The organism is Pseudomonas sp. ATCC 43928 (genome assembly GCF_005938665.2).
GTDB lineage: Bacteria > Pseudomonadota > Gammaproteobacteria > Pseudomonadales > Pseudomonadaceae > Aquipseudomonas.
This window is the reverse complement of record NZ_CP041753.1, coordinates 2,488,100-2,544,312: the sequence shown is the minus strand read 5'-3', so window position 1 is coordinate 2,544,312 and position 56,213 is coordinate 2,488,100. Positions and strand designations below refer to the sequence as shown.

At 59.6% G+C, this 56,213-nt stretch carries 51 protein-coding genes, 9 tRNA genes and 2 pseudogenes (2 of these 62 running past the window's edge); 20 read left to right on the top strand and 42 right to left on the bottom strand.

Going from position 1 to position 56,213, the window contains the following annotated elements:
• Positions 1-353, bottom strand: the start of a protein-coding gene (locus FFH90_RS11700; protein WP_086945471.1) for an Nramp family divalent metal transporter. Its footprint begins 967 nt before the window's first position; only the first 353 of its 1,320 coding nucleotides appear in the window; its start codon is at positions 351-353; its stop codon lies beyond the left edge, outside the window.
• 148 nt (positions 354-501) lie between these two features.
• Here FFH90_RS11700 and FFH90_RS11695 point away from each other — a divergent pair, with 148 nt between their 5' ends.
• Together FFH90_RS11695 and FFH90_RS11690 are read left to right on the top strand one after the other, a co-directional pair.
• Positions 502-1,284 carry a hypothetical protein gene (locus tag FFH90_RS11695; RefSeq protein ID WP_111453802.1) on the top strand — a complete coding sequence of 261 codons (783 nt, stop codon included), beginning with the start codon at positions 502-504 and terminating at the stop codon, positions 1,282-1,284.
• Positions 1,285-1,392: 108 nt separating this feature from the next.
• Entirely contained in the window at positions 1,393-1,980 is a 588-nt protein-coding gene (locus FFH90_RS11690; protein WP_019649318.1) for a hypothetical protein, read from the top strand.
• An 11-nt stretch (positions 1,981-1,991) separates the two neighbouring features.
• Here FFH90_RS11690 and FFH90_RS11685 read toward each other — a convergent pair whose 3' ends face one another.
• From FFH90_RS11685 to FFH90_RS11675, 3 genes are all read right to left on the bottom strand, one after another.
• Positions 1,992-2,708, bottom strand: coding sequence for an alpha/beta hydrolase (locus FFH90_RS11685; RefSeq protein WP_064617002.1), 717 nt, complete (start codon positions 2,706-2,708; stop codon positions 1,992-1,994).
• Between the two features lie 129 nt (positions 2,709-2,837).
• Positions 2,838-3,950, bottom strand: coding sequence for a succinylglutamate desuccinylase/aspartoacylase family protein (locus tag FFH90_RS11680; protein WP_064617001.1), 1,113 nt, complete (start codon positions 3,948-3,950; stop codon positions 2,838-2,840).
• 121 nt (positions 3,951-4,071) lie between these two features.
• Entirely contained in the window at positions 4,072-4,851 is a 780-nt protein-coding gene (locus FFH90_RS11675) for an ABC transporter substrate-binding protein (protein ID WP_138867209.1), read from the bottom strand.
• A gap of 321 nt (positions 4,852-5,172) precedes the next feature.
• On the opposite strand from FFH90_RS11675, the gene FFH90_RS11670 reads away from it, so the two are divergent.
• A complete protein-coding gene (locus FFH90_RS11670) occupies positions 5,173-5,823 on the top strand; it encodes a type 1 glutamine amidotransferase (protein ID WP_064616999.1) in 651 nt (216 codons plus the stop codon).
• Here FFH90_RS11670 and FFH90_RS11665 read toward each other — a convergent pair whose 3' ends face one another.
• A complete protein-coding gene (locus FFH90_RS11665; RefSeq protein WP_064616998.1) occupies positions 5,824-6,258 on the bottom strand; it encodes a rhodanese-like domain-containing protein in 435 nt (144 codons plus the stop codon).
• A gap of 101 nt (positions 6,259-6,359) precedes the next feature.
• Between FFH90_RS11665 and ftrA the strand changes: the two genes are divergently transcribed.
• From ftrA to FFH90_RS11640, 5 genes are all read left to right on the top strand, one after another.
• A complete protein-coding gene (gene ftrA, locus FFH90_RS11660) occupies positions 6,360-7,331 on the top strand; it encodes a transcriptional regulator FtrA (protein WP_138867208.1) in 972 nt (323 codons plus the stop codon).
• Between the two features lie 258 nt (positions 7,332-7,589).
• Positions 7,590-7,778, top strand: coding sequence for a DUF1843 domain-containing protein (locus FFH90_RS11655; RefSeq protein ID WP_018928077.1), 189 nt, complete (start codon positions 7,590-7,592; stop codon positions 7,776-7,778).
• Between the two features lie 41 nt (positions 7,779-7,819).
• Complete coding sequence (locus tag FFH90_RS11650; protein ID WP_138867207.1) at positions 7,820-8,455, top strand: DUF1842 domain-containing protein; 636 nt, start codon at positions 7,820-7,822, stop codon at positions 8,453-8,455.
• Between the two features lie 54 nt (positions 8,456-8,509).
• Complete coding sequence (locus FFH90_RS11645) at positions 8,510-9,091, top strand: DUF1842 domain-containing protein (protein WP_018928079.1); 582 nt, start codon at positions 8,510-8,512, stop codon at positions 9,089-9,091.
• A gap of 170 nt (positions 9,092-9,261) precedes the next feature.
• Positions 9,262-10,725, top strand: coding sequence for a GDL motif peptide-associated radical SAM/SPASM maturase (locus FFH90_RS11640; protein ID WP_138867206.1), 1,464 nt, complete (start codon positions 9,262-9,264; stop codon positions 10,723-10,725).
• A 95-nt stretch (positions 10,726-10,820) separates the two neighbouring features.
• On the opposite strand, the gene FFH90_RS11635 is transcribed toward FFH90_RS11640, so the two are convergent.
• Positions 10,821-11,186, bottom strand: coding sequence for an SPOR domain-containing protein (locus FFH90_RS11635; RefSeq protein ID WP_007938113.1), 366 nt, complete (start codon positions 11,184-11,186; stop codon positions 10,821-10,823).
• 250 nt (positions 11,187-11,436) lie between these two features.
• Between FFH90_RS11635 and csrA the strand changes: the two genes are divergently transcribed.
• On the top strand, positions 11,437-11,631 hold the full coding sequence (gene csrA, locus FFH90_RS11630) for a carbon storage regulator CsrA (protein ID WP_007938114.1): 195 nt from the start codon (positions 11,437-11,439) through the stop codon (positions 11,629-11,631).
• 193 nt (positions 11,632-11,824) lie between these two features.
• Here the strand turns inward: csrA and FFH90_RS11625 are convergent, their stop codons facing one another.
• The 4 genes from FFH90_RS11625 to FFH90_RS11605 all read right to left on the bottom strand — a co-directional run bounded on the left by FFH90_RS11625 (position 11,825) and on the right by FFH90_RS11605 (position 14,018).
• The gene (locus tag FFH90_RS11625; protein ID WP_018928082.1) at positions 11,825-12,280 is read right to left on the bottom strand and encodes a DUF2214 family protein; all 456 of its coding nucleotides are present in this window, start codon (positions 12,278-12,280) and stop codon (positions 11,825-11,827) included.
• Positions 12,281-12,451: 171 nt separating this feature from the next.
• On the bottom strand, positions 12,452-13,093 hold the full coding sequence (locus tag FFH90_RS30265) for a hypothetical protein (protein WP_225602806.1): 642 nt from the start codon (positions 13,091-13,093) through the stop codon (positions 12,452-12,454).
• Positions 13,094-13,271: 178 nt separating this feature from the next.
• Positions 13,272-13,739 carry an anti-virulence regulator CigR family protein gene (locus tag FFH90_RS11610; protein ID WP_026286579.1) on the bottom strand — a complete coding sequence of 156 codons (468 nt, stop codon included), beginning with the start codon at positions 13,737-13,739 and terminating at the stop codon, positions 13,272-13,274.
• Between the two features lie 202 nt (positions 13,740-13,941).
• Positions 13,942-14,018: transfer RNA gene (locus FFH90_RS11605), tRNA-Val, on the bottom strand.
• A 183-nt stretch (positions 14,019-14,201) separates the two neighbouring features.
• Here FFH90_RS11605 and FFH90_RS11600 point away from each other — a divergent pair.
• Positions 14,202-15,485 (top strand): FAD-binding oxidoreductase, encoded by a 1,284-nt coding sequence (locus FFH90_RS11600; RefSeq protein ID WP_138867205.1) that lies wholly within the window; start codon positions 14,202-14,204, stop codon positions 15,483-15,485.
• A 264-nt stretch (positions 15,486-15,749) separates the two neighbouring features.
• Here FFH90_RS11600 and FFH90_RS11595 read toward each other — a convergent pair.
• The 19 genes from FFH90_RS11595 to leuC form a co-directional block, all read right to left on the bottom strand.
• A tRNA-Asp gene (locus FFH90_RS11595) sits at positions 15,750-15,826 on the bottom strand.
• A gap of 105 nt (positions 15,827-15,931) precedes the next feature.
• Positions 15,932-16,008 (bottom strand) — tRNA-Asp (locus tag FFH90_RS11590).
• Positions 16,009-16,062: 54 nt separating this feature from the next.
• Positions 16,063-16,138: transfer RNA gene (locus FFH90_RS11585), tRNA-Val, on the bottom strand.
• A gap of 269 nt (positions 16,139-16,407) precedes the next feature.
• Entirely contained in the window at positions 16,408-17,184 is a 777-nt protein-coding gene (locus tag FFH90_RS11580) for an SDR family oxidoreductase (RefSeq protein WP_018928086.1), read from the bottom strand.
• Complete coding sequence (locus FFH90_RS11575; protein WP_018928087.1) at positions 17,181-18,392, bottom strand: O-succinylhomoserine sulfhydrylase; 1,212 nt, start codon at positions 18,390-18,392, stop codon at positions 17,181-17,183. The genes FFH90_RS11580 and FFH90_RS11575 overlap by 4 nt, the downstream gene beginning before the upstream one ends.
• A gap of 67 nt (positions 18,393-18,459) precedes the next feature.
• The gene (purF, locus tag FFH90_RS11570) at positions 18,460-19,965 is read right to left on the bottom strand and encodes an amidophosphoribosyltransferase (protein ID WP_018928088.1); all 1,506 of its coding nucleotides are present in this window, start codon (positions 19,963-19,965) and stop codon (positions 18,460-18,462) included.
• Between the two features lie 41 nt (positions 19,966-20,006).
• On the bottom strand, positions 20,007-20,567 hold the full coding sequence (locus FFH90_RS11565) for a CvpA family protein (protein WP_018928089.1): 561 nt from the start codon (positions 20,565-20,567) through the stop codon (positions 20,007-20,009).
• Positions 20,568-20,665: 98 nt separating this feature from the next.
• Positions 20,666-21,328 carry an SPOR domain-containing protein gene (locus FFH90_RS11560; protein ID WP_018928090.1) on the bottom strand — a complete coding sequence of 221 codons (663 nt, stop codon included), beginning with the start codon at positions 21,326-21,328 and terminating at the stop codon, positions 20,666-20,668.
• The gene (gene folC, locus FFH90_RS11555) at positions 21,312-22,619 is read right to left on the bottom strand and encodes a bifunctional tetrahydrofolate synthase/dihydrofolate synthase (protein WP_138867204.1); all 1,308 of its coding nucleotides are present in this window, start codon (positions 22,617-22,619) and stop codon (positions 21,312-21,314) included. The genes FFH90_RS11560 and folC overlap by 17 nt, the downstream gene beginning before the upstream one ends.
• Complete coding sequence (gene accD / locus FFH90_RS11550; RefSeq protein WP_007935172.1) at positions 22,616-23,536, bottom strand: acetyl-CoA carboxylase, carboxyltransferase subunit beta; 921 nt, start codon at positions 23,534-23,536, stop codon at positions 22,616-22,618. Before accD ends, folC begins: the two co-directional genes overlap by 4 nt.
• Before the next feature lie 212 nt (positions 23,537-23,748).
• Positions 23,749-24,381 (bottom strand): phosphoribosylanthranilate isomerase, encoded by a 633-nt coding sequence (locus FFH90_RS11545; protein ID WP_018928092.1) that lies wholly within the window; start codon positions 24,379-24,381, stop codon positions 23,749-23,751.
• A gap of 63 nt (positions 24,382-24,444) precedes the next feature.
• A complete protein-coding gene (gene truA, locus FFH90_RS11540; protein ID WP_018928093.1) occupies positions 24,445-25,269 on the bottom strand; it encodes a tRNA pseudouridine(38-40) synthase TruA in 825 nt (274 codons plus the stop codon).
• Between the two features lie 196 nt (positions 25,270-25,465).
• Positions 25,466-28,105, bottom strand: a complete 2,640-nt coding sequence (locus tag FFH90_RS11535; protein WP_138867203.1) for a FimV/HubP family polar landmark protein — start codon at positions 28,103-28,105, stop codon at positions 25,466-25,468.
• Positions 28,106-28,313: 208 nt separating this feature from the next.
• Complete coding sequence (locus FFH90_RS11530; protein WP_019582121.1) at positions 28,314-29,324, bottom strand: aspartate-semialdehyde dehydrogenase; 1,011 nt, start codon at positions 29,322-29,324, stop codon at positions 28,314-28,316.
• Positions 29,325-29,456: 132 nt separating this feature from the next.
• A complete protein-coding gene (gene asd, locus FFH90_RS11525) occupies positions 29,457-30,569 on the bottom strand; it encodes an aspartate-semialdehyde dehydrogenase (protein WP_007935182.1) in 1,113 nt (370 codons plus the stop codon).
• A 68-nt stretch (positions 30,570-30,637) separates the two neighbouring features.
• The gene (leuB, locus tag FFH90_RS11520; RefSeq protein ID WP_064616990.1) at positions 30,638-31,720 is read right to left on the bottom strand and encodes a 3-isopropylmalate dehydrogenase; all 1,083 of its coding nucleotides are present in this window, start codon (positions 31,718-31,720) and stop codon (positions 30,638-30,640) included.
• Between the two features lie 51 nt (positions 31,721-31,771).
• Positions 31,772-32,539, bottom strand: coding sequence for a class I SAM-dependent methyltransferase (locus tag FFH90_RS11515; protein ID WP_138867202.1), 768 nt, complete (start codon positions 32,537-32,539; stop codon positions 31,772-31,774).
• A gap of 87 nt (positions 32,540-32,626) precedes the next feature.
• Positions 32,627-33,271, bottom strand: a complete 645-nt coding sequence (gene leuD / locus FFH90_RS11510) for a 3-isopropylmalate dehydratase small subunit (protein ID WP_018928097.1) — start codon at positions 33,269-33,271, stop codon at positions 32,627-32,629.
• Between the two features lie 11 nt (positions 33,272-33,282).
• Entirely contained in the window at positions 33,283-34,701 is a 1,419-nt protein-coding gene (gene leuC, locus FFH90_RS11505; RefSeq protein WP_018928098.1) for a 3-isopropylmalate dehydratase large subunit, read from the bottom strand.
• Between the two features lie 159 nt (positions 34,702-34,860).
• Here leuC and FFH90_RS30115 point away from each other — a divergent pair.
• Both FFH90_RS30115 and FFH90_RS11500 read left to right on the top strand, forming a co-directional pair.
• Positions 34,861-35,523: pseudogene (locus FFH90_RS30115) on the top strand (LysR family transcriptional regulator); the annotation flags it as partial.
• A gap of 9 nt (positions 35,524-35,532) precedes the next feature.
• On the top strand, positions 35,533-38,811 hold the full coding sequence (locus tag FFH90_RS11500; RefSeq protein ID WP_111453790.1) for a PAS domain S-box protein: 3,279 nt from the start codon (positions 35,533-35,535) through the stop codon (positions 38,809-38,811).
• Between the two features lie 66 nt (positions 38,812-38,877).
• Here FFH90_RS11500 and FFH90_RS11495 read toward each other — a convergent pair whose 3' ends face one another.
• The 11 genes from FFH90_RS11495 to uvrB form a co-directional block, all read right to left on the bottom strand.
• Positions 38,878-39,324, bottom strand: a complete 447-nt coding sequence (locus FFH90_RS11495; RefSeq protein ID WP_018928101.1) for an Hsp20 family protein — start codon at positions 39,322-39,324, stop codon at positions 38,878-38,880.
• A gap of 131 nt (positions 39,325-39,455) precedes the next feature.
• Positions 39,456-40,415, bottom strand: coding sequence for a tRNA-dihydrouridine synthase (locus FFH90_RS11490; RefSeq protein WP_138867200.1), 960 nt, complete (start codon positions 40,413-40,415; stop codon positions 39,456-39,458).
• A gap of 97 nt (positions 40,416-40,512) precedes the next feature.
• Positions 40,513-40,950, bottom strand: coding sequence for a thioesterase family protein (locus FFH90_RS11485; protein WP_019582115.1), 438 nt, complete (start codon positions 40,948-40,950; stop codon positions 40,513-40,515).
• 48 nt (positions 40,951-40,998) lie between these two features.
• Complete coding sequence (locus FFH90_RS11480) at positions 40,999-41,832, bottom strand: alpha/beta fold hydrolase (protein ID WP_138867199.1); 834 nt, start codon at positions 41,830-41,832, stop codon at positions 40,999-41,001.
• A 31-nt stretch (positions 41,833-41,863) separates the two neighbouring features.
• Positions 41,864-42,403 (bottom strand): TetR/AcrR family transcriptional regulator, encoded by a 540-nt coding sequence (locus FFH90_RS11475; protein WP_111453788.1) that lies wholly within the window; start codon positions 42,401-42,403, stop codon positions 41,864-41,866.
• 182 nt (positions 42,404-42,585) lie between these two features.
• Positions 42,586-42,661 (bottom strand) — tRNA-Glu (locus FFH90_RS11470).
• An 80-nt stretch (positions 42,662-42,741) separates the two neighbouring features.
• A tRNA-Ala gene (locus FFH90_RS11465) sits at positions 42,742-42,817 on the bottom strand.
• Positions 42,818-42,870: 53 nt separating this feature from the next.
• Positions 42,871-42,946, bottom strand: a tRNA-Glu gene (locus tag FFH90_RS11460).
• 79 nt (positions 42,947-43,025) lie between these two features.
• Positions 43,026-43,101 (bottom strand) — tRNA-Ala (locus tag FFH90_RS11455).
• Positions 43,102-43,290: 189 nt separating this feature from the next.
• On the bottom strand, positions 43,291-44,772 hold the full coding sequence (gene gltX, locus FFH90_RS11450) for a glutamate--tRNA ligase (protein ID WP_018928106.1): 1,482 nt from the start codon (positions 44,770-44,772) through the stop codon (positions 43,291-43,293).
• A 189-nt stretch (positions 44,773-44,961) separates the two neighbouring features.
• A complete protein-coding gene (gene uvrB, locus FFH90_RS11445) occupies positions 44,962-46,977 on the bottom strand; it encodes an excinuclease ABC subunit UvrB (RefSeq protein WP_019582112.1) in 2,016 nt (671 codons plus the stop codon).
• A gap of 336 nt (positions 46,978-47,313) precedes the next feature.
• Here uvrB and FFH90_RS11440 point away from each other — a divergent pair, with 336 nt between their 5' ends.
• Positions 47,314-48,510 carry an amino acid aminotransferase gene (locus tag FFH90_RS11440; protein ID WP_086945457.1) on the top strand — a complete coding sequence of 399 codons (1,197 nt, stop codon included), beginning with the start codon at positions 47,314-47,316 and terminating at the stop codon, positions 48,508-48,510.
• Between the two features lie 139 nt (positions 48,511-48,649).
• A complete protein-coding gene (locus tag FFH90_RS11435) occupies positions 48,650-48,850 on the top strand; it encodes a hypothetical protein (protein WP_007935214.1) in 201 nt (66 codons plus the stop codon).
• On the opposite strand, the gene FFH90_RS11430 is transcribed toward FFH90_RS11435, so the two are convergent.
• On the bottom strand, positions 48,847-49,077 hold the full coding sequence (locus tag FFH90_RS11430; protein ID WP_018928109.1) for a hypothetical protein: 231 nt from the start codon (positions 49,075-49,077) through the stop codon (positions 48,847-48,849). The genes FFH90_RS11435 and FFH90_RS11430 overlap by 4 nt on opposite strands.
• A gap of 227 nt (positions 49,078-49,304) precedes the next feature.
• Here FFH90_RS11430 and FFH90_RS11425 point away from each other — a divergent pair.
• The 3 genes and pseudogenes from FFH90_RS11425 to FFH90_RS11410 all read left to right on the top strand — a co-directional run.
• Positions 49,305-49,380: transfer RNA gene (locus FFH90_RS11425), tRNA-Asn, on the top strand.
• Between the two features lie 162 nt (positions 49,381-49,542).
• A complete protein-coding gene (locus FFH90_RS11420; protein ID WP_138867198.1) occupies positions 49,543-50,865 on the top strand; it encodes an integrase arm-type DNA-binding domain-containing protein in 1,323 nt (440 codons plus the stop codon).
• 911 nt (positions 50,866-51,776) lie between these two features.
• Positions 51,777-52,364: pseudogene (locus tag FFH90_RS11410) on the top strand (integrase); the annotation flags it as partial.
• A 7-nt stretch (positions 52,365-52,371) separates the two neighbouring features.
• Here FFH90_RS11410 and FFH90_RS11405 read toward each other — a convergent pair.
• On the bottom strand, positions 52,372-53,217 hold the full coding sequence (locus FFH90_RS11405) for an AraC family transcriptional regulator (RefSeq protein ID WP_096480690.1): 846 nt from the start codon (positions 53,215-53,217) through the stop codon (positions 52,372-52,374).
• 83 nt (positions 53,218-53,300) lie between these two features.
• Between FFH90_RS11405 and FFH90_RS11400 the strand changes: the two genes are divergently transcribed.
• The 3 genes from FFH90_RS11400 to ectB all read left to right on the top strand — a co-directional run.
• Positions 53,301-53,924 (top strand): glutathione S-transferase family protein, encoded by a 624-nt coding sequence (locus FFH90_RS11400; protein ID WP_052965508.1) that lies wholly within the window; start codon positions 53,301-53,303, stop codon positions 53,922-53,924.
• Between the two features lie 126 nt (positions 53,925-54,050).
• Positions 54,051-55,394 carry a SidA/IucD/PvdA family monooxygenase gene (locus FFH90_RS11395; protein ID WP_138867197.1) on the top strand — a complete coding sequence of 448 codons (1,344 nt, stop codon included), beginning with the start codon at positions 54,051-54,053 and terminating at the stop codon, positions 55,392-55,394.
• A gap of 64 nt (positions 55,395-55,458) precedes the next feature.
• Positions 55,459-56,213, top strand: the 5' portion of a protein-coding gene (gene ectB / locus FFH90_RS11390) for a diaminobutyrate--2-oxoglutarate transaminase (protein ID WP_052965506.1). The gene runs 568 nt beyond the window's last position; 755 of the gene's 1,323 nt are visible here — the first part of the coding sequence; its start codon is at positions 55,459-55,461; the stop codon falls past the right edge of the window.

The following is a 56,213-nucleotide window of genomic DNA, read 5'->3' as shown; positions in this document are numbered from 1 at the left end:
TCCGCCAGCAGCCACTGGGTCCGTGCGGTCCGCGTGCTGTAGCGCTCCCGGCATAACTGCGCCAGGTCGCGCCCGGTGGCGATACCCAGACGCGAGCACAAACACTGCACCACCATCCCCGCCATGCTCGCCAGCAACACCACGAACAACAGGCTATAGCCAAACCGCGAACCGGCCTCGATGGCCGTGGCCCAGTTGCCCGGGTCCATGTAGCCGATGGACACCAGCAAACCGGGGCCGGCAAAACGCAGAACGCGCTTGTAGAACGAAGCACCAGGGTCAACGGCAACCGTGCCGGCCACTTCCGGTGGGCAAAACGGCGCGGTGCCGACTTTGGGCAAACTGAATTTCACGCAAGCATCCGTCAACAGGTGGGAGCGCGCAGCTTAGACGTTTCGCGCACCCGGGTGTAGGGCGCTCAACGCTTGCACAGAGACCGCCTTAAGCAATCCATCGCCCGCAATGCTAACGTGACCGGCACACACAAATGGAGATGCGTGCGTGCTGATGCTCAAGCTGCTGGTGATTCCGGGGTTTCTGTTGCTGATTTCCCTGGCCGGTAAACGCTGGGGACCAAGCGTGGCCGGTTGGCTGTCGGGGTTGCCGGTGGTGGTCGGGCCGATTCTGTTGTTCCTCGCCATCGAGCAAGGCCATGTGTTCGCCGCTCAGGCGGCAACGGCGGCGCTGTCAGCCATGTTCGCGATGATTGCCTTCTGCGTGACGTATGCCCAGGTCGCACAACGCTTGAGCTGGCCGTGGGCGCTAACGATGGCGCTGCTGGTCTGGACGTCGGTGGCTGTTGTGCTGTCGCTGATCCCGCCATCGCTGGCGCTCTCGGTGATCGCCGCCGCCACCGCGTTGCTGGCCGCGCCGTACCTGTTTCCCTCGGTGCAACCCGTCGTTTCAGGCCCGGCGCCCAAATCCGACAAACTGCTGCTGCGCATGATGGCTGGCGCCCTGCTCACGTTGGCCGTGACGGTGCTGGCCAGCACCGTCGGCGAGCGCTGGAGCGGATTGCTCGCAGTGTTCCCGGTGCTGGGCAGTGTGATGGCGGTGTTTTCCCAGCAGACTCGCGGGCCAGCGTTTACGGCGGCGTTGCTGCGGGCTACAGCTACCGGGATGTATTCGTTCGCGGCGTTCTGTCTGGTACTGGCGTTGGCGTTGCCGAGGTTCGGCTGGACGGGATTTGCATTGGGGATAGGCGCCTCGCTCGGGATGCTGTTGGTGACTAAACAACGGGCATTGCGCCCGGCGCCTTATCGTTTCAACGAACGGCAACGATGATCACCACACGCCTTGTGTAGCAGCTGTCGAGCTTGCGAGGCTGCTGCTACAAATCGCGATCCGTGGGATGATCGCCGTCATAGCGCGACCATCCCACGGAGAGTTTGAATGTCATTGTTGAGTAAAAAAGCCGTTGTTCTGCTGCTGACAGCGGCTGCCAGCCTGGGGGCCTTGAATGCGCAGGCGGCCAAGGCCACTACCAGCGACAAAGCGCCGACCCAGAAGGTCTCGATGCTCGGCGGCAAGTTCACCTTCACCCTGCCCAAGGGCTTCATCGCCAATCCGCTGCCGGCCGGCGACGCGGCCACCGGCACCGCCGGGGCGACGGGCACGATGTACACCAACCAGACCACTAAAACCGTGGTGATTGCCGCTGAAAACACCATTCCCGGCGGCGCCAACGTCAAGGACAACGACGGTGAGTTCCTCGACGCCACCGTGTCCGCCTTCGCCACCGAGCAACGCAACGCCTTGCCGGACTTCAACAAGCTGAGCGAAAAAAGCCTGACCCAGAAAAGCACGGGGCTGGGCCTGCGACAGATCGACAGCACCGCCACCCAAGGCGGCGGCATGACCCTCGACACCTCGCTGATGGCCGCCTCTGGCACTCGCATGGCCATCATTCAGGTCATCTCCCGTCCCAACGACAAAACCGGCCACGAAACGCTGGTGAACCAGATCATCACCGGCAAATAAACCCGACCGGCTCAGGGATTGAGGCGCTGCAACCAGGCGCTCAAATCCTGCATCTCGGTGGCGCTGATGCTGTGGCCGACACCTTCGTAGGCATGGAACTCGGGCTTGAGTGACAGGCGTTGCAACAGGCTGTCGGCCTCAGTGCCGTCGGTGTAGGGCAGGCGTTTGTCGGCGGTGCCATGACCGATGAAAATCGCCAGCGACTGGCGTTTTTCATCCGGTTTGAGTTCGGACTTGAGCACCGGCAGGATGCGCCCGCTCAACGCCGCAATGCCGCCCACCGCCTCGGGATGACGCAACGCGACTTCATAGGACATGATCGCGCCCTGGCTGAAGCCCACCAGGAAAACCTTGTCCGTTTCGGTGTGATATTTCTTTGCCGCTTGTGCCACGAAATCCAGCAGCACCTGGCCGCTAGCCTTCAGGTCGTCCGTCTCGCCGTTATAGGCGCCCTCGCCCTTTTTGCGAAACCACTGGTAACTGCCCTCTTCCAACGTCATCGGCGCCCGCACCGACAGGTAGGTGTACTGCGGCGGCAATTCATCCTTGATGCCGAACAGGTCCTGCTCGTTGCTGCCGTAACCGTGCAGGAAAATCACCAAGGGCTGGTTACGGGATTCAACGTTGGCCTGTTCCAGGTACTTGAGCGGCAGATCGGTGTGTAGCGGGATTTCAGCGTGGACGGCGGTGGACGCCAGGAGCGTGAGCAGAGCGAGAAACTTCAACATAAACCTTCCTTCACAGCGCGCAGGATTCGGGGCAGAGCCTAACATCTCTTCCCGCCGATGCACCGTTTCCCTCTGATGCACCGCGCCCCCGCAGGAGGCAGCGCCTACATGTTGAATCGCGTCGGGACGTCAGTCGTTGACCAGTTTCCCGACCCGGATCGGCTCACGTCCGGCGACTTTCGCCTGCCAGGTGCCCGGTTGCGTGTAGCGTCCGCGATCGATGGCAAACAGCACGCCGCTGGTTCCGGCGCACACGGTGGTGGCCCGGTCGCTCAATGGATCGACTACTTCAAACAACGCGTCGCCCCGCTCCACCCATTCACCTGAATTGCGCAGGAAACTGACCACCCCGTGATGCGGTGCAAACAGGTACTCGGTGCCTTCGAACGGCAGGCCCTCACAGCATTCGCTTGGCGCTGACGGCCAGGTGCCGGTGATGAAACCCTGTTCGGCGAGGAACCCCAGGATCGCCTCGCAGTTGGCCTGGGCCTGATCGACCCGTGTATCGCCCATGCTGCCCAGCTCCAGCGTGGTCGCCAGGTTGGCCGGCGGGATCGCTGCCTCGGGAAAGGCCCGTGCCAGGCGCAACCACGGCGTAGAGCACGACTCATCGAAAGAGCTGCCGCCGGAATCCTCACACAACAACGCCACCCCGGCCTTCAGGCGAGCCGCCAGGGAGCGCCATTGCGGCCAATGCTGCGGCAAGGCATACAGGTGAATCGCCGCGTCGAAATCGCAATGCAAGTCGAGGGTGATGTCGGCCTCGCAGGCGTGGCGCAGCAGCAAGCGGTGCATGGCTTCCAATTGCGAAAGCGGTGCCGGCAAACCATCGAGCACCTGCCCCATGGTCTGGCGAATCAGTACGATGTTGGCCTGGGCGTCACCACCCAATTGATCGCCGATCAACTCAGCCACCGGTGCGCTGAGTTCAACGAACGAGCGGTTGAAGTTCTTGCCGCTGCCCAATTCGAAGCGACCCATGTGGCTGCCTTGCAGGTGCTGATCGAGGCCGATGGGATTGGCTACCGGCACCAGTTCGATAATGCCCTGAAGTTGCCCCTGGGTTTCGAGCTCGGCCAGACGCTTCTTCAGTTCCCAGGCGGTGCGCATGCCCGGCAGTTCGTCCGCGTGCAGGCTGGCCTGGATGTAAACCTTGCGAGTACCCGCGCCATAACGAAACACGCTGAGCGTGCGTTCAGTCCCCAGATGGCTCCAGGGCAGTGAATGATCGATGCGTTGCATGGGGACTCCTGAATATCTGTGCGATGAGGCCATTCTTGTGGGAGCAAGCCTGCCCGCACCCACAAAGTCCAGCATGAAAAAATGGCCACCGCATCCACGGTGGCCACTTCTCTACGGCGTATTAATGGCCGTAAACATCGAAGTTGAAGTACTTGTCCTGCACTTGCTTGTACTTGCCGTTGGCGCGAATTTCAGTGATGGCGGTGTTGAATTTGTCTGCCAGCTCTTTATCGCCCTTGCGCACGGCAATACCGGCACCACCGCCGAAGTACTTGGCGTCTTCATAGGTCGGGCCAACAAATGCGAAACCTTTACCGGCGTCGGTTTTCAGGAAACCGTCGTCCAAGTTGACCGAGTCGGCCAGCATCGCGTCAAGGCGACCGGCAACCATGTCCAGGTTGGCTTCCTGCTGGGAACCATAACGCACCAGGTCGATGCCGGCCGGCACCAGCACTTCGGTGGCGAAGCGGTCGTGGGTACTGGCACGCAGTACACCCACTTTCTTGCCCTTGAGCTCGGTCAGTGGATCCTTGACGTTGGAGCCTTCCTTCATCACGAAGCGCGCCGGGGTGTGGTAGTACTTGATGGTGAAATCGACGTTCTTCTTGCGGTCGTCGGTGATGGTCATGGACGACAGGATCGCGTCGATTTTCTTGACCTTCAGGGCCGGGATCAGGCCATCGAACTCTTGCTCGACCCAAGTGCACTTCACTTTCATCTGTTCACACAGCGCGTCACCGATGTCCACGTCGAAACCGGTGAGTTTGCCGTCGGGGGTTTTCATCGAGAATGGCGGGTAACCGGCTTCGATCCCGAGGCGAATCGGTTTGGCGTCTTCGGCCACGGCGGTCAGGGACAACATCGACAGTGCCAGGGCACCGAACATCACTCGCTTCTTCATTTATAACTCCTGTGTGCGGAGGCTTTTATTGGCAGCTTTCGATTGGCAACTTTCGGCTAGTGAAGACCGAAGTGGCCGGCAGTCTAGAGCGGCTACAGGAGGGCAAATTGTGTTTAGGCGACAAATACTTATAAAAAAGAAGCCGAGGGATTCGACGCACTTGAAGTGTGCTCCGAGGTGGTGCAAGGACTGTAGGACAATCCTTTGCTTCAGACAAAACCTACACATTTTCGGGTACTGATCCGATCGAAGAGTCGCACTGGCGATGAACCTTTTTTTGCCTCACATTGACCCGCCAACCGCCCCCACAAGAGAAACGTGATGCCCGCGCTGAATCTGATCCAGCACCATCCTGCCGAAGGCCCCGGCGCCATTGCCGAATGGGCCCGGTCCCGAGGCATTACCCTGAACGTGTTTCGCGCCGACCTCGGTCAGTTGCCGTCGGTGAGCGCGACACCGCTGATTCTATTGGGTGGGCCTTATGAATCAGGTGCCGGGCCGGTATGGCTGGAAACAGAGCGTCAGTGGCTGGCGGGCAGCCTGGATCAGGGCGCGGCGGTGTTCGCGATTTGCCTGGGGGCGCAGTTGCTGGCGCTGAGCCTGGGCGGCAATGTGCGGCGGATGGCTCACACCGAAACCGGCTGGACTACCGTGACCTTTGCCGATGGCCAGACGCTGAAGGTGCTGGAATGGCACGAAGACGCGATCGATCTGCCGCCCTCTGCGCAGTTGCTGGCCAGCAGCGAGGTTTGTGAGCAGCAGATGTATCGCGTTGGCCCGACGCGGGTGGGGTTGCAGTTCCACCCGGAATGGAATGCTGAATCGGTGGCGATCCTCAATGAGCACTTTGGCGAGGAATCACCGTTGCCCCGGGAGCCGCAAGACAGCGCCGCTTATGCAACGGTGTTTGACTGGTTGCGGGTGACGCTGGATGGATGGTGGAGCGCTTCATCAGCTAATCGCCACATTTAGTCAGCATTCACACTTAATGGTCATCGCAATGGCGGGTTGCACCGCAACACTCAACTCAAACCCTTCATCCAGCCACCCGGTCACCCCGCCGATCATCTCCTTGACCGGGTAACCCAGCGCCGCCAGTTTCACCGCGGCCTTGTTGGCGCCGTTGCAGTGAGGTCCGGCGCAATAGACCACAAACAGCGTGGACTTCGGATAGTCCGCCAGGCTATCCGCTGTGATCAATCGACTCGGGATGTTGATCGCGCCTGGCACATGTCCGCGTTCGAACGCCAACGGTCCGCGCACGTCCACCAGAACAAAATCCACCTCGCCGGCCTCTTGGCTGCTGTAGACGTCGGAACAATCGGTTTCGAAGGTCAGACGATTGCTGAAGTGCATCAGGGCGATGGCGGACGGGGCTGCGGGAATCTCGCGAACCAGGCTAGGCATGGGCTGTACTCCAAAGTCTCAGTGGGTGTGAGAAAACTTTATCTGCTCCGGCCTTGCCGCTACAGTGGCGCACAAGACACTCACCGGGAATTTTCCGCCAAATGCAGCCCACCCCAGGTTTAGTCGCGATTCTGGCCTACGACGGCCTCTGTACCTTCGAATTCGGCATTGCCGTGGAGATCTTCGGCCTGGCGCGGCCAGAGTTCGATTTCCCTTGGTACGAGCACCGCATCGTCGCCGTCGACCAAGGGCCGATGCGCGCCATGGGCGGCATTCAGGTGCTGGCCGACGGCGGGATGGAACTGATTGAGCGCGCCCGAACCATCATCATCCCCGGCTGGCGCGACCGCAGCGCGCCGGTGCCGGAGCCCTTGCTCGCAGCCCTGCGTCAGGCTCATGCCCGGGGCGCGCGGCTGCTGTCGATCTGTTCCGGGGTATTCGTACTGGCGGCCACCGGTTTGCTGGACGGTCACGGCGCCACCACCCATTGGCGCTACACCGCTGAACTGGCCGAGCGCTTCCCGAACATTCTGGTGGATCCGGACGTGCTGTATGTCGATTCGGGCCAGTTGATCACTTCGGCAGGCAGCGCCGCCGGCATCGATGCCTGCCTGCATCTGGTCGCGCGGGATTTCGGCACGCAGGTGGCCAACTCGGTGGCCCGACGGTTGGTGATGTCGCCGCAACGCACCGGCGGCCAGGCGCAGTTCATTCCGTCACCGGTCAGCCCGACACCGCGCAGCGATCTGTCGCGGGTCATGCAGTGGGCGCGGGAACGTCTGCATGAACCGCTGGAGGTTCGCGACCTCGCCAGTGAGGCGGCCATGAGTGAGCGCACGTTCCTGCGGCGGTTCACCGAAGCCAGCGGTATGCCGCCCAAAGCGTGGCTGCAGCATGAACGCCTGGCCCGGGCCCGCGAGCTGCTGGAGAGCACGAATCAAAACACCGACCAGATTGCCCAGCACTGCGGTTATCGCTCGGTGGAGAGTTTCCGGGTGGCATTTCGCAGCGTGGTCGGCGTGCCGCCTTCGGTGTATAGGGAACGGTTCGGGCGCAAGGTCAGTGCTGTTTGAATCATCTCAGTCCAGGGGCGTTACAGACCGCCCCATCACTCTTTATCAATGGCGATAAAAACAATAAGGACTCATGAGGAATCGCACTAACTTATCGCCAATCTTAATATCAAATATCTCGACCACTCACCCGCCGCGATAAATAAAACAATATTAAAAATTACTCTTGCGCAGCCCATTGCATATTTATCGGCGCCTGCTTAACTGCAAAAACTGCTGATGACAGCAGTGCCCGCAAACACCACGGAAGGAATCGTTATGAGCACTTCAACTCGCCATAGCATGCCCCCCTATGGGGTGGCCATCCAAGGCGCGATCAAGGCAGGCGACCTGCCGCAAATGAAGACGCTGTTGAAACAACGCGATGCATCCACACCAGAAAATAAAGAGCTAAAAACTGCTTACGAGCAGTTGGTTAAGGAAATCGCACGCCTGGAAAAGCACTAATAGCTATTTCCGCTCCCCTTATTGCAACGGAGGCAATAATTATGTCTGGTTCTAATCAGCAACCTGTCGGCTTGTTCCCGCTCTGCTACCGAATTGGTACTTCGGCCGCGGGCGCACAAAACCTGGCACTCAATCTTCTGGTTTTTACCCCAGATCAAACGGTAAGCGGCACTGCCGAAATTACTCAGGCCACTAACCCGCCATTGGATGTGCACTCCGATGTCTGGGGCGAATACACCTACCTGACGGTCATGAGCCCTGGCGTCAGCAAGATCCTGATCACCGCTCAAGGTAATAACGGCGGCCCAGGCTCGAACTCAATCGTGAATTTCAAGCTGCACTTGGTGGTCGGTAGCGACTGGAGAGAAGGCGTCGCCAATTACGAGTACTTCAATGGTGAACGGTGGGTCCAGGTCACTGCTCCCGCTCATCTTGTCGAGGCGGTACCCTCCAACGCTTATAAATCAGTGCCTTTGGAGTCCGGCCCGGTCATTCCAGCCTATCCACCGATCATGCCGCTGTACGCCGCACCGATTCAAAGTGCCATTGCCAGCGGTGACCTGGCCCAGATGAAAAACCTGGCCCGCCTGGCCCAACAACAACTGGATCAGCAACCCCAACTGCAGAGCGCGCTTGAAACGGCCAAGGGCGAAATCAGCCGGCAGGAACGCCGCTGACCCGCTCACGAAACATGCCCGAGTTGTCCAGAATACAAATAAGGGAGTAGCACCATGTCAATCGGACTTTTTCATACCCGCCTGAATGTCAGTAGTCACCTATTGGGCGCACCGGTTTTAACCCTGGACCTGCTGGTAGATACCGTAAAGAAAAAAGTCAGCGGGGTTGCCAGCATTTTCCAAAGCACCTATCCGCCTCTCAACTTCCGTGCCCGTGTATGGGGTGAATACTCCGAGGCCAAACTGGTGCCGACGGCCGAAAACCACATCATCCTCACCTTGGCGGGCAGCCCGAGCGGCCCTCTCAGCCAGATCGCCCAGACTTTCGGCTTGAAAGGCATTTTAGGCGCCGACTGGGCGAGCGGTTATGTCGACTACAAGTACCAGGACCAGGGTATCTGGCATTACGTGAAACACGCAGCTGTCAGCCAGGCCCCAGTGATTGAGCGCCCAGAGCATCCGCACCATGCGGTGCCGCTCTATGCCGTCGCGGTACAGCAAGCGCAAACCAGCGGTGACCTGGCGCAACTGAAGTCCGTGGTGAGCCAGGGTGAACAGCAATTGGCCAACAGCGGTGCCCTGCGCAGCGCTCTGGAGCAGCTGAACGCTGAAATCGCCCGCCTGGAGGCCCGCTAACCCCAGGCAGTTAAGCGCAACCCCCTGTGGGAGCAGGCAAGCCCGCACCCACAGGGTCCGCGCTATTGACCAACAACAAAAGGTAAATCCGGTCGCGCCATTGAATCAAGGAAGGCGCGAACACTTCGATGGATTCGTGCCGCGCACGCGTTGGTGCGCAAGGATTTCCCATGTCAGACAGTCGCCCAGCCCGCTACCTCAGTGAAACCGACCTCAAACGCTACGTGCCGGTGCATGTGGTCTGGGAAATCACTCTGGCTTGCGATCTCAAATGCTTGCATTGCGGCTCACGCGCCGGCCATCGACGCCCCGATGAACTGAACACCCGGGAGTGCCTGGACGTCATCGATTCCCTGGCGGCACTCGGCACCCGCGAGATCACCCTGATCGGCGGTGAAGCCTATTTGCGCAAGGACTGGACCCAACTGATCCAGGCTATCCACGATCACGGCATGTATTGCGCGATACAAACCGGTGGGCGCAACCTGACGCCCGCGAAAATGCAGGCAGCGGTGGACGCCGGACTCAATGGCGTCGGTGTGTCACTGGATGGACTGGCCCCACTGCATGACGCAGTGCGCAATGTTCCGGGCTCGTTCGACAAGGCGGTGGACACCCTGCGACGCGCCAAACAGTCCGGGCTTGCGGTGAGCGTCAACACACAAATCGGCGCGGCCACGTTGCCCGACTTGCCCGAGCTGATGGACCTGATCATCGACCTCGGCGCCACTCACTGGCAGATCCAGCTGACCGTCGCCATGGGCAATGCCGTCGATCACCCGGAGCTGCTGTTGCAACCCTACCAACTGCTGGAAGTGATGCCGTTGCTGGCGCGCCTCTACCGCGAAGGGGTTGATCGCGGCCTGCTGATGAACGTGGGCAACAATATCGGTTACTACGGCCCTTACGAGCACATGTGGCGTGGCTTCGGCGACGAACGCGTGCACTGGAGCGGCTGCGCCGCCGGCCAGACCGTGCTGGCGCTGGAAGCCGACGGCACGGTAAAGGGTTGCCCGTCATTGGCCACGGTGGGGTTTTCGGGCGGCAACGTACGCAACATGAGCCTGCACGATATCTGGCATTACAGCGAAGGCATGCACTTTGGCCGCCTGCGGTCGGTCGACGACCTGTGGGGCTACTGCCGAGGCTGTTACTACAACGACGTCTGCCGTGGCGGCTGCACCTGGACCTCGCACTCCCTGCTCGGCAAACCCGGCAATAATCCCTACTGCCATTACCGCGCGCTGGACCTGCAAAAACGCGGGCTACGCGAGCGCATCGTCAAACTCGAGGACGCGGCAAAAACCTCCTTCGCCGTCGGACGTTTTGATCTGATTACCGAGCGCATCGATACCGGCGAGAAGGTGAACAGCGTCAGCGACAGCGGCCAGGTGATCAAACTGGCCTGGGCGAACCAGGGCCAGAAATCGCCTGACGAAGGACGTATTCCACCGCAACTGGCGCTGTGTCGTGGCTGCTTGCAGTACATCCATGCACACGAAGTGACGTGCCCCCACTGCGACGCTGATGTCGCCGCCGCGGAAGCCGCGCACCAGACAGACCGTGCCCGGCAACAAGCGATCATCAACACCCTGACCGGCCTGCTGGGGTTGCCGCAAAATAACTTGATGTGACGTTTATGCCGACGCATCACCAGGGAAGCGACCTCGAAGATCGCTTACCTGGCACATCACCCGGCATGCGGGTCTGCGCGTTGCGAAAAGGACGGTTACTGAGCCGTCGGGTGTTCGACGATCAGCGATTCGATGTTCATCTTTTTCGCCCGGGTCAGCGCCGCCGTTATTTCAGCTTGCCTGGCCTGCGCCTCGGCTTGCGAACCGAACGGCCCGACCAGAATACGAACCTTTCCATTTTCCTTCACGACGTTGGGAACGAAGCTGTGCTCAATCAACCAACCGCTCAGGTCACTGACCGCCTGGGGTGTCTCGCCGCGAACTTCGACGTCCCACTGCGGGCCCGTTACCGCCGCGGGAACGGAGGCGACTGCCGGTTGCGGCTTTTGAGCGTCAACCCCTTTATCCTCACCGCATCCGGCCAGCGTCAGTACCGCGATTACCAAGACCATTTTGCGCACAACGCTTTCCTCCGAATGCTTAAAGCGGCGATTTTAACATCCATGGATCCATCCCGAGTGCCGCAAAATGGGCTCAAAACAACGAGAATGATGGTGGCGGCCTCTGTATAGTTACACCTTGGGAATTAATGCAGCATCTGCGCGTCAGAAAGAGGCACCCAAACCGTGAAACTTCGCACTAATCTATATCTAATACCGACCTCTGCACTGTCCGAATCAGGTGCCCTACAAAGCAATCAAGGAGAAAACCATGCTGATACTCACCCGCAAAGTCGGTGAAAGCATAAACATCGGTGATGACATTACGATCACCATCCTGGGCGTTAGCGGCCAGCAAGTCAGGATTGGCATCAACGCCCCGAAAGACGTTGCGGTGCATCGCGAAGAAATTTATCAACGCATCCAGGCTGGCCTGACCGCCCCGGACAAGCCGCAAACGCCCTGAATCCTGCTGCAGTCAGTAGCCAGCCCATTCTGCCTCGAGTAACGGCTGGCTAAGATTCAAGTGCCGCATCGTTCTGCGCTCCGTCTCTCTTTGCGATGCCATCGCAACACGGAGCCGATACTACTGCCCTGGCTCCTGCCATGACTGTCAGACGTTTCGGATTTGCAGCGAGAAAGAGCGCTCCCCTGCCCGGTTAGCCAAACGTCACACCACGCGCCATGCCCGTGGCCGCCACGACCATCAGCACCAGCAACAGCGCCTCGATATGACTGATACGGGCAAACAGCGTTGCGCGCCCGGTATCTATAGCCGCGCCGCGCCCCAGCGCAATCCGCCATTTGATCAGCGTCACCATCGGTGCAATCTCAAGCAACAGGATGAACACCAAGAGCGTCATCTTGAGATGAAACAGGGGTTGGTGAAGATAGTAATCAGTGCCTTTTTCGTACCCGCCAAAGGCTCGTAGCCCACCCGTGATCAGCAGAGTGACTGCAGAGATCCCCCACAGATTATCTGCAATCAAAACACGGCGAGCGTCCCCTGCCCCGGCACTCAGACGACGTAACGCCGTACCGCGGGTCAGTACAGCCCAAAAACCCAGACCAAAGGCCAAGAGGTGAACCGCCGCCAGAAACCAGTGAGCCAGCATCGACATACTCCCATCAGGACAAAGTTGAATCAGCCTTACAGTAGTAGTCCATCGTGTCGGATTTGCTCACGCATGTAGCTGGGCTGATCTCCCGCACCTCGCCATCGGGCAAATTGCAGGCGAAAAAAAACCGGGTTCCTGATGGATACCCGGTTTTTGAGAGTCCTGGACTTAATCCAGTCGTTTCGAAATCGAAGTACGAGCGCTGCTCAACCCTTTCGTGTTGTGATCGCCAGGCGTAGTGGCCGAAATGGCAGAGGCCTTGGCAACTCCTCGCGTGTCCCTGGAATGCGCAATGCCCGAAGTGACTGCGCCATGGCCACGGTCACTGTTACGTTCGCTACCAAAGTGGTTGCCATTGACGCCACGGTCCCGGACGGCTTTGCCGGCGTGATCACTGCTCAAGCCTGCGCCACGGCCGACATGGGTGCCACTCAAGCCTGCGCCACGGCCGACGTGGTCGCTGCTCAAGCCTGCACCACGACCGACATGGGTGCCACTCAAGCCTGCACCACGGCCGACATGGGTGCCACTCAAGCCTGCACCAAGGCCGACATGGTCGCTACTCAAGCCTGCGCCACGGCCATTGCTACTGACGCCGCCGGAATGGCCGGAACCGCCGTTGCCACCATGACCTCCGCCGTTACCGCCGCCATTGCCACCACCGTTACCACCGCCGCCACCACCTCCATTGCCACCATCCTTCGCGTAGGCGGAGCTCATGATGGACAGTTCAGCGGGCAATAACGGGGCGGCTGCAAGCATCATCACGCAGGACATGACGGCAACAAAACTCTTGTTTTTTAATAGCATGGTGAGGTTCCGTGGAGGTTGATATTGCACGGAATAATTGACCGTCTCCACCCCACACAGTTCAAAGGCCGGCGACCAGCGGGCAAGCAATGTGCAGTGATCGAACCGGCACACTGCTTCCCGCGATGTTGCTGGTCGTTATGCGGCAAGGGCGCAATTGAAATTTATCGCCCTCACATCAATCGAACGCACCATTGAGCACCTCGTAGATGATCCCGGTAGCGATGGCCACCAAAATCAAGTCAGTGCCAGCCTGCTGCCACTCATAGCCATCGTAGTGGGGAAGCTGGCCGAGCAGACGGCCATCGAGTTTTTTGGCGATCCCCGGCGGCAGAGGTTTACCGCGCGCGAGGTTTTTCTGAATACCGGGTGGCAAGGCGGGCCCGGGGCTCCAGTAGCCACGATAGCCACCCACAATGCCAAGGACGTTACCGTGGTCGATGCTCGGGCCGTGACTCCAATCGCCCCCCCCTGAACCTTTCCCCTTGTTTCCATGGCCGGAGTTGCCATGGTCCTGGTTGTATTGTGGATTTCCCTTGCCACCTCCCTGGCCTTTCCCGTTTCCCGGGTCGGCCAATGCAGTCACTGAACCAGACACCAAGGCAAGACACGTCATAGCGGCGATCAACGAGCGAGATCTAAACATATCCATTCTCTCCGAAAGGGGATGTCCCCTGAAGAATGTAGACGGCTATGGCGGTATTAGTTCAGCAACAGTGTTTACTGGAAGTGAGGCGCCGAGTTGGCGTTTTTGAGGATTTTGCAAAAGCCAGGTAAATCGCAGACAACAAAAAAGGGCCCACCTTTCGGTGAGCCCTTCTAGACCGCCCAGCAGAGCGGATTTTGTTTGGTAGGCGCGATTGGACTCGAACCAACGACCCCCACCATGTCAAGGTGGTGCTCTAACCAACTGAGCTACGTGCCTGCTGTGAGGCGGCATTCTACGGAATTCCGGAGGGGTGTCAACACCTTTTTTTCACCTAACCCTATGAATATGCAAAATATTTAATTTCTCTGTGGCAAAGAAGATTTTCCGGTGGCTGGCGGTCGATTTTTAACTCGGGTAGGATCAATGCACTCGTAAAATATATTAAACAGAGGCTGCAGGATGGCGAACACTCCCTACCCAGAGTCCTATTACGCCGCGTCGGCCAATGCGGCACCAGCGCGCCCGGCCCTGCAGGATGATGTAGAGACTGATGTCTGTGTAATCGGCGCCGGTTACACCGGCCTGTCCTCTGCTCTGTTCCTGCTGGAAAACGGTTTCAAGGTTACGGTGCTGGAAGCCGCCAAGGTCGGGTTCGGTGCGTCGGGACGCAACGGTGGCCAGATCGTTAACAGCTACAGCCGTGATATCGATGTGATTGAGCGCAGCGTCGGCCCCAAGCAAGCTCAGTTGCTGGGGCAGATGGCGTTCGAAGGTGGGCGGATCATTCGTGAGCGAGTGGCCAAATATAATATCCAGTGCGACTTGAAGGATGGCGGTGTGTTCGCCGCCATTACCGACAAGCAGATGGGCCATCTGGAGTCTCAGAAGCGCCTGTGGGAGCGTTTCGGTCATACGCAGCTTGAGCTGTTGGATCAGCGTCGCATCCGCGAGGTAGTGGCTTGCGATCAATATGTCGGCGGCATGCTCGATATGAGTGGCGGGCATATTCATCCACTCAATCTTGCCTTGGGCGAAGCAGCAGCCGTGGAGTCGTTGGGCGGCACTATTTACGAGCAATCGCCGGCAGTGCGCATCGAGCGCAGTGCCAACCCGGTGGTGCATACGCCTCAGGGCAAGGTCAGGGCCAAATTCATCATCGTCGCCGGCAACGCGTACATCGGCAATCTGGTGCCGGAGCTGGCGGCCAAGTCGATGCCCTGCGGGACTCAAGTGATCACCACCGAACCCTTGGGCGATGAATTGGCCAAGCGCCTGCTGCCTCAGGACTACTGCGTCGAAGACTGTAACTACCTGCTCGACTACTACCGCCTGAGCGCCGACAAACGCCTGATATTTGGTGGCGGCGTGGTGTATGGCGCGCGGGACCCGGCGAACATCGAGGCGATCATTCGACCGAAGATGCTCAAGGCCTTCCCGCAACTCAAGGACGTGAAGATCGATTACGCCTGGACCGGCAATTTCCTGCTGACCCTGTCGCGTCTTCCTCAGGTCGGGCGACTGGGCGATAACATCTACTACTCCCAGGGCTGCAGTGGCCACGGCGTGACGTATACGCACCTGGCGGGCAAGGTATTGGCCGAAGCATTGCATGGTCAGGCTGAACGCTTCGACGCCTTCGCCGACCTCCCCCACTACCCGTTCCCCGGCGGGCAATTGCTGCGCACACCGTTCGCAGCGTTGGGCGCCTGGTATTACGGATTGCGGGACAAGCTCGGGGTCTAATCGACCGACTCAGGAGCGGCGACTTCTTGTAGCGAAGTCGCCGTCGAAGCCCAACAGATGTCAGTGGCGCGCAAAGTGACTCGGCCGTTGTAGCGCCGAGACTGGATGCAGAAGGATCAGAGCGCAAAGGCGCGAAAGAAGAAAAAGCCAAATCGCAGACACAAAAAACCCCGGTCTTTCGACCAGGGTCTTTGCTATCGACTCGAAGATTGCCAACGGCCTTCTTCGTAGCTTCAAGGCGTTCAGTGGGCCTTGAGGCAGATATGGCGCAGCGGACGGGACTCGAACCCGCGACCCCCGGCGTGACAGGCCGGTATTCTAACCGACTGAACTACCGCTGCGTATCGCTTTGAGCTGACGCTCAAGTAACTCGTCTGATTGAAACTTCGAGACTTTTCAATCTCGCTTTTCAATCTCGAACCAGGGTAAACCTGACTCGGAAAATATGGCGCAGCGGACGGGACTCGAACCCGCGACCCCCGGCGTGACAGGCCGGTATTCTAACCGACTGAACTACCGCTGCGCGTCGGTGGAGGCTTTTCAGCTTCCCTCTTGCTTACACAAGAGTCTCAAGAGTTGGTGGGTGATGACGGGATCGAACCGCCGACATTCTGCTTGTAAGGCAGACGCTCTCCCAGCTGAGCTAATCACCCTTTGCATCTCTGAGGCCGCGAAATTTACGCAGGTACCGAAGCTAAGTCAATACCCCGCTTGAAGTTTTTCTAAAAAAGACAAAATCGTGTCATTCCGGACTAGGCCGACAACCGTCAGACCGCTTTCGCGAGCACGCTCGCCCCCACAGTGGACCGCGCCTCTTCAGACAACAGGTTTTCTAATGTGGGAGCGACCCGACTCTCGGCGGCGAGCCGACGATGATGGCAACACATTCAACATCAATGCCGGGGACGGCGCCCCTGCCCTGTTACTCGCTGTAAATCATCTTCTTGGTCATGCCACCATCGACCACAAACTCCTGGCCCGTGACAAAACCAGCGTTCTTCGACAACAACCAGGCCACCATTGCCGCCACGTCCTCGACAGTCCCTACCCTGCCCGCCGGATGCTGCGCATGATCGGCGTCAGTCAGCGGTTCGGCGCGCCGTGCCGCTGGATCCCGCGCATCGATCCAGCCGGGACTGACCGCATTGACGCGAATCTCTGGCCCCAAACTGATGGCCAGGGCGTGAGTCAGGGCCAACAGGCCGCCCTTGCTCGCCGCATAAGCCTCTGTGTCGGGTTCCGACTGCGCGGCGCGGGTCGAGGCCAGGTTGACGATGGCGCCGCTGTGAGCGCGCAGGTACGGCGCACAGTGCTTGGCCAACAGCATCGGCCCACTGAGGTTCACTGCCAACACCCGGTTCCAGTAGGCCAGGTCGAGGCTTTCCAGGGTGATGTTGTGCGGATCGGCCACCGCCGCATTGCACACCAGCGCATCCAGACGCCCGAACTGCCCCAGCACCTCGGCCACACCCAGCGCCACCTGCGCTTCATTCGCGACGTCCATGGCGATGAACCAGGCGTTTTCGCCGAGCACCTTCGCCACTTTCGAACCACGCTCGCGATCCAGATCGGTCAACACCACCTGCCAGCCTTCGCTGATCAGCCAGGCCGCAATGCCCAGGCCAATGCCGCGCGCGGCACCGGTGACCAGCGCGACGCGGCCATGGGTACCCGTGGTCGGCGACGACAACTCGATCACAAGGCAGCCAACCCGCGCGCCAGATCGGCTTGCAGGTCTGCCACGTCTTCCAGACCGACCGCAATGCGAATCAGGCTGTCACGAATCCCCGCAGCTTCACGCTCTTGCGGCGCCAGACGGCCGTGAGAGGTGGTGCTCGGGTGCGTGATGGTGGTTTTGCTGTCGCCCAGGTTGGCGGTAATGGAGATCAGGCGAGTCGCATCGATAAAGCGCCAGGCGCCCTCTTTGCCGCCTTTGACCTCGAAGCTCACGACCGCACCGAAACCCTTCTGCTGACGCTGGGCCAGTTCGTGCTGCGGATGGCTCTTGAGGCCGGCGTAATGGACTTTCTCGATGCCGTCCTGCTGCTCCAGCCACTCAGCCAGTTGCTGGGCATTGGCGCAATGCGCCTTCATGCGCAGGCTCAGCGTTTCCAGGCCCTTGAGGAAAATCCAGGCATTGAACGGACTCAGGGTCGGCCCGGCAGTGCGCAGGAAACCGACGACTTCCTTCATCTGCTCGCTGCGACCCGCCACGACACCGCCCATGCAACGACCCTGGCCGTCGATGAACTTGGTCGCCGAGTGCACGACAATGTCCGCGCCCAGCTTCAGTGGCTGCTGCAGCGCAGGCGTGCAGAAGCAGTTGTCGACCACCAGCATCGCGCCCTTGGCGTGAGCGATTTCCGACAGGGCGGTGATATCCACCAGCTCGGCCAGTGGGTTGGAAGGCGATTCCACGAAAAGCAATTTGGTGTTGGCCTTGATCGCCGCATCCCAGCCGGACAAGTCCGCCAGAGCTACGTAATCGACTTCGATGCCAAAGCGCTTGAAGTACTTCTCGAACAGACTGATGGTCGAGCCGAACACGCTGCGCGACACCAGCACGTGATCGCCGGCACTGCACAGACTCATTACCACCGCCATGATCGCGGCCATGCCAGTCGCCGTAGCCACGGCCTGCTCGGCGCTTTCCAGCGCGGCAATGCGCTCTTCGAATGCGCGCACGGTCGGGTTGGTGTAGCGCGAGTAAACGTTACCCGGTACTTCACCGGCAAAGCGTGCAGCCGCGTCGGCGGCGGTACGGAATACGTAGCTGGAAGTGAAGAACATTGGATCACCGTGTTCGCCTTCCGGCGTGCGGTGCTGACCGGCGCGTACGGCCAGGGTATCGAACGCTACGCCTTCGAGGTCGCTGTCCAGCCGACCGGCATCCCAATCCTGACTCATGCTGTCACTCCTTGCCTTGCTCTTTATTTAGTAGATACAAAACCGGCCCCTCAGGGCCGGTAGTTACTCAGTTGTTGTACAGATCAATGATCGCACTGACTGCCTGGGTCTTGACCTTGGAGGCATCGTTACGTGCCTGCTCGATCTTGTTCAGGTAAGCCTCGTCGACGTCGCCGGTGACGTAATGGCCATCGAACACCGCGCAATCGAACTTGTCGATCTTGATCTTGCCGCCACCGACCGCTTCGATCAAGTCAGGCAGATCCTGATAGATCAACCAGTCAGCGCCGATCAGGTCGGCCACGTCCTGGGTCGAACGGTTGTGGGCGATCAGCTCGTGAGCGCTCGGCATGTCGATGCCGTAGACGTTCGGGTAACGCACGGCCGGGGCCGCGGAGCAGAAATAGACGTTCTTGGCGCCGGCTTCGCGCGCCATCTGGATGATCTGCTTGCAGGTGGTGCCACGAACGATGGAGTCGTCCACCAGCATCACGTTCTTGCCGCGGAATTCCAGTTCGATGGCGTTGAGCTTCTGGCGTACGGATTTTTTCCGCGCAGCCTGACCCGGCATGATGAAGGTCCGACCGATGTAGCGGTTCTTCACGAAGCCTTCGCGGAACTTGACGCCCAAGTGGTTCGCCAGCTCCAGGGCCGCGGTGCGGCTGGTGTCCGGAATCGGGATGACCACGTCGATGTCGTGGTCCGGACGCTCGCGCAGGATCTTCTCGGCGAGCTTCTCGCCCATGCGCAGACGCGCCTTGTAAACCGAAACGCCGTCGATGATCGAGTCCGGACGTGCCAGGTAGACGTGTTCGAAGATGCACGGGGTCAGCGACGGGTTGGTCGCGCACTGACGGGTGTGCAGCTTGCCGTCTTCAGTAATGTAGACCGCTTCGCCCGGTGCCAGGTCGCGAATCAGGGTGAAACCGAGCACGTCCAGGGAGACGCTTTCGGAGGCGATCATGTACTCGACGCCTTCGTCGGTATGACGCTGACCGAAAACGATTGGGCGGATGCCGTGCGGATCGCGGAAACCGACGATGCCATAACCGGTCACCATCGCCACGACTGCGTAACCACCGACGCAACGGTTATGCACGTCGGTGACGGCCGCGAACACGTCTTCTTCAGTCGGCTGCAACTTGCCACGCTGGGCCAGCTCGTGTGCGAACACGTTGAGCAGCACTTCCGAATCGGAGTTGGTGTTGACGTGGCGCAGGTCAGATTCGTAAATCTCCTTGGCCAATTGTTCAACGTTGGTCAGGTTACCGTTGTGCGCCAGGGTAATGCCGTACGGCGAGTTGACGTAAAACGGTTGAGCTTCGGCCGAGGTCGAGCTGCCCGCGGTCGGATAACGCACATGGCCAATGCCCATGTGGCCGACCAGGCGCTGCATGTGACGCTGATGGAACACGTCACGCACCAGGCCATTGTCCTTGCGCAGGAATAACCGGCCATCGTGGCTGGTCACGATACCGGCAGCGTCCTGGCCGCGGTGCTGGAGGACGGTTAGCGCGTCATACAGCGCCTGATTGACGTTCGACTTACCGACGATACCGACGATGCCACACATGCGACGCAACCCCTACTTAATGGATCTGAACTGAACACAACTCACTGAGGCGTTTTGGCCGTCGGCAAGAGGTGCTCCTTGAACGGAATATCAGCGGGTACGCTGATTCCGCTGGCAAGCCACTGACTGCTCCACCCGAGGATCAGGTTTTTGGACCAGTCTGCGACCAATAGAAATTTTGGCACGAGCTGTGACTCTTTCCACCACTCGTCCTGCTGTACCGGCCCCAGGCTCAACAGCCCGACCGCCACGACCACCAGCAACACGCCACGCGCACCGCCAAAAGCCATGCCGAGGAATCGATCGGTCCCGGATAGCCCGGTGACGCGAACCAACTCGCCGATAAGATAATTGATCATTGCGCCTACGATTAGAGTGGCGACAAACATGATGGCACAGCCCGTGATCACACGAGCCGACGGCGTAGCAATATATCCGCCCAGGTACTCGGACAATGAACCACCGAACATCCAGGCAACGACTCCTGCGATGATCCAGGTCAGCAGCGAGAGTGCTTCCTTGACGAAGCCGCGGCTCAGACTGATCAAAGCGGAGATGGCGATGATTGCAACGATCGCCCAGTCAACCCAGGTAAATGGCACAGTGCAGCCTACAGACAGATGAGGCGGCGCATTTTAGCAGAGCCCATGGCTGTCGGTAAGCTGAGATTGTCAGTGCTTTTCAAATCGGGGTGATAGATTTAGCCGCGCTCAGGCTGGAAACGCACCACAAAACCCTTGAGGTTCTGCTGGCGACTCAACAAATCACGCAGACGATCGGCTTCCGCACGCTCGATCAGCGGCCCGACGAACACTCGATTCTTGCCATCGGCGGAGCGAATGTAGGCGTTATAGCCTTGGCTGCGCAGGGTTTTCTGCAAACTTTCAGCACTCTCACGGCTCGCCAGGCTGGCCAGTTGCACCGACCAGCTGACCGACAGGCCATTGGCATCGACGCGACTTGGAGTAGCGACCGGCTTGGTCGGTGCAACCGCGATTGGCTGGGCAGGTGCCGGTACAGGCTTGGCAACTGGCGCTGCTGGCGGCGCGACTGGCTTGGCAGCCGGCGGCGCTGGCGCTACGGGAGCCGTTGGTGCAATCGGTGCCGACGGCGCTTGCTGCTCGGCAATTTCGTCGTCGCTTGGCACAGGCTCTTGCGGCAATGCCTGTGGTTCAGGCACCGCGACCGGCTCGATCTGCACTTGCGGTAACGAGGAGGCATGCGGTGCGGCAGGCGCGTCGACCCTTACCTGGCGCTGTTCGTCCTGACGGGAAAACAGCATCGGCAAGAAAATCACCGCCAGCGCCACCAGCACCAAGGCACCGACCATGCGCTGCTTGTACGCCTTATCCAGCAAAGCCATTTGCCGCTTCCTCCGTGGAGCGCCGGGCCAGCCACTCAAGGGCCTCGGCGACACAATAAAATGATCCGAATAACAGAATCTCGTCGTCGCTCGTCGCCTGCGCGCACTGCCCTTCCAGGGCAGCGGCCACGCTGTCATAGGACGTAACCGAGGCGCCAAGGTTCTGCAACGCTGCGTGCAACTGAGCTACCGGCCGTGCCCGCGGCGAATCCAGCGGCGCGACGGCCCAATGCTGGACACTAGCATTCAATTCACCGACAACACCATTCAGGTCCTTGTCCACCAACAACCCGAACACCGCCAGACGCTTGCCGGCCAGCGGTCGACTGGCCAGACGCCGAGCCAGATATTCTGCCGCGTGAGGGTTGTGCCCCACGTCCAGCAGCAGATTCAGACGCTTGCCCTGCCAGTCGAACTGCCGACGATCAAGACGACCGACGATCCGCGTCGCTTTCAACGCTTCAATAATCTGCGCATCCACCCAAGGCAAACCGAGCAGAAGGTAAGCCTGCAACGCCAGTGCAGCGTTTTCCATCGGCAGATCGAGCAATGGCAGATCGTGCAATTCGACCGCACGCCCTTGAGCATCAACGCCGCGCCATTGCCAGTTGTAATCGGTGATACCGAGGTCGAAATCGCGCCCACGCAGGAAAAACGGGCAATTGAGCTCGCGCGCCTTATCCAGCAGAGGTTGAGGAGGATTCAGATCGCCGCACAGTGCAGGAGCGCCCTGGCGGAAGATTCCGGCCTTTTCGAAGGCCACGGATTCGCGGGTATCACCCAGGTAATCCGCATGGTCGACACCAATGCTGGTGACGAGCGCGATATCGGCATCCACCACGTTGACCGTGTCCAGGCGCCCGCCCAGGCCGACTTCCAGCACCACTGCATCGAGACCGGCCTGTTGAAACAGCCAGAACGCCGCCAGGGTGCCCATTTCGAAGTAAGTCAGGGATGTTTCGCCGCGACCCGCCTCGACCGCGGCAAAGGCTTCGCACAGCTGCGTGTCAGTGGCTTCGACACCATTGACCTGCACCCGCTCGTTGTAACGCAGCAGGTGCGGAGAATTGTAGACCCCCACGTTCAGGCCCTGCGACCGCAGCAATGAAGCCACGAATGCGCAGGTAGACCCTTTGCCGTTGGTGCCGGTGACCGTGATCACCCGAGGCGCCGGCTTGCCCAGCCCCATGCGGGACGCTACCTGTTGCGAACGCTCCAACCCCATGTCGATGGCCGAAGGATGCAACTGTTCAAGGTAGGCGAGCCACTCGCCAAGGGTGCGCTCGATCATAGGTTCGCAGGTACCGGTGGGACCACGATCGGCTCGACTGGCGCGGCGACGAATTTAGGCGTCGGCTTGCCGGTCAGTTGCGCCAACAGGTTGCCCAGACGGGGACGCAGCTCCTGACGAGGGATGATCATGTCGATCGCGCCGTGCTCCAGCAGGAACTCGCTGCGCTGGAAGCCTTCCGGCAGTTTTTCACGAACGGTTTGTTCGATCACGCGCGGACCGGCGAAACCGATCAGGGCTTTCGGCTCACCGACGATCACGTCGCCGAGCATCGCCAGACTGGCGGAAACACCGCCGTAGACCGGGTCGGTCAGCACCGAGATGAACGGAATGCCTTCTTCGCGCAGACGTGCCAGCACCGCGGAGGTCTTGGCCATTTGCATCAGGGAGATCAGCGCTTCCTGCATCCGTGCACCGCCGGAAGCGGAGAAGCAGATCATCGGGCAACGGTTTTCCAGGGCGTAGTTGGCGGCGCGCACAAAGCGCTCACCGACGATGGCACCCATCGAGCCACCCATGAAGGAGAATTCGAAAGCCGACACCACGACCGGCATGCCCAGCAAGGTGCCGCTCATGGAGATCAGTGCGTCTTTTTCGCCGGTCTGCTTTTGTGCAGCGGTCAGGCGATCCTTGTACTTCTTGCCGTCACGGAATTTCAGACGGTCAACCGGCTCCAGGTCCGCGCCCAGTTCGGCACGACCTTCAGCGTCGAGGAAGATGTCGATGCGCGCGCGTGCGCCGATACGCATGTGGTGGTTGCACTTGGGGCAAACGTCCAGGGTCTTTTCCAGCTCCGGACGATACAGCACCGCCTCGCAAGACGGGCATTTGTGCCACAGACCTTCAGGCACCGAGCTCTTCTTGACCTCGGAACGCATGATCGAAGGGATCAGTTTGTCTACTAACCAGTTGCTCATGCTTTCTTTCTCCAGTACCGGCGGCCCGAACGCTCTGGTTCGCAGCCCCGCGTATGCCCTTGAGCTAAATTCATATGTGTAGCGATGATCGATGGATTGCCGGGTCAGCGAGACGCTGACCTGCGTACGACCCAAAAATTCTCAGCCATGCCTGCTTTGTGCAGGTGCACCTCTTTTGTACAGAGCAGTGGACGGCGGCAGTCTGCCAGCCGTCACATCAACGACGTGCTACCGCGTACCGCTTTGATGAATGCCTGAATCTTTGCGTGATCCTTGATGCCCTTGCTCGCCTCTACCCCTCCGCTGACGTCCACCGCGTAAGGCCGAACCCGGGCAATCGCCTCGGCGACGTTATCTGGCGTCAAGCCACCCGCCAGGATGATCGGCTTGCTCAAGCCTTGCGGTATCAGTGACCAATCGAAGGCTTCACCGGTTCCACCAGGAACACCTTCGACATAGGCGTCGAGCAAAATACCGCTGGCACTTGGGTATGCGTCACAAGCTGCCGCGATGTCATCACCGGCCTTGACCCGCAATGCCTTGATGTACGGTCGGTGCCAGCCTTCGCAATCAGCGGCGGTTTCGTCGCCATGGAACTGCAACAGGTCCAGTGGCACGGCATCGAGGATTTCCCCCAACTCGCAACGGCTGGCGTTGACGAACAAACCCACGGTGGTCACGAACGGCGGCAAGGCCTTGATGATCGCCCTCGCCTGCTGGAACGTCACGGCCCGCGGGCTTTTGGCGTAGAACACAAATCCGATGGCATCGGCCCCGGCCTCAACCGCCGCCAACGCATCCTCTATGCGGGTAATCCCACAAATTTTGCTGCGAACGGCCGACATGTCGATAGAACCTCAGGGCAATTGCGGGAAAGTCCCGGATGGTATCAAAAGCGTTCGAAGGCGTCAGCCGTCAAGTTCCGAGAAGCCGGTGAGGAAGTGTGGGCCGATGTAACGCTCGGGCAATTCGAACTCGTCGCGATACTCGACCTGCACCAGATACAGACCAAACGGATGAGCCGTCACCCCACCGGAACGGCGAATACGACTCTCCAGCACCTCTTTCATCCACTCCACGGGACGCTCGCCAGCACCGATAGTCATCAAGACGCCTGCGATGTTGCGCACCATGTGGTGCAGGAACGCACTGGCACGGATATCCAGCACGATCATTTTGCCATGGCGGGTAACGCGCAGGTGATGCAGCTCCTTGATCGGCGACTTGGCCTGGCACTGGCCGGCGCGGAAAGCACTGAAGTCGTGGGTGCCGACCAGATACTGGGCGGCCTCGGACATGCGCTCAACGTCCAGCGGGCGGTGGTTCCAGGTGATTTCTTCGTTCAGGTGCGCCGGGCGGATCTGATCGTTGTAGATCACGTAGCGATAGCGCCGGGCGATGGCTTTGAACCGCGCATGGAAATGCGCCGGCATGACCTTGGCCCAGCTGACGCTGATGTCATGCGGCAAGTTGATGTTGGCACCCATGACCCAGGCCTTCATCGAGCGCTCTACCTGGGTGTCGAAATGCACCACTTGGCCGCAAGCATGCACACCGGCGTCAGTGCGCCCAGCGCAATGCAGCGACACGGGTGAGTCGGCGACTTTGGACAAGGCCTTTTCAAGAAGCTCCTGCACCGTGTCCACACCGGAGGCCTGACGTTGCCAGCCGCGATAACGCGAACCTTTGTATTCAACGCCCAACGCGATCCGGAAAAAGCCGTCGGCCGCCATTTCGGCGGCCGGATTATCTATATTTGCCAAGGGGTGACAGCCTGCTGATCTACGCAAAGGCAGGCATTATAAGGCCGCCGGACCGGGATGCCAGTGTAACTGTGACACGGCGTTGAATGTACCAACCCCATCGCACCCCCCAAACAAAAACGGCAGCCTGGATGGGCTGCCGTTTTGTTTAAGCCTTACCGACGATTCACGCCAGACGCGAGAGCATTTCCTTGGCTTCGCTCTTCTGCCCCGCATCGCCCTCGGTCACCACCTCATTGAGGATGTCCCGAGCACCGTCATTGTCGCCCATGTCGATGTAGGCCTGGGCCAGGTCGAGTTTGGTGGCGACTTCGTCAGCACCAGAGAGGAAATCGAGCTCGTCATCTGACGCGGCCAACGCATCTTCCTCGGTGAAGCTTGGCTCGCCGAGGCTCTGGGACAAACGATCCAGCTCGGCATTGACGTCGTTGAGTTCGTTTTCAAAGGCGTCAGGCTTACCCGGGGCGGCGTCCATTTCATCGGCCAGCGACAGATCGAAATCAGCCGGCAACTCCAGATCGTCGAGCGGCGCCTCAGTCACCGTTGGCGCCTCAGTGACGGTCGGCACTTCAGCGACAGGCAAGTCCTTGAGGTCGTCATCCAGGCTCAGCAGGAAGTCGTCTTCAGCCAGAGTCTCCGGGGAAGCATCGCCGCCCAGATCCATGTCCAGGTCAAAGTCCGACAGGTCGTCGAGGCTTTCCTTGATTTCAGTCTGTTGTTGCAACACCGACTCAAAGCTCAGGTCGTCGTCCAGCGGAAACTCATCCAGCTCAGCCAGAGACTCTGGTTCTGGCTCAGGCTGTGGCTGCGGTGCTGGCTCGACTGCAACCGCAGGCGTGATCGGAGTAGCCGCTTCCAGATCGTCGAGACTCAGATCGAAAGCACTGTCAAAGTCAGCCAATGCCGGTTCCGGGGCTTGCGGCTCGTCCAGCAGCAGGTCCTTGACGTACTGTGCGTCCAGCTCGGCGGCGACAGCTGCGGCGGCCAGACCGCCCACCGCCGCGACCACCATGGCCGGGAAGCGGCTTTTCAGCTGTTCGACCCGGGCGAAGTTGTCGCCGTTGGCCACCAGTTGACGCTCCTGAGCGACGAACGCATCGCGATCGCCCTGCTGACCGTAGACTTCCATCAGCTTCAGGCGCAGGTCGCTGCGTTGCGGCTCTTGCTTGATAGCGTCTTCCAGCAGCGCGGCAGCCTGATTCAGGCGACCAGCCGCGATGTGCGACTGAGCCTGGGCCAAGACGTCGTCAGAGCGTTCGGCGGCAGGCGCAACCAACGGTGCAGCGATCGGTGGCGTCATCACAACCGGGGCAATCACCGGGGCCGGTGCAGGTGCAGGCGTTGGTGCGGTCGCGAGTTTCACGCTTGGCGGCGGGACTTCCAGACCTTCGAAGCTGCTTTCCGGCAGGTCGAGGTCGGCGGAGAACTCTTGCTCCTCAGCCAAGGCACGGGCCATGCGCAGATGTTTTTCTGCTTCTTGCTGAGCTTTGCGGCGACGGGCCAGCAACAGCAGCAAGAGCAGCAGAACCACTGCACCGCCACCCACCAGACCCAGCAGGATCGGGTTGGTCAGCAGTTCGTTGAATTTCTGCTCGTCGGACGCCACAGGCGTCGGCTCGACGGCTGGCGCCGGAACGACTTCCGGCGCAGGAGCCGCCGGAGTCACCTCAACAGGCGTTGCCGCCGGGCTGGCTGCCAGCTCGGCCGACATCGCCGGAGCGGTCGTAGCCGCCGGTGCGCCCGCGCCGCCTTCGGCTTGCAGCTTGGCCAACTGATTATTCTTCAGTTCGATCAGGCGCTGCAGCTTGTCCAGCTGGCTTTGCAGGTCGTTCATGCGGCTTTTCAGTTCAGCGTTGTCACGGCGAGCCGTGTCGAGGCTTTCCTGGGTCACGGCCAGCTTGTTGCTCAAGGCTTTCGCATCACCGGTGGCACCTTTGCCACGGCCCTTGCCGGTGTCGGCAGAGACCAGGCTCAGCTTGTCCGTGGCGACTTGCGACGAAGCGCCGTCACCGCGAGCACGCTTGGTGGCGTCGAGTTGCTGCTGCCCGCTTCCAGGCTTCGCCACATAGCGACGACCGTGGCGCCATGCAGAGTTCTGCGCCGCGACTTCAGCGATGGCCTTGGGTTGCGGCAGGCTGGCGCTTTGCACCTGATCCGGCAGACGCAGCACCTGGCCGGCTTTCAGCCGGTTGATGTTGCCGTCGATAAAGGCATCCGGGTTCAGCGCCTGGATGGCCAGCATGGTTTGCTGGATCGATCCACCGTTACGCGCCTTCGCGGCGATTTCCCATAAGGTATCGCGCGATGTGGTGGTGTATTGCGTCGATTTGGTCGCGCCGGTGACTGGCGCGGTCACCGCCTGGGCTGGCGCCGGTTGCGCGGCGGCATCGGCGGTTTGCGGCGAGAATTTGGACGGATCGAGCAGCACGCTGTAATCACGCAGCAGACGACCGCTTGGCCACATCACCTGAACCAGGAATTTCACCATCGGTTCGGACAGCGGTTTGCTGGAGGTGATGCGCAGGATGCTTTTGCCGCTGGCGTTAAGCACCGGCGTGAAAGTCAGGTCGTTGAGGAACGCCTGACGATCGACACCGGCCTTGGCGAAATCTTCGGGCGAGGCCAGGCTCGGCACCACTTCGGCAGCCGTGAGGTCCTTGACGTCGAGCAACTCGATTTCTGCTACCAGAGGCTGGTTCAGCGTCGATTTCAGGGTCAATTCCCCAAGCCCGAGGGCATGCGCCATACCGGAGGACAGCGCCGAGGCGGCCGCTATTGCTAACACCAGTTTGCGAACTTGAACCATAGCCTCATCCTTTGTTTGAACATTCCTCGGCCAGCGAGAAGGTGTTGATTGCCGCTGCCGTAAGGCGTTGCGCGCGACGGCGAAGGGTCGTCGCGCGCGATCGTTTCATTCATGCGACGAAAGCCCTGCGGGATGGCTCGCCTCAAGCATTCCAGCCAAACATGGTGTTCGGCTGGAACCACTAGAAAAAATTGTTGCCAAGTATCTTTTACAGCAGGTCTTTTATCAACAATTCAGCCACCTGCACAGCATTGAGCGCGGCGCCTTTGCGTACGTTATCTGACGTCAGCCACACGTTAAGTTCCGCCGGGTCGTCGATCCCGCTGCGAACCCGACCAACGTAAACCACGTCCTGCCCTACCGCATCACCTACCGGAGTCGGGTAATCGCCCGCCTCGACCAGCTCGATACCGGGCGCCGCTTCCAGTGCCGCGTTGACTTTCGCCAGGTCGACAGCGCTCGATGACTGCAAGGTCACGCTATAGCTATCGCCAAAAAACACCGGGGCTTGAATGCAAGTGACGGAAATCTTTAATAAAGGCAGCGACAAGACCTGACGCAGCTCGCGCACCAGACGCTTTTCCAGCAACGTGTGGCCCTGAGCATCGGGCGCACCGACTTGCGCCAACAGGTTAAAAGCCATCTGCCGATCGAAGAATGCCGGTTCCAGCGGACGCACGTTGAGCAGTTCGGCGGTTTGCCGGGCCAGCTCACTGACCGCTTCGCGGCCCTGGGCTGAGACCGCCAGGCACGCCGTCAGGCTGATGCGTTGCAGGTCGAGCAAATCGAGCAGCGGCGCCAGCACCACCGCCAGCGCTGTCGCCGAAGGGCTTGGGCTGCTGACCTGGAAGGGCTTTTTCAGGCCGGCAAGAATTGCAGCATTGGCCTCGGGCACCACTTGCGGCGCCTGATCGGCCGGCAACGCGCCGGACAGGTCGATCAGCGAGCAACCGGCGGCCGTAGCGCGCGGGGCGAAACTGAGGGTCACCGCCGGGCCGGCGGCGAAGAACACCAACTGGACTTTGCTGAAGTCGAACTCATCGACTTCGCGCACCCGCACGTTCTTGCCGCGAAACGGCACCGAGTGTCCGGCCGATTCACTGCTCGCCAGCAGGTGCAGATTGCCGACCGGAAAGTCGCGCTCTTCGAGAATCTGGACGAGTGTTTCGCCGACAGTACCGGTGGCGCCGATCACGGCAATATCGAAGGACTGGCTCATGGTTCTACCTCTGGCGAAACGGGGGGAGCGGCACTTTACCGGGTGGTTGGTGGTGAGGCAATTCACGCCATCGGTGGACAAAAAAAACCCGCACCTCTTTCAAGGCACGGGTTCTTTCATTGCATCAATCGATCAACGCTCAAGCAGGATCCGCAGCATGCGACGCAGCGGCTCGGCCGCGCCCCACAGCAGTTGGTCGCCGACGGTGAAGGCACCGACGAATTGCGAACCCATGTTCAGCTTGCGCAGACGACCGACCGGCACGTTCAGGGTGCCGGTGACTTTCGTCGGGCTCAGCTCCTGCATGCTGATCTCACGGTTGTTCGGCACCAGCTTGACCCAAGGGTTGTGCTGGCTGATCAGCCCTTCGATATCAGCGATCGGCACGTCTTTGTTCAGCTTGATGGTCAGCGCCTGGCTGTGGCAACGCATGGCGCCGATGCGCACGCAGATACCGTCCACCGGGATCGGGCTCTTGAAGCGACCGAGGATTTTGTTGGTTTCGGCCTGGGCCTTCCACTCTTCACGGCTCTGGCCGTTCGGCAGTTCCTTGTCGATCCATGGGATCAGGCTGCCGGCCAGCGGTACGCCAAAGTTTTCGGTCGGGTACGCGTCGCTGCGCATGGCTTCGGCAACACGGCGGTCGATGTCGAGGATGGCGCTGGCCGGATCGGCCAGTTGATCGGCGACAGCGCCGTGGGTCACACCCATTTGCTTGATCAGCTCACGCATGTGCTGCGCGCCGCCACCAGAGGCCGCCTGATAGGTCATGGCGCTCATCCACTCCACCAGACCGGCTTCGAACAGGCCACCCAAGCCCATCAGCATCAGGCTGACGGTGCAGTTGCCGCCGATGTAGTTCTTGGTGCCCGCGTCGAGCTGCTGGTCGATAACCTTGCGGTTCACCGGGTCCAGCACGATCACCGCGTCATCCTGCATGCGCAGGCTGGAAGCGGCGTCGATCCAGTAACCCTGCCAGCCGGCTTCGCGCAGCTTCGGGAACACTTCGCTGGTGTAGTCGCCACCCTGGCAGGTCAGAATCACGTCGAGGGTTTTCAGCTCTTCAATGCTGTAAGCGTCCTTGAGCGGAGCAATGTCCTTGCCCACGGACGGGCCTTGGCCACCGACATTGGAAGTGGTGAAAAACACCGGCTCGATAAGATCGAAATCCTGCTCTTCCAGCATCCGCTGCATGAGCACGGAACCGACCATGCCGCGCCAACCGATCAGACCTACACGTTTCATCGCAACTACACCTTCTTGAAAAGTGGGCCGCTGCTTTCAAGGTTGAAAATTGCAGCGGGCCAGAGAGATTACAGATTCCGCAGCGCGGCGACTACTGCGTCGCCCATTTCCTGCGTACCGACCTTGGTGCAACCAGCCGACCAGATGTCTCCCGTACGCAGACCCTGATCCAAAACCAGGCTCACGGCCTTCTCGATGGCATCGGCCGCATCCTGCAGATTGAAGCTGTAACGCAGCATCATCGACACCGACAAAATGGTCGCCAACGGGTTGGCAATGCCCTTGCCAGCGATGTCTGGCGCCGAACCGTGGCACGGCTCGTACATGCCTTTGTTGTTGGCATCCAGCGACGCCGACGGCAGCATGCCGATGGAACCGGTGAGCATCGACGCTTCGTCGGAAAGAATGTCGCCGAACAGGTTGTCGGTGACGATCACGTCGAACTGCTTCGGCGCACGCACCAGTTGCATGGCGGCGTTGTCGACGTACATGTGGCTCAGTTCGACGTCCGGGTAGTCCTTGGCCACTTGCTCGACGATTTCACGCCACAGCTGGCTGGAGGCCAGCACGTTGGCCTTGTCCACCGAGCACAGCTTCTTGCCGCGCACGCGGGCCATGTCGAAACCGACACGGGCGATACGGCGGATTTCAGTTTCGCTGTATGGCAGCGTGTCGTAGGCCTGACGCTCGCCGCTCTCCAGTTCGCGCACGCCACGTGGCGCACCGAAGTAGATACCGCCGGTCAGTTCACGGACGATCAGGATGTCCAGGCCGGCAACGATTTCTGCCTTCAGGCTGGAAGCCTCGGCCAGTTGCGGGTACAGGATCGCCGGACGCAGGTTGCCGAACAGGCCCAGTTGCGCACGGATTTTCAGCAGACCGCGCTCAGGGCGGATGTCACGCTCGATGGTGTCCCATTTCGGGCCGCCCACGGCGCCCAGCAGCACAGCATCGGCTGCGCGTGCACGGGCCAGGGTCTCATCGGCCAGCGGCACGCCGTGCTTGTCGATGGCGGCGCCACCGATCACGTCATGGCTCAGTTCGAAGCCCAGGCTGTACTTGTCGTTCGCCAGCTCCAGCACCTTGACCGCTTCGGCCATGATTTCCGGGCCAATACCGTCGCCTGGGAGAATCAGAATCTGCTTGCTCATGCTTTCCTCATGTCATCAGTCGGCGCGCCCTGAGGCGCGCCCGGAAAAATTCTATCGTTCAGCCATCAGCACCAGCACATCGGTGCTGAACGAACCATCGGCTTCAATCTCAAAATATTCGCGCACCTCGTTGCCCATCGATTGCTGCAACTCGAGGATCGCCGCGCGCATCACCTGCGGCGTACGCATGCGCTCGACCCAGGAGGTGTACTCCAGGCGCAACCGTTGACGCGTGGTGCTGCGGGTATGCAACCCGGCTTCGCTGACCTGACGCAACCACTCGCCCGCAGAATAATCGCGCACGTGGCTGGTGTCGCGCAGCACTTCGACGCTTTGCAGGTAAGTGTCGAACAACGGGCTGCCCGGCGACAACACATCGATGAACGCCGCCACCCCGCCCGGCTTCAGCACCCGGCGAACTTCGCGCAGGGCCACGCCGAGGTCGCTCCAATGGTGCGCCGAATAGCGGCTGAAGACGAAGTCGAACTCGCCATCGGTGAACGGCAGACGCTCGGCGGCGCCGTTGACCGTGGTCACATTACTCAAACCCCGGTCGACAGCGGCGGCGGCGACCACATCGAGCATCTGCTGGGACAGGTCGTAAGCGACTACTTCCCTGACCAGCGAGGCCACATGAAAACTCACATGACCGGCGCCGCAACCCAGGTCCAGTACCCGGGCATCGCCCTGCCCCGCCAGTTCAGCCTGTAGCAGCGCGAACTCGGTGCCTTGAGCGTGTACGGCGCTGCTCAGATAGGCCGAGGCCTGTTCACCGAATTGTTTTTGGACTACCTGGCTGTGCTGCGCGGTGCTGGTCATCGGGACTTCCTTTTTAGGTTTAACCTTGCGCTGTCTGGGCCTGCCCGCGAAGAGGCCGGCCCTGATTACATCGATTCCAGATCAATCTCAGGCGTCGCGAAACAACCATGGCTGGCTCGCGCGGTGCTTGGCTTCAAACGTGGCAATCGCCTCGTGATCCTGCAAAGTCAGGCCGATATCGTCCAGGCCATTGAGCAGGCAGTGCTTACGGAAGGCATCGATCTCGAAACTCAGCACTTTGCCGTCCGGACGGGTCACGGTCTGGGCCTGCAAATCGATCTGCAACTGGTAGCCCGGGTTCGCTTCAACCTGCTTGAACAGCTCATCGACTTCAGCGTCGCTCAAGATGATCGGCAACAAGCCGTTCTTGAAGCTGTTGTTGAAGAAGATGTCGGCGTAGCTCGGCGCGATGATGCTGCGGAAACCGTACTCTTCCAGTGCCCACGGCGCGTGCTCGCGGCTGGAGCCGCAACCGAAGTTCTCGCGGGCCAGCAACACGCTGGCGCCTTGATAACGCTCGGCGTTGAGGACGAAGTCCTTGTTCAGCGGGCGCTTGGAGTTGTCCTGATACGGCTGGCCAACGTCCAGATAACGCCACTCATCGAACAGGTTCGGACCGAAACCGGTGCGTTTGATCGACTTCAAGAACTGCTTCGGGATGATCTGGTCGGTGTCGACGTTGGCACGATCCAAAGGCGCGACAAGACCAGTGTGCTGGGTAAAAGCTTTCATGCTGCGCTCCTTTAGATCAATTCACGGACGTCGACGAAACGACCGTTCACAGCGGCGGCGGCGGCCATGGCCGGGCTGACGAGGTGGGTACGACCACCGGCGCCCTGACGGCCTTCGAAGTTACGGTTGGAGGTCGACGCGCAATGCTCGCCCGACTCCAAACGGTCCGGATTCATCGCCAGGCACATCGAGCAGCCAGGCTCACGCCATTCAAAACCGGCCTCGATAAAAATCTTGTCCAGGCCTTCGGATTCGGCCTGAGCCTTCACCAACCCCGAACCCGGCACCACGATGGCCTGCTTGATGGTCGAAGCCACTTTGCGGCCCTTGGCGATCACGGCGGCGGCGCGCAGGTCTTCGATCCGCGAGTTGGTGCAGGAACCGATGAATACACGGTCCAACTGAATGTCGGTGATCGCCTGATTGGCGGTCAAACCCATGTATTTCAAGGCGCGTTCGATGGAATCGCGCTTGACCAGGTCCATTTCCTTGGCCGGATCCGGTACGTTCTGATCCACGGCCAACACCATCTCAGGCGAGGTGCCCCAGCTGACTTGCGGCTTGATCTGAGAGGCATCGAGCTCGACGATGGTGTCGAACTTGGCATCGGCGTCGGAGACCAGGTCTTTCCAGGCTTCGACGGCCAAATCCCATTCCGCGCCCTTCGGAGCAAATGGACGGCCCTTGACGTAAGCCACGGTTTTTTCGTCCGCGGCCACCAGGCCAACACGGGCGCCGGCTTCGATGGACATGTTGCAGATGGTCATGCGGCCTTCAACGGACAGGTCGCGAATCGCGCTACCGGCGAATTCGATGGCGTGGCCATTACCGCCGGCGGTGCCGATCTTGCCGATCACGGCGAGGACGATGTCCTTGGCAGTCACGCCGAACGGCAATTTGCCCTCGACCAACACCAGCATGTTCTTCATTTTCTTGGCGACCAGGCACTGAGTGGCGAGCACGTGCTCGACCTCGGAGGTGCCGATACCGTGAGCCAGGGCACCGAATGCGCCGTGGGTCGAGGTGTGGGAGTCGCCGCAGACCACGGTCATGCCCGGCAAGGTGGCGCCCTGCTCCGGGCCGATGACGTGGACGATGCCTTGGCGGACGTCATTCATCTTGAATTCGACGATGCCGTATTCGTCACAGTTATCGTCGAGGGTCTGAACCTGCAAACGCGAGACCTGGTCGACGATCGCTTCGATGCCGCCCTTGCGCTCCGGGGTGGTCGGTACGTTGTGGTCCGGGGTCGCGATGTTGGCATCGATGCGCCAAGGCTTGCGCCCGGCCAGACGCAGGCCTTCGAAGGCTTGCGGCGAGGTCACTTCATGGATGATGTGACGATCGATGTAGATCAGCGCAGAGCCATCGTCGCGCTGCTTGACCAAATGCGAATCCCAGAGCTTGTCGTAGAGCGTTTTGCCGGCCATCAGACGGTTTCCTCATCAGCTTGTTTCTATGCCCCGGATCTTGAGTAATTCAATAACCCCTTGGCTTGTGAGGTCGATCCTAGGGGGTTACATTAAATAACTCAAATTCATATTTTTTATGCTTTGCATAACCAACTGGAATGCCACTGAGACCTCATTATGGACCTCGCCAACCTCAACGCCTTTATCGCGATTGCCGAGAGCGGAAGCTTCTCCGGCGCCGGCGAACGGCTGCACCTGACGCAACCGGCCATCAGCAAGCGCATCGCCGGGCTGGAGCAGCAATTGAAGGTGCGACTGTTCGATCGACTGGGCCGGGAAGTCGGCCTGACCGAAGCCGGCCGCGCCCTGCTGCCACGGGCCTATCAGATCCTCAATGTACTGGATGACACCCGCCGCGCCCTGACCAACCTGACTGGCGAAGTGACCGGTCGTCTGACATTGGCCACCAGCCATCACATCGGCCTGCATCGCTTGCCGCCCTTATTAAGGGAGTTCACCCGACGTTACCCGCAGGTAGCGCTGGATATTCAGTTCCTCGATTCGGAAGTGGCCTACGAAGAAATCCTCCATGGCCGCGCTGAACTGGCAGTCATCACCCTTGCACCGGAACCTCACACATTGGTCAAGGCCACGCCCGTGTGGGACGACCCGCTGGATTTCGTGGCCGCCCCGGAGCATCCGCTGATCAGCAACGGTGCGGTCAGCCTGGCGGACATTGCCCTGCACCCCGCGGTTTTCCCCGGCGGCAACACCTTTACCCACCACATCGTGCAACGCCTGTTCGAGGCCCAGGGCCTGACGCCCAATTCAGCCCAAGGCCTGTCATCCATGCCCAAATCTGTTGAACGTATGCCGCCAATGCCGCGAATTCAGGCAATTGACCCAAAACGGTCCGAGCAGAGCTGGGAAAGCGCCCCACAGTTGCTCGCGGCCCTCAATGGCGCCCGACTGGGCGCCTGGTATTGGGACATCGAGCGCGGACAGATCAGCTGGTCACGGGGTACTCAGGCGTTGTTCGGCTTCGATCCCCGGCAACCGTTGCCCGAGGATCTGGAATACCTCGACCTGCTGCCCCAGGAGGATCGGGCGAAAGCCATCCGCGCCTTCAATGCAGTGATCGCCGGCGCTCCGCTGGAGCAGGCCATGCACCACCGCATCCGCTGGCCCGACGGCAGCCTGCACTGGCTGGAAATCAACGGCAGCCTGCTACCGGACAAAAACGGCCGGCCACGAATGATCGGGGTCATCCGTGAAATCACCCACCAGCGCCAGCGTGAACAAGCGCTGAGCAGCTCGGAAAAACGCTTCGCCACGCTGTTTCACCTGTGCCCGAATATGGTGCTGCTGACCCGTCAGGAAGACGGCCTGATCAGCGAAGCCAACCAGTATTTCGAAAGCCTGTTCGGCTGGCCGGTGCAAGACGCAATCGGCCGAACCACCCTGGAACTGGGCCTTTGGGTCAACCCGGAGCAACGGGCGGAACTGGTCAAGGCCACCAAGGCCAAAGGTGAGCTGATCAACATGGAGGTGCAATTTCGCGCCAGCAACGGGCAGGTTCACGACGGCATTCTCAGCGCGCAAAAGGTCGAGCTCGAAGGCCAGCCCTATCTGCTGAGCACATTCCTTGACACCACCGAACGAAAAATCGCCGAGCACGCCCTCAAAGACAGCCAGGAACGCCTCGACCTGGCCCTGGATTCAGCACAACTCGGCACTTGGGACTGGCACATCCCCAGCGGCATGCTTTATGGCTCGGCGCGGGCCGCCCAGCTGCATGGTCTGGAGCCCAAACCCTTCCATGAATCCTTCGATGCGTTTTTCGAAGGTGTACCCGGTGAAGAACGCGACACCATGCGCGACGCTTACCGCAGCTTACGCGAAGGCCCGGCCGGCAATTATCAACTGACGTACCGCGTGCAACTGCCGGACGGCAGTTCGCGCTACCTGGAAAGCCGCGCCAGACTCTACCGCGATGATAGCGGCAACCCGCTGCGCATGGCCGGCACATTGCTGGACATCACCGAGCAAGTGGAGCGCGAGCAGCAACTGATAGCGTCGGAAGAGAAATTCGCCACCTTGTTCCAGGTCAGCCCCGACCCGATCTGCGTCACGCGTCAGGACACCGGCCACTTCATCGAGATCAACTCCAGCTTCACCCAGACGTTCGGCTGGAGCACCACCGACGTCATCGGCCGCAGCGCCGACGAAATCGGCCTGTGGGACGCCTCGGCGAAAAGCCTGCAAAGGATTGAGCGAGTCATCCGCGAACAGGGCCTGAACAATGTGGCGATCATCGTTCAACACAAGGACGGGCAATCCCTGACCTGCGTGATCTCCAGCCGCCAGATCAGCGTCGGCGACCAGCCGTGCATCGTCACCACCCTGCGCGACATCACCCAACAGCAACGCTCGGAAGCGGCGCTCAAGGCCAGCGAAGAGAAGTTCGCCAAGGCCTTCCACTCAAGCCCCGACGCCATCACCATTACCGAGCGCGACACTGGACGCTATCTGGAGGTTAACGACGGCTTCTGCCGCCTGACCGGCTACCGTGCCGATGAAGTGGTGGGCCGCACGGTGTATCAGGTCGGCATCTGGGCCGAGGAGAAACAACGCTCGGCGTTGCTGGCCGAACTACAGATCAAGGGCCGGGTTCACCACCTGGAAATGCTCGGGCGCAACAAACGCGGCGAGTTGCTGACCGTCGAAGTCTCGGTGGAACCGATCACCCTCAACGAAACCGCCTGCCTGCTGCTGACCGCCCGGGACGTCAGCCTGCTGAAAAATGCCGAAGCGCAGATCCGTCACCTGGCCTACCACGACCCGCTGACCAACCTGCCGAACCGCGCGCTGTTGATGGACCGCCTGAGCCAGCAGATCGCCCTGCTCAAGCGCCACAACTTGCGTGGCGCCCTGATGTTCCTCGACCTCGACCACTTCAAGCACATCAACGACTCCCTCGGCCACCCGGTGGGCGATACAGTGCTGAAAATCATCACCGCGCGCCTTGAAGCCAGCGTACGCATGGAAGACACCGTCGCACGCCTGGGCGGCGATGAGTTCGTGGTGCTGCTCAGTGGCCTGGAAGGCTCACGCAGCGACGTCAGCGCTCAAGTCCGGGAACTGGCGGATACCTTGCGCGAATTGCTGTCCGAACCGATGTTCCTCGATGGACAGCGCCTGCAAGTGACGCCGAGCATCGGCATCGCGCTGATCCCCGACCACGGCTCGACCCCGACCGACCTGCTCAAGCGCGCCGATATCGCCCTCTACCGCGCCAAGGACTCGGGCCGCAACACCACGCAGATGTATCACAACACCATGCAGAAGGCCGCCAGCGAACGCCTGCGCATGGAGACCGACCTGCGCCTGGCCCTTTCCCGGGGTGAATTCAGCGTGCAATACCAGCCTCAGGTGGACGCCCGCAACAACCGCATTACCGGCGCCGAAGCCCTGGTGCGCTGGCACCATCCGCAACTGGGCGCGCAATCGCCGACCGAGTTCATCAAGGTGCTGGAAGACAGCGGGCTGATTCTGGAAGTCGGCACATGGATCCTCGACGAAGCCTGTGCGGCCTTCAAACGCCTGATCGCCAAAGGCCTGATTGACCCGCTCAATTTCAGCCTGTGCGTGAATATCAGCCCGCGGCAATTCCGTCAGAACGACTTCGTCGAACGCATCGAGCACAGCCTCGGCAGCCACGACCTGCCCTGCTCGTTGCTGAAACTGGAAATCACCGAAGGCATCGTCATCCAGAACCTGGACGACACCATCAGCAAAATGCGACGCCTGAAAAAACTCGGCGTGAGCTTTGCCATGGACGATTTCGGCACCGGTTACTCCTCGCTGACCTACCTCAAGCGCCTGCCGGTCGACACCCTGAAAATCGACCAGTCATTCGTCCGCGACGCCACCACCGACCCCAACGATGCCGAAATCATTCGCGCCATCGTCGCCATGGCCCGCAGCCTGGAACTGGAAGTGATTGCCGAAGGGGTGGAAACCGAGGAGCAACTGGAGTTCTTGCAAGGGCTGGGCTGCCATTTGTATCAGGGGTATTTGCACAGCCGGCCGTTGCTGGTGGAGGAGTTTCAGAAACTGCTCAAATGAGCCCTGCTACCAACGGACAAAAAAAGGGCGCCAGTGGATGGCGCCCTTCTCATTTGCTCTGACCGATTAGTGTTGCAGAGCCGGTTTTTCCGCCCCATTGATCGGGATGCGTTTGGCTTTCGCTTCTTCCGGAATCACCCGCAACAGCTCGATATTCAACAAACCGTTGCGCAGTTCGGCGGCCTTGATTTCGATGTGGTCCGCCAGACGGAACGACAGTTTGAAGGCGCGCTGTGCGATGCCCTGGTACAGGTAAGTGACGTTTTCGTCCGCGTCACGTTTGCCGCCACTGATGGTCAGTACACCTTTTTCTACTTGCAGGTCCAGGTCGTCTTCCTGGAAACCGGCGGCCGCTACAACAATGCGGTATTGATCATCACCGTATTTTTCAACGTTGTAGGGTGGATAGGTGCTGCCTGGCTCATTGCGCAGGGCGGTTTCGAACAGGTCGTTGAAACGGTCGAAACCTACCGAGGAACGGAACAGTGGGGCCAAGGAAAATGCAGTACTCATGATTCAAATCTCCTGAACATAATCAGCAAGTTTTTTTGTCTCCGCGACCCGAATTCGGCATCGCGTAATCCTTAGATAAGGACCGCTGATTACTTTTCAAGAGATTATTTTCAGATTTTTTTCAAGCAGACTCAGGCGGCTTCAGACACCGGCAGCCCCAGTAAACGCGAGACCTGATCCAGCTCGGTTTCACGACGCAGGACGCCGAACAACTCTACTGCTTCGGGATAATTACGGGTCAGCATTGCCAGCCACTGCTTCAGGCGACCCGGCGATTGGCGTGGTGTCATCTGGGCCTTGGCTTGCAGCCAGAAATCCTGAATCAGCGGCAGCAGCTCGGCCCAGGTCATCTCGACGACCTCCTCACCGGCCCGCGCCGCAGCGATCTGCCTTGCCAGATCCGGACGCGACACCAGGCCACGACCGAGCATGATATCTTCGACGCCGCTGATCTCGCGGCAACGGCGCCAGTCCTCGACGCTCCAGATGTCACCGTTGGCGAACACTGGCACCTTGACCACGTCCTGGACCCGCGGGATCCACTCCCAGTGAGCTGGCGGCTTGTAGCCATCCGTTTTGGTCCGCGCGTGAACCACGATGTGCGCCGCGCCGCCTTCGGCCAGGGCTGTGGCGCAAACCAGCGAACCATCGGGACTGTCGAAGCCCAGGCGCATTTTGGCGGTCACTGGAATGTGTGCGGGCACCGCGCGGCGGACATGTTCGACGATTTCGTTGAGCAGCTCTGGCTCTTTGAGCAGAACGGCGCCACCGCGCGACTTATTGACGGTCTTGGCCGGGCAGCCGAAGTTCAGGTCGATGACTTCGGAACCCAATTCGCAGGCCAGTGCAGCGTTTTCCGCCAGGCACACCGGATCGGAGCCAAGCAGTTGCACCCGCAGCGGCACGCCGGAGGCGGTACGGGCGCCGGTCAGCAGTTCCGGGCCGAACTTGTGGTAGTAGGCAGGCGTGAGCAGCTGATCGTTGATCCGAATGAACTCGGTTACACACCAATCGATACCGCCCACACGGGTCAGCACGTCCCGCAGGATGTTGTCGACCAACCCCTCCATGGGCGCCAAAGCAATTTGCATGAAAAACACACTCGACGAAAAACGTGCGGCAGTTTACTGGTTTCGGCGTGCAGAAGGTATTTCGTCAGACCGGGCGGTGGCAAATGTGCGGACTGTGTCAGCTTGGAACTTGCAACGCCGAGCCATAGCCCTCGATGAATTCCGCCGGCATGCGCTTGGGCTTGCCGGTCGACAGTTCGATGCACACGAACGTGGTCTGCGCCCGCAGCAACGTCGAGTTGTCACTGGGGCGGATCAGCTGGAAGTGTCGGGTCATTCTCAGGCGCTGGTCCCAATCGACGATCCAGGTCGCCAGCTGCAGCTCATCGCCTTCGTAGGCCGCCGCCAGGTAATCAATCTCGTGCCGCACCACCGCCATCGCCCGGTCCAGCCGCCGATACTCGACCAGGTCCAGGCCCAGCCGCTGCGAGTGACGCCAGGCACAGCGCTCGAGCCAGGTCACGTACACCGCGTTGTTCGCGTGGCCCAGCCCGTCGATGTCTTCGGCGCCCACTTCCAGATCAATGATAAACGGCGTTGCCCGATCCCAGCCCATGCCCCACTCCCGGTCAGATTATTTCGACCGGGGCAGTGTAACGGAAGCTCAGGCCGATTGGCGCGATTGCAGGCTGCGACCGGCCAGCAGCGAGAGCACGCCATCGATCACCCGCGGATCGGCCAGGACCCGCTGATGACCGCCCTCTTCCAGGCGCAACAAGCGACTGTCGAACCAGGCTTCGTGAATCAATTGGGACTCCTTGACCGAGACAAAGCTGTCGTCTTCGGCATGGACAATCAGGCCTGGCATGTCGAGCTGGTAGTGCGCGACATCCAGCGCAGCAGCACGCATGCCAACGTCTTTTTCGACCTGACGAATGAACGCCGAACGGGCTTTGGGCGGCAGGCGCACATAACGCGCAAAACCGCGCAACACCCCAAGGATTCGCGCCGGGGCGGCGATCGAGACCAGGGTTTCGGTGCGCAAGCCCAACTGCACCGCGAGCATGGCGCTGGCGCCGCCCATCGAGTGACCGATTACCGCTTGCAGCGGCGGTAGTTCAGCAGCTGCTTCAAGCATCGCCCGGGCGAACAGCACCACATTGGCTTCGCGTCCAGGCGAGCGACCGTGAGCCGGGCCGTCCAGGGCGACCACGGTGTAACCGGCATTGACCAGCGCCGTGATCAGCGCGGCAAACTGCGTTGGCCGGCCCTCCCAGCCGTGCATCAACAACACTGCCGGGCCCTGCCCCCAACGCAGCGCCGAGAGGCCGAAGCGCAAGGTGATCCGCTCGGATTTCGCCAGCAGCGGCAATTCCCAATCACGCGGCGGCAACTCCCGCGGGGTCATGAATGCCAGACGCATCTTGCTCGCCACCAGCTTCGGTGCGAACCAGCCCAAGGTGCCATTAACGCCACGAACCCAGCTCAACGTGTTCATCGCCCATCTCCTCAGGCTGGATGCCTTTAGGTCACAGCACCGCCGATTTGGCGGCGCGCAGCAATCGATCGGACAACTCTCCTGGCCCCAGCGCCCGCGCCAGCGCCAAACCACCCACCATCAAGGCGACGTCGGCCAAGACCTTGTCGATGTCTTCCGGGCTGGCTGCCAACTGCGCGACCATCAATTCAATATGTTCATTCAACGCCACACGAAATTCGTCCGGCAGACGGCCCAGTTCACTGATCGACGCTGGAACCGGGCATGCCTGCTCGGTGGAATCACGGTGTTTGCGCGACAGGTAGAACGCTGCGACCAACGCGCGACGCTCTTCGCCGGTCAACTCGGCATCCATGTCGGCGATCAAGTCACGACGATGGCTGAGCAGCTGCTTGAACGCTTCCAGCATCAACGCGTCCTTGCTCTCGAAGTGCGCGTAGAAACCGCCGACCGTCAGCCCGGCCGCGCCCATCACTTCACCCACGCTCGGCTCGGCCGGGCCGCGCTGGATCAGCGCTGCACTGGCAGCCTTGAGGATGCGTTCGCGGGTTTGAGCTTTTTTATCGTTCATCGTTGCCTCCGAATATTACGACTAGAATATTATTCTCATAATAATTTTCCGCAAGTCGTGGATGTGACCGCTGGTCTGAAGAACAGTGTTGGGGAAAAAGGAGATTTGGCCAAACGCCAGACAAACAAAAGGGCCATTCAATAATTGAATGACCCTTAAAAATCCCGCAAAGCGGGTAATCGTGGCGTCCCCTAGGGGACTCGAACCCCTGTTACCGCCGTGAAAGGGCGGTGTCCTAGGCCACTAGACGAAGGGGACGCAAACCCTTCTATACAACTGATCAGTGCTGAGAGCTGATCGATTCAAGGCCGGTGTGGCCAGACCTTGAACTGTAAAATTGGTGGAGCTAGACGGGATCGAACCGTCGACCTCTTGCATGCCATGCAAGCGCTCTCCCAGCTGAGCTATAGCCCCGGATTTTTCGCCTCGCGGCGGAGCGACATCTTGCAACATCGCTTCTGTAAAACTGGCGTCCCCTAGGGGACTCGAACCCCTGTTACCGCCGTGAAAGGGCGGTGTCCTAGGCCACTAGACGAAGGGGACGCAAACCCTTCTATACAACTGATCAACGCTGAGTGTTGATCGCTTCAAGGCCGGTGTGGCCAGACCTTGAAGTGTAAATTGGTGGAGCTAGACGGGATCGAACCGTCGACCTCTTGCATGCCATGCAAGCGCTCTCCCAGCTGAGCTATAGCCCCTCATCGCTGAGGACGGGGCGAATCTTAATGGCGCATCGGAAAGCTGTCAAACTTATTTTTCAAAAAAATTAAAATTTTTTGCCGACATAACAATCACTTACCGCCCTCCCCCCGTAAATTCGGGGGAAGCGCCGAAGATCAGGATCAAAAGATCGCGGCCTTCGGCAGCTCCTACTGAGTCAAACGCCGTCAGGCAATCGCGCCCAGAAGCTTTTCCCACTCTTTGTTTTCTTTCTTCGACACGCCGCCCAGCAGGTCAATGGCCTGGCGCAGACGGAAACGGGTCAGGTCCGGACCGAGGATTTCCATCGCATCGAGCACCGATACCGAACTGGCCTGCCCGGTGATCGCGGCAAACATCAGCGGCATGGCGTCACGCAGCTTCAGCTCCAGGGATTCAACCACCGCCTGAATCGTTGCGGTGATGCTGTCCTTCTCCCACTGACGCAGGCTTTCCAGCTTCCACAGGATCAATTGCATCAACTGACGAACCTGATCGCCCGAGAGCTTCTTGGATTCGAACAGTTTAGCGTCCGGATTCACGCCACCAGCGAAGAAGAAGCCAGCCAGCGGTGCGACCTGGCTGAAGGTTTCAACCCGGCCCTGCACGTGCGGCGCGATCTTCATCATGTATTCAGGGTTCAGCGCCCACTTCTGCACGCGAGCGGCGAACTCTTCCACCGGCAGGTCACGCAGCCACTGGCCGTTGAGCCACGACAGTTTCTCGATGTCGAAAATCGGCCCGCCAAGCGAGACACGGCTCAGGTCGAAGTTGTCGACCATTTCCTGCAGGGAGAACTTCTCGCGCTCGTCCGGCATCGACCAGCCCATGCGGCCCAGGTAGTTGAGCATCGCTTCCGGCATGAAGCCCATGCGCTCGTAGAACGTCACCGAGGTCGGGTTCTTGCGCTTGGACAGTTTGCTCTTGTCCGGGTTACGCAACAGCGGCATGTAGCACAGCTGCGGCTGTTCCCAGCCGAAGTACTCGTACAGCAGGATCAGTTTCGGTGCCGAAGGCAGCCATTCTTCACCGCGCAGCACGTGGGTGATGCCCATCAGGTGGTCGTCGACCACGTTGGCCAGGAAGTACGTCGGCAGGCCGTCGGTCTTCATCAGCACTTGCATGTCCATGCGATCCCACGGGATCTCGACATCGCCACGCAGCATGTCCGGCACCACGCACACGCCTTCGGTCGGCACTTTCATGCGGATCACGTGGGGTTCGCCGGCGGCCAGGCGGCGCGCGACTTCTTCCTTGGACAGCAACAGCGCACGGCCGTCGTAACGCGGGGTCTCACCGCGGGCCATTTGCTCGGCGCGCATCTGGTCCAGTTCTTCGGCGGTGCAGAAGCATGGGAAGGCATGGCCCATGTCTACCAGTTGCTGGCAGTACTTCTGGTAGATATCGCCGCGCTCACTCTGACGGTAAGGACCGTGCGGGCCGCCGACATCCGGGCCTTCGCTCCAGTCGATACCCAACCAGCGCAGGGCGTCGAAAATCTGCTGTTCGGACTCGCGGGTCGAACGCAGTTGGTCGGTGTCTTCGATCCGCAGGATGAACTCACCGCCATGCTGCTTGGCAAAGCAGTAGTTGAACAAAGCGATGTAAGCGGTACCTACGTGGGGGTCCCCGGTAGGCGATGGCGCGATGCGAGTGCGGACGGTGGTCATGGCATGTCTCAAAAAGAATGAAAAGCGAAGATCAAACAAGGGGCGAATGGTAACAGGCGATAGCCGCCCGGCTCCAGTGAGTGCGGGATTTAAGCGCTGCAGGAGCTGCCAAGGCTGCGATCTTTTGACTTTGCCTGTAAAAACAAGATCAAAAGATCGCAGCCTTCGGCAACTGCTACAGAGGGAGCGTCAAACCGCGATCAACCGCTCCCGCAGCTTGCCGATTTCGTCGCGCAGCTGCGCCGCGGCTTCGAATTCCAGGTCGCGGGCGAGCTGGTACATCTTCTCTTCCAGCTGACGAATGCGCTTGGTGATCTCGCTCGGCGAACGCAATTCGGCTTCGTATTTGGCGCTTTCCTCGGCGGCCTTGGCCATGCCTTTGCGCTTCTTGCTGCGCGAACCCGGCACAGTCGCGCCTTCCATAATGTCGGCAACGTCCTTGAACACCCCTTTGGGCGTAATGCCGTTGGCCAGGTTGAAGGCGATCTGCTTGTCGCGACGACGCTCGGTTTCGCCAATCGCCCGCTCCATGGAACCAGTAATCCGATCCGCATACAGAATCGCCCGGCCATTAAGGTTGCGTGCCGCCCGGCCAATGGTCTGGATCAGCGAGCGCTCGGAGCGCAGGAAGCCCTCCTTGTCGGCATCGAGAATCGCCACCAGCGAGACTTCCGGCATGTCCAGGCCTTCACGCAGCAGGTTGATCCCCACCAGCACATCGAAGGTGCCGAGGCGCAAGTCACGGATGATCTCGACCCGCTCCACAGTGTCGATGTCCGAGTGCAGATAACGCACGCGCACGCCGTGATCGGCCAGGTAATCGGTCAAATCCTCGGACATGCGCTTGGTCAGCGTGGTCACCAGCACCCGCTCTTCCAGGGCTACGCGCTTAGTGATTTCCGAGAGCAAGTCGTCGACCTGAGTCAGCGCCGGACGGATTTCGATCTGCGGGTCCACAAGGCCAGTCGGGCGCACCACTTGCTCGACCACGCGCCCTGCGTGCTCCGCCTCGTAATTGCCCGGCGTGGCCGAGACAAATATTGTCTGCGGGCTAATGCCTTCGAACTCGTCGAAACGCATTGGCCGGTTATCCAGCGCCGATGGCAGGCGGAAGCCATATTCCACCAGCGTTTCCTTACGGGACCGGTCGCCCTTATACATGGCACCGACCTGCGGCACGCTGACGTGGGATTCGTCGATCACCAGCAAGGCGTCGGCTGGCAGGTAGTCAAACAAGGTGGGCGGCGCCTCGCCGGATGCACGGCCCGACAGGTAGCGCGAGTAGTTTTCGATGCCGTTGCAGTAACCCAGCTCCAGAATCATCTCCAGGTCGAAACGAGTGCGTTGCTCCAAGCGTTGGGCTTCCACCAGTTTGTTGTTGGAACGCAGGTATTCCAGGCGCTCCTGCAACTCGACCTTGATCCCCTCGACAGCGTCGAGCAGGGTTTCCCGAGGCGTCACGTAGTGGCTCTTCGGATAGAAGGTGAAGCGCGGCAGCTTGCGGATGACTTCGCCCGTCAACGGATCAAAAGCAGACAGACTCTCCACCTCGTCATCGAACAGCTCAATGCGGATCGCCTCAAAATCGGATTCCGCCGGGTGGATATCAATCACATCGCCGCGCACCCGGAAAGTCGCCCGGGCGAAGTCCACGTCGTTGCGGGTGTATTGCAGGTCGGCCAGGCGACGCAACAGCGCACGCTGGTCGAGCTTGTCGCCGCGATCCACGTGCAACACCATCTTCAAATAGGTTTCCGGGCTGCCCAGACCGTAGATGCACGACACCGTGGTGACGATGATTGCGTCTTTGCGTTCCAGCAGCGCTTTGGTCGCGGACAGGCGCATCTGCTCGATGTGGTCGTTGATCGAGGCGTCCTTCTCGATGAAGGTGTCGGACGACGGCACATAAGCTTCGGGCTGGTAGTAGTCGTAATAGGAGACGAAGTATTCAACGGCGTTGTTCGGGAAGAACGCCTTGAACTCGCCGTACAACTGCGCAGCCAGGGTCTTGTTCGGCGCCAGCACCAGCGTCGGGCGCTGCACTTGGGCGATCACGTTGGCGATGCTGAAGGTCTTGCCCGAGCCGGTCACACCGAGCAGCGTCTGGTGCGCCAGCCCGGCCTCGATGCCCTCGACCATCAGACGGATGGCTTCCGGCTGATCGCCGGCGGGCTCGAAGCGGGTGACTAGCTGGAATTCAGACATACATACCTCTGGTTCACTCTTGCCCGGTTAAGCCGGACAGGAACGAGAAAGACCGCAAACGACCGATGTCGCCCGAGGAAAAAACTGGATTGTGCTCAATGTGGAGCCGATTGCCATCCCTTTCAAGGCAAACGTCCTACATCGGGTAAAACCTTTGACGACGTCGCTCGACCAACGATCGAAAAATAATTGGAAAAACTTACCGTAAAAGCCGAATCGCCTGTCGCCATCAATCGCTGATGGCCTCTATACTAGCTCCCCGTTTGTGCACCGCTCTAGTGCATTCGGCTGGAGCGCGACACGTCCCTCCACACTCCATTCAGAGCCGCCGCAATAATGAGCCTGTTCTCCGCTGTCGAAATGGCACCACGCGATCCAATCCTGGGCCTCAACGAAGCATTCAATGCCGATACCCGTACCACCAAGGTCAACCTGGGGGTCGGTGTTTACTGCGACGAGCAAGGGCGAATCCCTCTCCTGCGCGCCGTTGTCGAAGCCGAGACGATTCGCGCCGCTCAACACGTTTCCCGTGGCTACTTGCCGATCGACGGCATCGCCGCCTACGACCAGGCCGTGCAGAAACTGCTGTTCGGCAATGACTCGCCACTGATCGCTGCTGGCCGGGTCATCACCACCCAGGCCGTCGGCGGTACTGGCGCGCTGAAAATCGGTGCCGATTTCCTCAAGCAACTGCTGCCGAACGCCGTCGTGGCGATCAGCGACCCGAGCTGGGAAAACCACCGCGCACTGTTCGAAACCGCCGGTTTCCCAGTGCAGAACTATCGCTACTATGACGCCGCCACCCACGACGTTAACCGCGCCGGCCTGCTGGAAGACCTGAACGCCCTGCCGTCCGGCTCCATCGTTGTGCTGCATGCTTGCTGCCACAACCCGACTGGCGTCGACTTGAGCCCGGCGGACTGGAAAAACGTGCTGGACGTGGTGAAAGCCAAAGGTCACGTTCCATTCCTCGACATGGCCTACCAGGGCTTTGGCGACGGTATCGATGAAGACGCTGCCGCTGTGCGCCTGTTCGCCGAATCGAACCTGACCTTCTTCGTTTCCAGCTCGTTCTCCAAATCCTTCTCGCTGTACGGCGAGCGCGTTGGCGCCCTGTCGATCGTCAGCGAATCGAAAGAAGAAAGCGCGCGCGTGCTGTCGCAAGTCAAACGCGTGATCCGCACCAACTACTCCAACCCGCCGACCCACGGTGCAAGCATCGTCGCCGCTGTGCTGAACAGCCCGGTATTGCGTGCCCAGTGGGAAGAAGAATTGGCAGAAATGCGTCTGCGGATTCGTGGCATGCGCACCCAGATGGTCGACCTGCTGGCGAAAAACGCTCCACAGCGCGATTTCAGCTTCGTCGGTCGCCAGCGCGGCATGTTCTCCTACTCCGGCCTGACGGTTGAGCAAGTGACCCGTCTGCGCAACGAGTTCGGCATCTACGCCCTGGACACCGGCCGCATCTGCGTTGCCGCGCTGAACCAGAGCAACATCGACGCCGTGACCAAGGCCATCGTTCAGGTGATCTGAGTCGTCGCGTGACATGAAAACGGGAAGCCAAAATGGCTTCCCGTTTTTTATTGGCCTCAGATAAATCTCAAAGCAGCCGCTGCGCCCTTTAAACTCCCACAGGCTTTATGTACACCCGAGAATTCTTGCGAGAACCCACATGAAAAACGACGACCTACGCGCCGACCGCGATGAACTGGACCACTTCGTGCCCCGCTCCTCGGCCAAACGCGGTAATAACCTGGTGCTGCAAGTGGCCGCGGGCGTGTTCCTTGGCGGCCTGGCCTTGTGGCTGGTGCAACTGGCCGCCACGATGCTGTATGCCAAGCTGATGCTCGGCACTATCACTTTTGGCGGTTAGGCCAATTCGCTCGCACGCTGGCTGGCCGCGTCGTCATAGGCGACATAAAGCGACTCGGCTACCTGACTTTTGATCGCCTTGGTGCTTTCCAGGCCCAGGACAAAACCTTCGGCCTTGCCGCCTGCGCGGTTCAGTTCTTCAGCGGTGCTGGCCTGAGTGATTGCGTCGAACAGTTTCTCGGCGTGCGGGCCGACACCTTTGGGCAAGCTGATCTGAGCGATGCTCATGGGAACACCCCACTGTTTCGGGGTGTGAAGGCTGGGTGATTCATGGCGCATACCTTTTCGGCTGAGGGCCGGCAGCGCGTGTCACCACTTCCGGGCAGCCATGGTAGACCTCTCCCGCGCTTCTGGTAACCGCCGATGGCCGATAAACCTCCCTCTGATCCGATGAAAACATCAAATTGCCAACAGAGGGTTGACTTCTCTTTTTGAATCAGTAACATACACGCCATTCCGCGATAGCTCAGTTGGTAGAGCAAGTGACTGTTAATCACTGGGTCCCTGGTTCGAGTCCAGGTCGTGGAGCCAGACAAGGTTCCAGAGAAGGCTTTCAAAATCTCTGACCCACGCGAAAAACCCGCCTTCTGGCGGGTTTTTTCGTTTTTGCGTTCTGTCGGATTCCGGTGGATACCAGCCATTTTAAGGGTAGAGTTTGGGATAAAGGTCAGTTCGATAAAAGGGAGTACCCTTATGTCGCGCACTACTGCTCCACTCTCCGACGCCGCTTGCCGTTCGGCCAAGCCCACAGACCACGCCTACAAGCTTTTCGACGGCGACGGCCTTTACCTTCTAGTCCAACCCAATGGCCGAAAAGGCTGGCGTCTCAGATACGTCAAACCTGATGGCCGGGAAGGACTGACCTCATTCGGCAACTATCCCATCGTTGGCCTCGCGGATGCGCGCCGCAAACGCTTGGAGGTCAAGCGAATGCTGGCGGATGGCATTGACCCTATAGGAGCCAAGAACCAAGCCAAGGCGGACGCTCTGATCAAAGGCCGCACCTTTGAAAGCGTTGCCCTCGGCTGGCACACGGAAATGTCAGCCAAGTGGGCACCGGACTATTCCAAGACAGTGATGAGTCGCCTCAAAACTCATCTCTTCCCGCTGATCGGCGCACGCGCCATTGTCGACCTTGATACCCACGACCTTATGCGGCCCCTGGACGCGATTAAGAAGCGCGGAACGATAGACATTGCTTTAAGGATACAAAACTACCTGCAGAGCATCATGCGCGAGGCAAAGCGCCTCCGGCTTATCGCCGTAAACCCTGCTTACGACCTCGTAGGCTCGATCAAAGCCTCGCGGGTCGTCCACCGCCCCGCCTTATCCTTATCTCGTTTGCCTGAATTGCAGGAACGGATCGACACCTATAAAGGCCGCGCACTTACCCGGCTGACGGTCTTGCTGTCGCTGCACGTGTTTGTACGCTCCAGCGAGCTGCGCTTCGCCCGCTGGAGCGAGTTCGACCTCAAACGTGGCGTCTGGGAAATACCCGACACGCGACCAGCGTTGGAAGGCGTACCCTTTTCCACAAGGGGTACGAAGATGGCGGGCGATATCCATCTTGTACCCTTATCGCCGCAAGCGATCGCCCTGCTCGAGCAGATCCACGTAATCACAGGCAAATTTGACTTGGTGTTCGCAGGCGATACTAAGTCTTGGAAACCAATGTCCGAAAACACGGTAAACAGCGCGCTTCGGAAGATGGGGTACGACACCAAATCCGAAATTTGCGGGCACGGGTTTCGTTCGATGGCCTGCAGCGCACTGATCGAGTCAGGTTTGTGGACGGACACAGCCATCGAGCGGCAGATGAGCCACAAGGAACGTAACAACGTCCGCGCCGCTTACATCCATAAGGCCGAGTTCATCGAGGAACGCAGGCTGATCATGAACTGGTGGAGTCGCTACCTTGAGGCTAATCAGCAGAAACATGTCAGCCCACGCGAATTCGCCAATCAGACGGGTGCGAATGTCACTCGCCTAAAAGCAAAACGTGGCGCAACTGAATAAGTGCTCGGTCCTCATATCTCAGTGATCCGTTTGTCCACGCGGGTCCATCCAAACAGGGCTGCAAAGCCGCCCTGTTTGGATGGACCTCATTTACAAAATCTAAAGCCCACGCAATTACCTGTGGAGAGCCACTGATTTCCATTAGTGGCTAATTCCATTCACAGCCGAAGAACTCCCCAAAATTCGAGCCTTGACCCTAATTCTCCACAGGCGTAGAAAAGGTCGGGTAAAGCGCTGTCGCTGACAGCAACCCAGGTAGCCAAAACCTTTAAGGCTACGCCACATCGTGGTGGTTCTCCCAAAGTGCGATTAGCGTCCGGCGGCTCGCACGGTCACTCACCAAGTGATGGATGCCTACTTCAGATCATTGCCATTGCGGCAAATACATCCCCCTACCCAGCTGCCCTGCAGCAACCTATCCGCCTGGCCATTTCACTGCGCCAACCTACGCCCGTCTTTTTCTCTTGGAAAGAGACGGGCGCTCCTACCGCTGCTGCAGCCCAACTCGTACAAGGCTTTGCGGCATCCCCCCTCGTGACAATCGGCGTGACAAACACCGAAGTCACCAGCAACGGCGATACAGATGATGGTGCCGCAGCCCACGGAATGGAGTGCACCTGACTGACAGTCAGGCATGCCCCGGTCATCGCTTCACTGCCTTCACCCGACTCAGGATCTCGCAGCGCCGGTTTCGTCAGCCAGTGCAGTCTCCACCCGCCCACTTCTGCGGAAGTGTTCAGGAGGCCAGATCTTGAGATGCCCAAGCTCCCGGTCGTAAAGAGCCGCCAGTCCCGCGTTAGTGGACAACCCTCGCAGGTCGCAGGGGCCTTGATCCCTGATAACACTCAACATTCGTGGCGGGATGACGTGAGGAAGGTTTTAAACGTATTGGCTTCGAGAGGAGTTCAATCATGGCACTGGTGGGCAGGCGAAATAGACGCAATTTTGGCTATGGCCGGCAACTGAGCTATGCAGGGCCGCAAGCGCTAAAAGATCTGTTTGGCGGCGGGTATTATGGGACTGTCAAAGCGCACAGTGATCGGTGGCAGACGTTTGTGCGCTGGTGTCGTTCGGAGGATGGGCCAGGGTGCAACGATGCGCGAAAAATTGTTCGGCAGACCTTGCTGGACTACGCCGGGTATCTGCGGCGGCAAGTCGAACAAGGAGCTATCGGCATCGCGACCGCGCAAAACCGGTTGTCCAGCGTGAACCGGACCATGGCTGCGCTTCGCGGTGATCAACATGTGAAGGTGGTGAGTCCGAGCAAGGCGTTGGGAATGCAGCGCACAACCGTCCGCACAGCAGCCCCGCAAGGCCAGGACCGCGAACACGTGAAGCGCATCGTCGACGTGCTCTGCGAACAGCATTCTCGTGCCGCGGCCATCGCTCTATTGGCGCGAGCCACCGGCATGCGGCTGCGCGAGGCCATTTTGGCCGACTTAACGCGCTTAAAACGTGAGGCCGAGCACTACGGCAAGATCAACATCCAGGATGGCACTTACAGGCTCAGGCACTGCTGTTACGGAAACTGCCAGGTGTAATGCCGACTACTTTTTTGAAGGCCCGGGTCATGTGGCTTTGATCGAAGAAGCCGCAAGTGAATGACGCTTCTGCGAGACTGGACCCGGTGCGCAGCAGTTTTTGGACCTGGGCGATTCTTTTCTGGATTTGATAGCTGTGGGGGGAGATGCCAACGCTTTTTTTGAACACCCGGATCAGGTAAAGAGGGTCGAGGTTCACCAGTTGCGCCAGCTCTTCCAGCGACAGATGTTTGTCGAACTCGTCTTCGAGCTTCTTCTTGATCTTTTGCACTGCGTGCTGCTCAGCCGCACTGACTGGTTCGATGGGCGCTCCGCTGCGCTCGAAAAGCTCTGTCACCAGATCCAGAAGGATAGTTTCCCGTTCAAGACTGGATGGGGATTTTTCAATGAGTTGATGTTGATGCAAAAAGATCCGGGCGAAGTCGGGGGCCTGGCTCAGAGCTGTTTGAAAAAGATGAATATGATCGTCTGAAAAGCGCCCTTGAAGCACCACGCGATTGACCCATTCGGGGTCGATATAGAGCATTCGATACATCCAGCCCTCATCGTGGCCTGGCAAGCCGTCGTGGATCTCCCCAGGGGTAATGGTGACCACACTGCCAGCGACCCCAATGTAGTAACTGCCGCGATAAAATAGCTTTTCAACACCGCTACTTATAACGCCGATAGCGTATCGGTCATGTGAATGTCGGCCGAAAGATTGGGTACTATAACGCGCAGATAGCAACTCGCAGTCGCCTTCGGGTATACGCCAGAATTGAACAAAATCCTTATCTTTTTGAGGCGCTTTATCACTGCGAATCCCGTCCATCAATTGTCCAGTTTTGTGCAATACGTATGAAAAAAAGGTCGCTAAATTTAGCACCTATTTCATAAAACAAGCTAGGGGATGCGATGTCTACAAAACTGGTAGTTGGGGATTTTAATAAGTCGTCATGGTCATTTCGTGCGTGGCTGGTTCTTGTGACAGCCGACGTTTCGTTTGAAACCCTTCAGCTGAAACTGGAACAGAGCGACACCCGCCAGCAAATCCTCGAACACTCGCCTTCTGGCCGAGTCCCGGCACTGTTACTCAATGGCATAGTGATCAACGACAGCCTGGCCATCAGCGAATACGTTGCCGACGCCTATCCTGGCGCCAACCTCTGGCCCCAGGACCCGCAGGTCAAAGCACTCGCCCGCGCCGCAGCGGCGGAGATGCACTCCGGCTTCACTCACCTGCGCACACAGATGTCGTTCGGCCTGAACACCGGTGATACCCCTGAAACGCTTACCGCCGAGACGCGTGAAGAAGTCATGCGCGTGTTCGATATCTGGAACAACCTGCGCGCGCTGAGCGGTTCGAAGCAGTTCCTCTGCGGCGACTTCGGCATTGTCGATGCCATGTTTGTTCCGGTGGTATTTCGTTTCCGGCGTTATGGCATTGCCATACCGGCACAACTGCAGGGATATGTCGACAACATCCTGGCGTATGCACCGGTACAACAATGGTTGAAGCTGGCCGCACAAGAAGTTTAAAGAACAGCACTACCGATATCGATTAAAGATAACTACAAACAACTTTTGTTGACCGCATGCAGGAAAGACCTCAGGGGCTTTTCTGCTTTGCCGAGTCTGACTTTTGTAATAAATGGGGATAAAGCTGTGAGCGTTCATAAAGTTAATACCAGTGATTCAGGGCGTGACGGGCAAGTCTACGATGTCATCGGTATAGGCTTTGGGCCCGCGAACATCGCCTTGGCCATTGCCCTGGAAGAATTAGGCTTTGCCGGAACACGCCTGTTCCTGGAGCGCCAGGGCAGTACGAAATGGCAACCGGAGATGATGCTGTCGGGCAGCGATATCCAGAATCATCCGAGCCGCGATCTGGTGACGCCACGCAACCCGCGCAGCCGCTACACCTTCACCAACTTCCTGTTCGAAAATGATCGGCTTTTCGAGCACCTCAATCTTGGTTTGGAGTTTCCGCTGCGCAGCGAATTCGCCGAGTACGTGCGCTGGGTCGCGGGTTTCTTTGCCAAAGACGTGGTTTACAACCAGGCCGTGACATCGATTCAGGCAGACCCTGTCAGCAACCTATATTGCGTGACTACGCAAACCGGGAGCAAGTTTTTTGCCCGCTCGCTGGTCGTCGCACCCGGGCGGACACCCGTGATCCCGCAGGCATTCACCGACTGCGCCGCCGACCAGGTTTTCCATTTGACCCAGTACCTCGGGCGGTTGGCGCAACTAGCGCAACAGCGCGAGTTGAAGCGGGTCGCGGTAGTGGGCGGCAGCCAGAGTGCGATCGAGATCATGCTGCACCTGCGCCATAGCTACCCGCACCTCGAGATCATCAACATCCAGCGCGGCTACGGTTTCCGCCTCAAGGACACCAGCCAGTTCAGCGAGCACGTGTACTTCCCGTCCTTTGTCGACCAGTACTACAACAGCTCCGCCGAAGCGAAGAAGAACATCAACCGCCACTTGCATTACACCAACTACTCCGCCGCCGACGCCGACGTGATCTCGGAGTTGTATGTAGGCATGTATGAAGACAAGTTGCAGGGCAAAAACAGAATCACCATCAAGAGTTTCAGCGACATCCAGGCTTGCACAGCCACCGGGCACAGCTACTCGCTGACGCTACTCGACACCCAGGCCGGGACCACCGAACAACTGCCTGAGTTGGACGCTGTCGTGCTGGCTACCGGATTCCGCAATCTGGGCACCGGCGCACAAGACGAACGTTTCCCCTCCATTCTGCGCGACCTGGCCGAAAGCCTGGACTGTGATGCCCAGGGCGTGATTCGCATCGGACGTGATTATCGCCTGTCCGCGCGCACAGGCTGCAACTTACCGGCGCTTTACCTCAATGGCTTGTGCGAGTCGTCCCACGGCTACGGCGATGCAGGCTCCTTCAGCCTGTTGTCGCTGCGGGCCCGGGACATTTTCACGTCGTTGAGCGAACAACTGGGGCTGGAAGACGCCGCAGAAAAAATCGCCTGAGTCGCCTTTAATCGCACGCACCTCGACCCCTTATATGAGTAGGCCGTAAATGGAAATTTCAGGAATGGATGAGTTGGGTATATTTGCCGAGGTCGAGTCCCAGGCGCGAAGTTATTGCCGCAGTTTCCCCGTGGTCTTCGACCAGGCTCAGGGCAGCTATCTGTACGACCTCAAGGGTCAGGCCTACATCGACTTTCTAAGTTGCGCCGGCTCGGTCAACTATGGTCACAACCCTAAACCGGTCAAGGCAGCGGTAATCGACTACTTGCAGCGTGACGGGATCCAGGCGGCGCTGGACATGCACAGCCGGGCCAAGCAGGAGTTTCTCTTCAACTTCCGCAAGATCATTCTTGAGCCACGGGCGCTGTCTTACAAAATGCAGTTCACCTCGCCCACGGGCACCAGCGTGGTGGAGTCGGCCATCAAACTGGCGCGCAAGGTCACCGGGCGGCAGCACATCGTAGCGTTCACCAATGGCTTTCACGGGATGTCGAACACCTCGCTGGGGCTGACCGGCAACCGCGATAATCGCCAACCTGGCGTCGACCCATATGTGTTCCGCATGCCCTACGACGGTTACCTAAAAGGTCTGGATTCCGTCGAGTATTTCGAACGTTTGCTGAACGACAACAGCTCTGGCATGGATCTTCCGGCGGCGGTGATTCTGGAAACCATTCAGGGCGAAGGCGGGATCAACGTAGCGTCCGCCGACTGGCTGGTGCGCTTGCGCAAACTGACGGCCGAGCACGACATCCTCCTGATCATCGATGATATCCAGGCCGGTTGCGGCCGCACCGGGACCTTCTTCAGTTTCGAGCC

What these genes read in the sequence shown, in the direction of transcription:
- FFH90_RS11690 (WP_019649318.1), top strand. Translation starts at nt 1,393, where the DNA reads ATGTCATTGTTGAGTAAAAAAGCCGTTGTTCTGCTGCTGACAGCGGCT.
- FFH90_RS11685 (WP_064617002.1), bottom strand. Translation starts at nt 2,708, where the DNA reads ATGTTGAAGTTTCTCGCTCTGCTCACGCTCCTGGCGTCCACCGCCGTC.
- FFH90_RS11680 (WP_064617001.1), bottom strand. Translation starts at nt 3,950, where the DNA reads ATGCAACGCATCGATCATTCACTGCCCTGGAGCCATCTGGGGACTGAA.
- FFH90_RS11675 (WP_138867209.1), bottom strand. Translation starts at nt 4,851, where the DNA reads ATGAAGAAGCGAGTGATGTTCGGTGCCCTGGCACTGTCGATGTTGTCC.
- FFH90_RS11670 (WP_064616999.1), top strand. Translation starts at nt 5,173, where the DNA reads ATGCCCGCGCTGAATCTGATCCAGCACCATCCTGCCGAAGGCCCCGGC.
- FFH90_RS11665 (WP_064616998.1), bottom strand. Translation starts at nt 6,258, where the DNA reads ATGCCTAGCCTGGTTCGCGAGATTCCCGCAGCCCCGTCCGCCATCGCC.
- ftrA (WP_138867208.1), top strand. Translation starts at nt 6,360, where the DNA reads ATGCAGCCCACCCCAGGTTTAGTCGCGATTCTGGCCTACGACGGCCTC.
- FFH90_RS11655 (WP_018928077.1), top strand. Translation starts at nt 7,590, where the DNA reads ATGAGCACTTCAACTCGCCATAGCATGCCCCCCTATGGGGTGGCCATC.
- FFH90_RS11650 (WP_138867207.1), top strand. Translation starts at nt 7,820, where the DNA reads ATGTCTGGTTCTAATCAGCAACCTGTCGGCTTGTTCCCGCTCTGCTAC.
- FFH90_RS11645 (WP_018928079.1), top strand. Translation starts at nt 8,510, where the DNA reads ATGTCAATCGGACTTTTTCATACCCGCCTGAATGTCAGTAGTCACCTA.
- FFH90_RS11640 (WP_138867206.1), top strand. Translation starts at nt 9,262, where the DNA reads ATGTCAGACAGTCGCCCAGCCCGCTACCTCAGTGAAACCGACCTCAAA.
- csrA (WP_007938114.1), top strand. Translation starts at nt 11,437, where the DNA reads ATGCTGATACTCACCCGCAAAGTCGGTGAAAGCATAAACATCGGTGAT.
- FFH90_RS11625 (WP_018928082.1), bottom strand. Translation starts at nt 12,280, where the DNA reads ATGCTGGCTCACTGGTTTCTGGCGGCGGTTCACCTCTTGGCCTTTGGT.
- FFH90_RS30265 (WP_225602806.1), bottom strand. Translation starts at nt 13,093, where the DNA reads ATGCTATTAAAAAACAAGAGTTTTGTTGCCGTCATGTCCTGCGTGATG.
- FFH90_RS11610 (WP_026286579.1), bottom strand. Translation starts at nt 13,739, where the DNA reads ATGTTTAGATCTCGCTCGTTGATCGCCGCTATGACGTGTCTTGCCTTG.
- FFH90_RS11600 (WP_138867205.1), top strand. Translation starts at nt 14,202, where the DNA reads ATGGCGAACACTCCCTACCCAGAGTCCTATTACGCCGCGTCGGCCAAT.
- FFH90_RS11575 (WP_018928087.1), bottom strand. Translation starts at nt 18,392, where the DNA reads ATGAGTCAGGATTGGGATGCCGGTCGGCTGGACAGCGACCTCGAAGGC.
- purF (WP_018928088.1), bottom strand. Translation starts at nt 19,965, where the DNA reads ATGTGTGGCATCGTCGGTATCGTCGGTAAGTCGAACGTCAATCAGGCG.
- FFH90_RS11560 (WP_018928090.1), bottom strand. Translation starts at nt 21,328, where the DNA reads ATGGCTTTGCTGGATAAGGCGTACAAGCAGCGCATGGTCGGTGCCTTG.
- folC (WP_138867204.1), bottom strand. Translation starts at nt 22,619, where the DNA reads ATGATCGAGCGCACCCTTGGCGAGTGGCTCGCCTACCTTGAACAGTTG.
- accD (WP_007935172.1), bottom strand. Translation starts at nt 23,536, where the DNA reads ATGAGCAACTGGTTAGTAGACAAACTGATCCCTTCGATCATGCGTTCC.
- FFH90_RS11545 (WP_018928092.1), bottom strand. Translation starts at nt 24,381, where the DNA reads ATGTCGGCCGTTCGCAGCAAAATTTGTGGGATTACCCGCATAGAGGAT.
- truA (WP_018928093.1), bottom strand. Translation starts at nt 25,269, where the DNA reads ATGGCGGCCGACGGCTTTTTCCGGATCGCGTTGGGCGTTGAATACAAA.
- FFH90_RS11535 (WP_138867203.1), bottom strand. Translation starts at nt 28,105, where the DNA reads ATGGTTCAAGTTCGCAAACTGGTGTTAGCAATAGCGGCCGCCTCGGCG.
- FFH90_RS11530 (WP_019582121.1), bottom strand. Translation starts at nt 29,324, where the DNA reads ATGAGCCAGTCCTTCGATATTGCCGTGATCGGCGCCACCGGTACTGTC.
- asd (WP_007935182.1), bottom strand. Translation starts at nt 30,569, where the DNA reads ATGAAACGTGTAGGTCTGATCGGTTGGCGCGGCATGGTCGGTTCCGTG.
- leuB (WP_064616990.1), bottom strand. Translation starts at nt 31,720, where the DNA reads ATGAGCAAGCAGATTCTGATTCTCCCAGGCGACGGTATTGGCCCGGAA.
- FFH90_RS11515 (WP_138867202.1), bottom strand. Translation starts at nt 32,539, where the DNA reads ATGACCAGCACCGCGCAGCACAGCCAGGTAGTCCAAAAACAATTCGGT.
- leuD (WP_018928097.1), bottom strand. Translation starts at nt 33,271, where the DNA reads ATGAAAGCTTTTACCCAGCACACTGGTCTTGTCGCGCCTTTGGATCGT.
- leuC (WP_018928098.1), bottom strand. Translation starts at nt 34,701, where the DNA reads ATGGCCGGCAAAACGCTCTACGACAAGCTCTGGGATTCGCATTTGGTC.
- FFH90_RS11500 (WP_111453790.1), top strand. Translation starts at nt 35,533, where the DNA reads ATGCCCAAATCTGTTGAACGTATGCCGCCAATGCCGCGAATTCAGGCA.
- FFH90_RS11495 (WP_018928101.1), bottom strand. Translation starts at nt 39,324, where the DNA reads ATGAGTACTGCATTTTCCTTGGCCCCACTGTTCCGTTCCTCGGTAGGT.
- FFH90_RS11490 (WP_138867200.1), bottom strand. Translation starts at nt 40,415, where the DNA reads ATGCAAATTGCTTTGGCGCCCATGGAGGGGTTGGTCGACAACATCCTG.
- FFH90_RS11485 (WP_019582115.1), bottom strand. Translation starts at nt 40,950, where the DNA reads ATGGGCTGGGATCGGGCAACGCCGTTTATCATTGATCTGGAAGTGGGC.
- FFH90_RS11480 (WP_138867199.1), bottom strand. Translation starts at nt 41,832, where the DNA reads ATGAACACGTTGAGCTGGGTTCGTGGCGTTAATGGCACCTTGGGCTGG.
- FFH90_RS11475 (WP_111453788.1), bottom strand. Translation starts at nt 42,403, where the DNA reads ATGAACGATAAAAAAGCTCAAACCCGCGAACGCATCCTCAAGGCTGCC.
- gltX (WP_018928106.1), bottom strand. Translation starts at nt 44,772, where the DNA reads ATGACCACCGTCCGCACTCGCATCGCGCCATCGCCTACCGGGGACCCC.
- uvrB (WP_019582112.1), bottom strand. Translation starts at nt 46,977, where the DNA reads ATGTCTGAATTCCAGCTAGTCACCCGCTTCGAGCCCGCCGGCGATCAG.
- FFH90_RS11440 (WP_086945457.1), top strand. Translation starts at nt 47,314, where the DNA reads ATGAGCCTGTTCTCCGCTGTCGAAATGGCACCACGCGATCCAATCCTG.
- FFH90_RS11435 (WP_007935214.1), top strand. Translation starts at nt 48,650, where the DNA reads ATGAAAAACGACGACCTACGCGCCGACCGCGATGAACTGGACCACTTC.
- FFH90_RS11430 (WP_018928109.1), bottom strand. Translation starts at nt 49,077, where the DNA reads ATGAGCATCGCTCAGATCAGCTTGCCCAAAGGTGTCGGCCCGCACGCC.
- FFH90_RS11420 (WP_138867198.1), top strand. Translation starts at nt 49,543, where the DNA reads ATGTCGCGCACTACTGCTCCACTCTCCGACGCCGCTTGCCGTTCGGCC.
- FFH90_RS11405 (WP_096480690.1), bottom strand. Translation starts at nt 53,217, where the DNA reads ATGGACGGGATTCGCAGTGATAAAGCGCCTCAAAAAGATAAGGATTTT.
- FFH90_RS11400 (WP_052965508.1), top strand. Translation starts at nt 53,301, where the DNA reads ATGTCTACAAAACTGGTAGTTGGGGATTTTAATAAGTCGTCATGGTCA.